The organism is Lentzea sp. NPDC036955 (assembly GCF_055608005.1).
The window spans coordinates 171,255-224,779 of record NZ_JBVJRC010000007.1; the positions used below are offsets into that span (position 1 = coordinate 171,255).

Consider the following 53,525-nt stretch of genomic DNA (forward strand, 5'->3'; position numbering starts at 1 on the left):
CTGCAGTACCTCGGCGGTGCGTCCGCTGTGGACGAACGCATGGCGCACGCGGTGGCCTCGCGCCGGCTCGCCGACGGCTCGCTGGACGCGCTGCTCGCGTTGACCGGCATCCCGACCGACGCGGTCTACAACATCAAGGACCAGGTGCGGCTGATCAACCTCCAGGACGAGGCGGTGCGACTCCACCGGGAGTTCCGCGGCCCGTACATCCCGGCCACGATCCCCCAGTCGGTGTACAACCCGATCCCGGCCTGCCACACGTTCGCGGTGCCGAACCTGCTGCTCGCGCACGAGTCGCTGAGCGCGGACGTGGTGGAGGTCGTGACGCGGACGGTGTTCACCGAGACCGCGCGGATCGTGGAGGGGCACCCCGAGGCGTCGCGGATCAACGTGCGCACCGGCATCGCGACCGGTGAGGTGCCGTTGCACGAGGGCGCCATGCGGTGGTTCCGCTCGGTCAAGCGCTGAGGCTGATCTTCACGTCGAGGCCGGGACCGGCGTCGTGCAGCGTGAGCGCACCGCCCGCGGACTCGATCAGCTCGGCGCAGATGGCGAGGCCCATGCCGGTGCCGGGCACGTTCTGGTGCTTGGTCGCGCGCCAGAACCGCTGGAGCGCGTGCTCGCGTTCGTCGGCGGTGAGCCCGTCGCCGTTGTCGACCACGTGCAGCTCGCCCTTCGCGCCGGTGACCACGACCTCGGTGGCGTTGGCGAGGCGGATGGCGTTGCTGACCAGCTCGTCGAGCACGCTGCCCAGGCCGCCGGGCGGTTCCTGCATGGTGAGCCCCGGTGGCACGGTGACCTTCAGCTCGACCCCGGCCCGGTGGGCGAGCGCCTGCCAGCCGGCCCGGTGCGTGGCGAGGAGCTGGTCGATCTCGACGGGTTCGGTGTCGCGGGCGCTGTCGAGGCGGGTCGCGGCGAGCAGCGTGTCGAGCACCCGGCCCATCTCCTCCGCCTCGTCCACGGCGATCTGGTGCGCCTCCCGCCCGTGTTCGCCGCCGACGTGCGGCTCCAGGTTGTCGACGGCGAGCCGCAGGCTGGCCAGCGGGTTGCGCAGCTGGTGCGACGCGTCGGCCACGAACGCCTTCTGCCTGGTCAGGGCCCTGCCGACGACGTCGACCATGGTGTTGAAGCTGCGGGCGAGCCTGCGCAGCTCCGGCGGTCCGCCGACCTCGTCCGCGCGCACCTCCAGGTTGCCCTGCGCGACCGCCGCCGTGGCCTCGTCAAGGCGGCGCACCGGCCGCAGCACCCACCGCGACATCGGCCACGCCGCCGCGACCACCGCGAGCATCGGCGCGAGCCCGGCCAGCCCCATCAGCCCCCACTGCCGCAGCACCTCGCCGCGCAGCGCGGCGGTCGGCGAGATCGTGACGACCGCCGCCACCACCTCGCTGTCCCGCCCGACCGGCTCGACCACGACCATCGGGTCGGTCCGCCACGGCCAGCCCGAGTACCCGGCCGGCGGCGAGTACCCGGACAGCGCCGCGCTGAGCCCGCCCTCGACCAGGTCGTCGTGCGGGTCGAAGCCGTTGCGGGAGGTGATGAGCACGCTGCGGTCGGCGCTGACCAGCGCCACCGTGATGCCGTAGACGTCGTCGTACCGGTCGAACTCGTCGCGCAGCAGCTCCGTGCGGTCCGACTGCAACGCGCTCTCCGCGAGCGAGGCGAACCGGCTGGCGTCCCCGAGGCGGTCGAGGTAGGTCGTCTGGGTCTCGCGCTGCACCACGGCGGAGGCGAGCGGGATGCCGAGCGCGGCGACGAGGGCGACGAGCAGCGGGACGGTGATGACGAGGAGTCTGCGCAGCATCAGCCGCCGTCACGGGTTCGCATCGGGCACCTCACGGCGTTCATCATCCGGTACCGCGACGACACCCCGCAGTGCCGTGTTCCCGAAGTCACCCCCGGTAACCCTGCTCGCCCCGCACCTGCCGGAGAAGCTAGGTGGCCAGGCGGTAGCCGACGCCCCTCACGGTTTCGATCTTCACGTCGGTGCCGAGCTTGCCGCGCAACGCCGCGATGTGCGTGTCCAGCGTGCGCGAGGGCGCCTCCCAGTGCGCCTGCCACACCTGGTCGACGATGAAGTCGCGGCTGACCACCTCACCGGCCCTGGTCGCGAGCAGCGCGAGCAGGTCGAACTCCTTGCGGGTGAGCGACAGCGGCGTGCCGTCGAGGGTGGCGACGCGGGTGGGCACGGAGATGCTCAGCGCGCCCACCCGCACCGGGCCCTCGGCCTCCGGCTCCGCCCGGTGGGTGCGGGTGCGGCGCAGCACCGCCTCGATGCGGGCGAGCAGCTCCGAGGTGCCGAACGGCTTCACCACGTAGTCGTCGGCACCCGCGCGCAGGCCCAGGACGCGTTCGCGTTCCTCACCGCGCGCGGTCACGGTGATCACCGCGGTGCCCGGCCGGTGCCGCAGCTCGCGCAGCACGTCCAGGCCGTCGCCGTCGGGCAGGCCGAGGTCGAGCAGCACCACGTCCGCGGGCGCGGCTTTGAGGGCGTCGGCGGCCGTGGCCACCCGGTGCACCTCGTAGCCCGCGTGCCGCAACGCGGTCAGCAGGCCCCTGGCCACCCGGTCGTCATCCTCGACGACGAGCACGCGCACTCGGTCACTCCGGTTTGACGGACTCCGCCTGGGAGCCGGTCTTGTCCTTGTCGGCCGCCACGGCCGCGGTCTCGGTCTCGGCGGGTTCCGCGGTCTCGGTGCCGCCGTCCTCGGTCTTCGGCTCGCCGGTGCCGCGCAGTGCCGCGACGTCCTCCCGCGGCCCACGCGACTTCGCGATCACGAAGTAGGCGACCGCGCCCAGGAACACCAGCGCCGACACCCACACGTTCACGCGCTGGCCGAACACCAGCGTCGCCTCGTCGGTGCGCATGAGCTCGATCCAGAACCGGCCCGCGGTGTAGCCCGCGACGTACAGCGCGAACACCCGGCCGTGGCCCAGGCGGAACCGGCGGTCGGCCCACACCAGCAGCAGGGCGACACCGAGGTTCCACAGCAGCTCGTAGAGGAACGTCGGGTGCACGACCTGGATGGGCGTGTGGTCGACGGCGACGCCCGCGAGCATGTCCTCACGGCCGTCCGGCGTGACCCGGCGGTAGATCTCCAGGCCCCACGGCAGCGTCGTGTCGGCGCCGAAGAGCTCCTGGTTGAAGTAGTTGCCGAGGCGTCCGACGGCCTGCGCCACGACGATGCCGGGCGCCAGCGCGTCGGCCATCGCGGGCAGCGGGATGCCCTTGCGCCGGCAACCGATCCAGGCACCCACCGCACCGAGGGCGATCGCGCCCCAGATGCCGAGGCCGCCGTTCCAGATCTCCAGCGCCGCGAGCGGGTTCCTGCCCGGCCCGAAGTACTTCTGGTTGTCGGTGATGACGTGGTAGAGCCGGCCACCCACGAGACCGAACGGCACCGCCCACACGGCGATGTCGGTGACCTCGCCCTTGACGCCCCCGCGCGCGACCCAGCGGCGCTCGCCCCACCAGATGGCGATGACGATGCCCGCGATGATGCACAGCGCGTAGGCCCTGAGGGGGAGCGGACCGAGGTACCAGACACCGCGGTCGGGGCTCGGGATCGTGGCCAGCACGACGGAGTTCAACCCGTTCAACACGCCGCCCACCGTACCGGTGGCCCCGTGAGCCTCCTGTGGGGACGCTCGATCGTTATCTTGACCGTCCCCGGTGAGGAAGGCCTGACATGACGGTCCTGGTGGTCGGCGGCGGCATCGGCGGCCTCGCGACAGCGCTCGGTCTCGCCCGCGCCGGGCACCGCGTGGCGGTGCTGGAGGCGGCGGCCGAGTTCACCGAGATCGGCGCGGGCGTCCAGATCGGTCCCAACGGCTTCCGCGCGCTCGACGCGCTGGGCGTCGGTCCCGCGGTGCGGTCACGGGCCGTGCACGTCGACGAGCTGCGGCTGCGCTGCGGCGTCTCCGGCCGGGTGGTGGCGTCGCTGCCGGTCGACGAGGGCTTCCGGGCCCGGTTCGGCACGTACGCGGTCGTACACCGCGACGACGTGCTGGCGCCGTTGCTCGCCGCCTGCCGCGACCTCGTGGACCTGCGCCCGGACAGCGCCGTCACGTCCTACGAGCAGGACGGCTCCGGGGTCACGGCGGTGCTGCGCTCCGGCGCGCGCGTCCGCGGCACGGCTCTGGTCGGCGCCGACGGCCTGCGTTCTGCGGTCCGCCGCCAGCTGGTCGGCGACGGCGACCCGGTGGTGTCCGGCCACACCACGTTCCGCGCGGTCATCCCGGCGGACGCCGTGCCCGCGGAGCTGAAGGAGAACGTGGTCACGCTGTGGGCGGGTCCCCGTTTCCACGTCGTCTGGTACGTCATCGCCGGTGGCCGGCTCGTGAACCTCGTCGCCACCACCGACAACGGCGCCCGCGACCCGTTGTCCGGCGTGCCCGTCGAGCACGCCGACGTCCTGGAGCACTTCACACCGCTGTGCCCGGACGCGGCGCGGGTCATGGCGCTGGCCGACGAGTGGCGGGCCTGGGTGCTGTGCGACCGCGAGCCGGTCGCGGACTGGCGGGACGGCCGGGTCGTGCTGCTCGGCGACGCCGCCCACCCGGTGCTGCAGTACGCCGCGCAGGGCGCCTGCCAGGCGCTGGAGGACGCCGTGTGCCTCTCCTCGGTGTTCGACCCGCGTGACGTGGACGGCTCCTTCGCGCGGTACGTCGCCCTGCGTTCCGAGCGGACGGCGCGCGTGCACCACGCCTCACGGTCGATGGGGCGGGAGGTCTACCACCCGGCCGGGGAGGCGGCCGCGGCCCGTGACGCGATGTTCGCGGCGTGGAGCGCGGCTGACCTGCACGGCCGGCTGGAGTGGCTGTACGGCTAGTCGTTCAGGTCGATCGTGACGGGGAACGGGTGGCGGTCGAGCGTGAGCACGCCGTTCACGCTGCGCGCGATCTCGAAGTACTCGGGCTTCTCACCCCGCATGTACAGCGTGGACACCGGAGCATCCGGCACCGGGTCGACGACCAGGTAGTAAGGCACGCCGCCCTCTGCGTACAGCTGCCGTTTGACGACCAGATCGGTCACCCGCGTGCTCTTGGACAGCACCTCGCCGACGAGCAGCACCTTCTCGACCGGGAACGTCACACCGGCATCGCACCGTTCGACCACGGTGAAGTCCGGGATCAGCAATCGGCCGTCGGACAGCGCGACGTTGATCTCGATCGTCGCCTTGAAGTCCTTCGGGCAGGCGGACCGCAGTGTGGCTGCGACGCCGAACACCAGGTCCTGGTGCCGGAAGGACCCGAGGGGGCTCATGAGGAGCGTCCCGTCGACGAGTTCGATGCGCTGCCGGTGGTCCTCCGGCAGGGCGAGGACGTCGTCGAGCGACCACGGGCCCACGTGGCTGAGCATGTAGTCAGACTTGGCTTCGGCTGGAGCCGCCACCGCGCATCACCTCCGAAAACCGCCCGGCGCACACCAGTGTGGCACGCCGGAACGGGAGCTGGCTTGTGCATACGACCACGATCGCAGCTCGACCAGCGGTTTTCGGCGTTTTCGACCTCGAACGGGCCGATTTCATTCGATCAGGCGTTCGAACCAGAGCCCCTTGGATTCACTCCAAGGGACCGTCAGACGGTGGCCGCGGCCGACCGCACGCCCTTCGCGAGGTCCGCCGCCAGTGCGCGCACCGCGCCATCGCCTTCGGCGACCGCGGACACGAACGCCGACCCGACGATCACGCCGTCCGCGAACCCGGCGATCTCGGCGGCCTGCGCGCCGTTGCGCACGCCCAGCCCGACCCCGATCGGGAGCGAGGTGTGCTCACGCACCCGCGCGACCAGTTCGGGAGCATCCGACGACACCACGTCGCGGGCGCCGGTGACGCCCATGACCGCCGTGGCGTACAGGAAGCCGGAGGACGCCTTCGCGGTCATCGCGATGCGCTCCTCGGTCGACGACGGCGCGACCAGGAACGTCCGGTCCAGCCCGTGCGCCTGGGAGGCGGCCATCCAGTCATCGGCCTCGTCCGGCACCAGGTCCGGGGTGATGATGCCGAGCCCGCCGGCCGCGGCGAGGTCGCGGGCGAACGCGTCCACGCCGTAGCGCAGCACCGGGTTCCAGTACGTCATCACGACCGCGCGGCCACCGGCCTGCGCCACCGCGTCGACCACGTCGAACAGGTCCTTCACCCGGAAGCCCGCACGCCGTGCCTGCTCGGCGGCGGCCTGGATGGTCGGGCCGTCCATGACCGGGTCGGAGAACGGCAGGCCGACCTCGACGAGGTCGCAGCCGGCCTCGACCATGGCCTTCAGCAGGTCCTTCGAACCGTCGACGGTCGGGAAGCCCGCGGGCAGGTACCCGATCAGCGCCGCCCGCGACTCGGCGCGTGCGGTGGCGAAAACCTCGGACAACGACATCAGGCCCGTCCCCCGTCAGCGAGGCCGAAGTACTCCACGGCCGTGTCCATGTCCTTGTCGCCGCGACCGGAGAGGTTCACGACGAGCAGCCCGTCCTGGCCGAGCTCCTGGCCGAGCTTCAGCGCGCCGGCGAGCGCGTGCGACGACTCGATCGCCGGGATGATGCCCTCGGTGCGCGAGAGCAGCGCGAAGGCCTCCATGGCCTCGGCGTCGGTCACCGGGAAGTACTCGGCGCGGCCGATGTCCTTCAGGTGCGAGTGCTCAGGGCCCACGCCGGGGTAGTCGAGACCGGCGGAGATCGAGTGGGCCTCGGTGATCTGGCCGTCGTCGTCCTGCATCACGTACGACATCGCGCCGTGCAGCGAACCGGGCGTGCCGGCCGTGAGCGTCGCGCCGTGGCTGCCGCTGTCCAGGCCGGAGCCGCCGGGCTCGACGCCGACCAGGCGCACGTCCGCGTCGTCGATGAAGCCGTGGAAGATGCCGATCGCGTTCGAGCCGCCACCGACGCAGGCGACGACGGCGTCGGGCAGCCGGCCCGCCTTCTCGAGGACCTGCTCGCGGGCCTCGATGCCGATGACCCGGTGGAAGTCGCGCACGAGCAGCGGGAACGGGTGCGGGCCCGCGGCGGTGCCGAGCAGGTAGTGCGTCTCGTCGACGTTGGTGACCCAGTCGCGCAACGCCTCGTTGATCGCGTCCTTCAGGGTGCGGGAGCCGGACTTCACCGGGATGACCTCGGCGCCGAGCAGCCGCATGCGCGCGACGTTGAGCGCTTGGCGCTCGGTGTCGACCTCGCCCATGTAGACGACGCAGTCGAGGCCGAGCAGCGCGCACGCCGTCGCCGTCGCCACGCCGTGCTGGCCCGCGCCGGTCTCGGCGATCACGCGCTTCTTGCCCATGCGCTTGGTGAGCAGCGCCTGACCGAGCACGTTGTTGATCTTGTGGGAGCCGGTGTGGTTGAGGTCCTCGCGCTTGAGGAACACCCGCGTGCCGGCGTGCTCGGCGAACTTCGGGGCCTCGGTCAGCAGCGACGGGCGGCCCGCGAAGTCGCGCAGCAGGCGCTGGAACTCGTTCACGAACTCCGGGTCGATGCGCGCCTTGTCGTACTCGGCGGCCAGCTCGTCCACCGCCGCGATCAGGGCCTCCGGGACGAACCGGCCGCCCCACGGGCCGAAGTGGCCGCGGTTGTCGGGGTCGTGCGGCGTGGGCGTGAACTGGCCCATCGGGTGGCTCCTCCAGCGCTGTTGTCGACCGCGCCTCTTACCGGCTCGGCCTCGGGCACGCCGGGTGCGAACCGGCGGTCACGAGCTTGTTCACGGCGGCCTTGGGGTCGCCGCTGGTCACCAGGCTCTCACCGACGAGCACCGCGTCGGCGCCCGCTCCGGCGTAGGACATCAGGTCACCGGGCCCGGTCACACCGGACTCGGCGATCTTGACCGTCTCGAAGGGTAGTCCGGGAGCGATCCGGCCGAAAACGTCTTTGTCGACCTCCAGCGTGTGGAGGTTGCGCGCGTTGACGCCGATGACCGACGAACCCGCCTCCAGCGCGCGGTCGGCCTCCTCGGCCGTGTGCACCTCGACGAGCGCCGTCATGCCGAGCGACTCGACCCGGTCCAGCAGCGACACCAGCGCGTTCTGCTCCAGGGCGGCCACGATCAGCAGCACCAGGTCCGCGCCGTGCATCCTGGCCTCGTGCACCTGGTACGGCGACACGATGAAGTCCTTGCGCAGCATGGGGATCTTCACCGTTCTGCGCACCGCGTCGAAGTCGGCGAGCGACCCGCCGAAGCGCCGCTGCTCGGTCAGCACGCTGATCACCGAGGCGCCCCCGGCCTCGTACGCGGCCGCGAGCTCCGCCGGCTCGGGGATCTCGGCCAGCGCGCCCTTCGACGGGCTCTTGCGCTTGACCTCGGCGATGACCCCCACGTTCGGACCGCGCAGCACCGACATCACATCGAGCGGAGGAGCGGCCTTGGCCGCGCGCTCCTTGACGACGTCGAAGGACAACTGAGCCTCACGAGCGGCGAGATCCTCACGCACACCTTCGAGGATCGACTCGAGAACCGTCACAGTCTTGAACCCCTTCCCGCTACGGGGATGCTAACCCCGCCGGAGTAACGCACCGACCACCGGGGGTTCCGCGTCCACGCAGCTAGCCGTGGTCGTTCGCCCGTCACATGCGCGAATGCCGATCGTTGATCTTCACTCGTCGGTGTCACCCCGGACCGGCCCCCTACCGTCAGTCGACCCGCCCGCCGGTCCGTCGGTGGGGTCGTCGCCGCGTTCCAGCGCGCGCCACATGTCCTTCTCCGGGTCCGCGGCGCGGGTCTTCTGCCCGCCCACCCCGATCTTCGGCATGCGCGCGCCGAAGACCACCTGGACCGCGCCGGAGGCCACCACGAGCACACCGCCGGCGATGGCGAGCCAGTGCCCGCCGAACGCCGCCGCGACGCCCACGGCGACCAGCAGCGCCCCGAGCACGCGCCGGGCCACCCCGCTGACCGCCACGGCCGCGGCCACGGCGGCGAGGCTCAGCAGCGCGACCGGCACCAGGTCAGCACCCCAGAAGGCACCCGCCGCGCCCACCAGCAGGAGCGCGGCGATCCACAGTGGACGGTTACCCCTCAACGGCGGGCTTCAGCGTCTGCGCGGTGGCGATCGCGGCCAGCACCGCACCCGCCTTGTTCAGCGTCTCGTTGTCCTCGGCCAGCGGGTCCGAGTCCGCCACGATGCCGCCGCCCGCCTGCACGTACGCCACGCCGTCGCGCAGCAGCGCAGTCCGGATGGCGATGGCGGTGTCCGCGTCGCCGGCGAAGTCGAAGTAGCCGACCACGCCGCCGTAGAGGCCGCGGCGGGTGGGTTCCAGCTCCTCGATGAGCTCCATCGCACGCGGCTTGGGCGCACCGGACAGCGTGCCGGCCGGGAAGCAGGCGGCGACCGCGTCGTAGGCCGTCTTGCCCTCGGCGAGCTCACCGGTCACGGTCGACACGATGTGCATGACGTGGCTGTAGCGCTCGACCTTGAAGAAGTCGACCACGTGCACCGAGCCCGGCTTGCAGACCCGGCCCAGGTCGTTGCGGCCGAGGTCGACGAGCATCAGGTGCTCGGCGCGCTCCTTGTGGTCGGCGAGGAGGTCCTTCTCCAGCAGGGCGTCCTCCTCCGGGTCCTCGCTGCGCCAGCGGGTGCCCGCGATCGGGTGAGTGGTCGCCTTGCCGTCGCGCACCGTGACCAGCGACTCGGGGCTGCAGCCCACGATGTCGAAGCCGTCCAGGCGCAGCAGGTACATGTACGGGCTGGGGTTCGTCGTGCGCAGGACGCGGTAGATGTCGAGCGCGTCGGCGTCCGTGTCGATCTCGAACCGCTGCGACACCACGACCTGGAACGCCTCGCCGGCCCGGATGGCCTCCTTGGCCTTCTCGACGGCCGCGAAGTGCTCCGCCTGCGAACGGCGGCGGCGGAACTCCGGCTTGGGGCGGGAGAACACCGCGGTGGTCGGCGGCGCGGGCATGTGCAGCGCCTCGGTCATGTCGTCCAGCCGCCGCACCGCGTCGTCGTAGGCGGCGTCGACGTTCTCCGGCGAGTTGTCCCAGTTGATCGCGTTCGCGATGAGCGTGACCGTGCCCTCGTGGTGGTCGAGCGCCGCGAGGTCCGTGGCGAGCAGCATGACCAGCTCGGGCAGCTTCAGATCGTCCTCCGCGATGGACGGCAGCCGCTCCAGCCTGCGCACCGCGTCGTAGCCGATGTAGCCGACCATGCCGCCGGTCAGCGGGGGCATGCCGGGCAACGGGTCGGTGCGCAGCACCTCGATGGTCTCGCGCAACGCGAGCAGCGGGTCGCCGCCGTCGGGCAGCCCGACCGGCCGCGTGCCGGTCCAGAACGCCTCACCACCGGTCGCCGTCAGCGCCGCCGTGGACCGCACGCCGATGAACGACCAGCGCGACCACGACCGCCCGTTCTCCGCGGACTCCAGGAGGAACGTGCCCGGCCGGTCCGCCCCGAGCTTGCGGTACAGCCCGACCGGCGTCTCCGCGTCGGCCAGCAGCCTGCGCACCACCGGGATGACCCGGCGGTTCACGGCCAGCTCGCGGAACTCCTCACGCGTGGGGCTCACGGCCCCCAGACCAGCGGCGGCCACAGCCCCGATGACGCTCACCATGACGGCAATTGTTGCATAAATTCAACAACTGTTGAACCATGACTCCCGTGGACCAAGTGAACCAGAAACGGCGGGGCCGCCGCGCCGCGGGCGAGGACACGCGGGCCGCCCTGCTGGCCGCGGCCCGCGAGACCTTCGTCGAGAAGGGCTACGACGGTGCCACGGTCCGCGCGATCGCCGCCCGCGCCGGCGTGGACGCGGCCATGGTCAACCACTGGTTCGGCGGCAAGGAGGGCCTCTTCGCCCAGTCCGTGCTGCAGCTGCCCTTCGACCCGGCCGAGATCCTCAAGCGCCTGCTCGACGGCCCGGTGGAGGAGGCGGGCGAACGCATCATCCGCACCTTCGCGACCGTCTGGGACGCGACCGGCGGCGGCACCTTCGCGGCGCTGATCCGCAGCGTCACCAGCCACCAGGAGGTCGCGAACGCCCTGCGGTCGTTCTTCATCAGCGCGATCTTCACGAAGCTGCTGACCGAGATCGGGGCGGAGGACCGCGAACTGCGCGCGACCCTGGCCGCCACGCAGATGGTGGGGCTGGGGATCGTGCGGTACGTGGTGCGGTTCGAGCCGCTGGCCTCGGCGGAGGTGGAGACCGTGGTGAAGGCGATCGCGCCGAACATGCAGCGGTACCTGACGGGCGACCTGGACTGACCGGCCGCCCTCGGCCTCACGCGTCCGCGAGCAGCACCGTGGCGTCGAAGCAGGTGCGGTCGCCGGTGTGGCAGGCCGCGCCGACCTGGTCGACCACGAGCAGCAGCGCGTCGCCGTCGCAGTCGAGCCGCACCTCGTGCACGTACTGGGTGTGCCCGGAGGTCTCGCCCTTGACCCACAGCTGCCGGCGGCTGCGCGAGTAGTAGGTCGCGCGGCGGGTGGTGAGGGTGCGGTGCAGCGCCTCGTCGTCCATCCACGCCACCATCAGCACCTCACCGGTGCCGCGCTGCTGGGCGACCGCGCAGACGAGGCCGTCGGCCGTGCGCTTCAGCTTGGCCGAGACGGCGGGGTCGAGCGGGCTGCTCACCGGGGTCCTCCCAGTTGTCGACGAGCGGGTCCGGTGTTGAGCAGGACCACTCCGTAGATGTGCACGGCGGACAGCACGCCGGACGCGACGCGGGCCCACACCGGGCCGTCGGCCAGGACGATCACCAGGTGCAGCAGGGCGACGAGCACGAACACGACCATCGCCGGGTAGTGCGCGAACCGCAGGCCCAGCAGCAGGCAGGCGGCGACGGGCAGCTCGACGAGGGCGAGGAACGACGGCAGCTTCAGCACGTCCGCGTCACCGCTGGTCCGCCACAGCACCAGGCCGACGGCGAAGAACACCAGCGCGCCGCCGAACGCGACCGCCGAGGACACCAGCACCTCCGGCGACCTGCGGCGGGTGGTCATCGCACGACCACGCCCGCGTGGCGCAGGCCGTCCTTCACCTCGCCGATGCGCAGCTGTCCGAAGTGGAACACGCTCGCCGCCAGCACCGCGTCCGCACCGGCCGCGACCGCGGGCGCGAAGTGGTCGACCGCGCCGGCGCCGCCGCTCGCGATGAGCGGCACGTCGACCTCGCGGCGCACCAGCTCGATCAGCTCCAGGTCGAACCCGGCCTTGGTGCCGTCGGCGTCCATCGAGTTCAGCAGGATCTCGCCGACGCCCAGCTCCTGGCCCTGCGCGGCCCACCGCACCGCGTCGATGCCGGTGCCGGTGCGGCCGCCGTGCGTGGTGACCTCGAAGCCGGTGCCGCCGGGCACGCGCCGCGCGTCGACCGACAGCACGACGCACTGCGCGCCGTACCGCTGGGAGCACTCCCTGAGCAGCTCGGGCCGCGCGATCGCCGCCGTGTTCAGGCTGACCTTGTCCGCGCCGGCCCGCAGCAGCCTGTCGACGTCGTCCGGGCTGCGCACGCCGCCGCCGACGGTCAGGGGGATGAACACCTGCTCGGCCGTGCGGCGCACCACGTCGTAGGTCGTCTCGCGGTCGCCGCTGCTGGCGGTCACGTCGAGGAACGTCAGCTCGTCCGCGCCCTCGGCGTCGTACGCCCTGGCGAGCTCGACGGGGTCGCCCGCGTCGACGAGGTTCGTGAAGTTGACGCCCTTCACCACCCGGCCCCGGTCGACGTCGAGACAGGGGATGACACGGACCGCGACCGACATGCCCGAAAGCCTACAAGCAGCCCTTTCGGGACTACGCTGGGACACCATGATCACCGAGCTCGGCGAGGGCAAGTACCTGCTGCTGACGACGTTCCGCAAGAACGGCACCGCGGTGCCGACACCGGTGTGGGTGGTGCCCGGCGAGGGCGCGGTCGTCTACGCCTGGACCGCCAGGGACACCGGCAAGGTCAAGCGGATCCGGCGCAGCGGTGCCGTGGAGATCGGCGCCTGCGACGTCCGGGGCAACCCGAAGGGCGCCTCGATCCCGGCGCGGGCGCGGATCCTCGACGACGCCGCGAGCGACCGGGTCAGGGCCGGGATCACGAAGAAGTACGGGATTCCCGGCTGGCTGACGGTGTTCGGCAGCAGGCTGCGCCGCGGCCGCACCGGCACGGTCGGCATCGAGATCACCCCCGCCTGACCACTTGCCTGCCCGGCAACCGTCAACCGGCGGTTGACGTGATCAAGATCGTCAACCTAGAGTTGACGGCGTGATCCAGCTGACCGACCTCATCGCCACGATCGGCGAGGAAGCCGACGACGTGCTCACCCGCCTCGCGAAGGCGGTTGAGCGCAGCGGGCAGCTCACCGAGCTCGGCGACCACCTGGTCGGCCACTTCGTCGACGAGGCCCGCCGCGGCGGGGCCAGCTGGGCGGAGATCGGCGAGAGCATGGGCGTGACGAAGCAGGCCGCGCAGAAGCGGTTCGTGCCGAAGGAGTCGCCCGAGCTGACCAAGCCGTCGATGGACCGCTACACGCAGCGGTCGCGGCGGGTGATCGCGCTGGCCCGGCACCACGCGCGGTTCAGCGAGCGGATCGGCACCGAGCACCTGCTGCTGGGCCTGCTCGACGAGTCCGGCGGGCTCGCGGCGAAGACGATCGCGAAGCTGGAGTCCGGTGACGGCAGCACCCGCATCGCCGTGCTGCACCGGCTGGAGAAGGAGCCGAAGCAGCGCCCGGAGAAGCAGCCCTACTCGACGCACTGCAAGAAGTCGCTGGAGCTCGCGGTGAGGGAAGCGCTGCGGCTGGGCCACATGTTCATCGGCACCGAGCACATCCTGCTCGGCGTGCTGCTCGAAGAAGGAGGGACCGCGGCCGACGTGCTCAACACCACCGGTGTCACGCACGAGGCCGCGGCCCGTCACGTCGAGAGCGTCGTCAACGCACCGCAGCAAGCGCTTCCGGGAGCGTGAAGGCGCCCGCGTAGAGCGCCTTGCCGACGATCGCGCCTTCCACGCCGTCGCGGGAGAGCTTCGCGAGCGCCACCAGGTCGTCCACACTGGACACCCCACCGGAGGCGACGACCGGCGCGTCGGTGCGGGCGCAGACCTCGGCCAGCAGGGCGACGTTGGGGCCGGTGAGCGTGCCGTCCTTCGACACGTCCGTGACCACGTACCGCGCGCAGCCGTCGCGGTCGAGGCGGTCCAGCACCTCCCACAGGTCACCGCCGTCGGAGGTCCAGCCGCGGCCCTTGACCCGGTGGCCCTCCTCGGTGATGCGCACGTCGAGGCCCACGGCGATCTTCTCGCCGTACCGGGCGATGGCCTTCGCGCACCACTGCGGGTCCTCCAGTGCGGCGGTGCCGAGGTTCACGCGGGCACAGCCGGTGGCCAGCGCGGCCTCCAGCGACGCGTCGTCGCGGATGCCGCCCGACAGCTCGACCCGCACGTCCAGCTCGCCGACGACCCGCGCCACCAGCTCGCGGTTCGAGCCGCGCCCGAAGGCGGCGTCCAGGTCGACCAGGTGGACCCACTCCGCGCCGTCGCGCTGCCACTGCAGGGCGGCGTCCAGCGGCTCGCCGTAGTTCGTCTCGGTACCGGCTTCGCCCTGCACGAGGCGAACGGCACGACCGTCGGCCACGTCGACAGCGGGGAGGAGTGTGAACGTCACGCGCTCAGCCTAGCCTCCCCCCGCACGCGCTCCGTGACGGCCGTGGCGAGCGGGAACCGGACCGGTGTCCTCACCGGACACACCGGCGGGCCGCGGTCACGACAGGGTCTTGAGCCAGTTCTGCAGCAGGTGCGCCCCGGCGTCACCGGACTTCTCCGGGTGGAACTGGGTCGCCCACAGCGGCCCGTTCTCGACCGCGGCCACGAAGTCGTCGCCCGCGTGGTCGGCCCACGTCACGAGCGGCGGCCGGAGGTGTTCGGCCGGCTCCAGCTCCCACTTGCGCACGCCGTAGGAGTGGACGAAGTAGAACCGCGTGTCGTCGTCAAGCCCGGCGAAGAGCCGTGAGCCCTCCGGTGCCCTGACCGTGTTCCAGCCCATGTGCGGCACGATCGGCGCGTCGAGCCGCTCGACGGTGCCGGGCCACTCGCCACAACCCTCCGTCAGCACGCCGTGCTCGATGCCGCGCTCGAACAGGATCTGCATGCCCACGCAGATGCCCAGCACCGGCCGGCCACCGGCGAGCCGTTCGCCGATGATCCGCGCGCCCCGCACCGAGTTGAGCCCCTGCATGCACGCCGCGTACGCGCCCACGCCGGGCACGACGAGCCCGTCGGCGTTGCGCGCCGCGGCGGCGTCCGAGGTCACCTCGACCTGGGCGCCGACCCGCTGGAGCGCGCGCTCGGCGGAGCGCAGGTTGCCGGAGCCATAGTCAAGAACGACGACGCGTGCCACGCCGTCCAGGTTAGTCGGTCTGCGTCAGTCGGTGGGTGCGGCGCCCTGCGTGACGGGGATTACCGGCAGCACGGCGTTGACCGGCTTGCGCTGGACCAGGTGCTTCCCGGCCGCGGCCACGGCGGCGTAGACCGCCACGACGCTGGCCACCCAGGCGAGCAGGAACACCCACACGGGCAGGCCGAACGCGAGCAGCGCGACCAGCAGCACCAGCCAGATCGGCGGGATGAGCGCCTTGGGCCAGCCCGCCGTGCGCGGCGGGGCGAGCGGGGACAGCCAGGCGTCCGCGCGGCCCTCCTCGGCGAGCTCGGCGACCTGCGCCACGTCCGGCAGCCCGCACGCCCGCAGGAACCGCGGCACCGCCTCGGCACCGTGGTCGTGCTCGCCCAGCGCCGCCCGCACCTCACCGGTCGTGACGCCGGTCTGCAGCGCCGTGAACCGCTCGGTGGCCGCGGCCAGCCCCTTCTCGCCGCGCTGCTGCTCCAGCAGGCCGCTGAACGACCGCTCGACGGCCCGCCCGACCCGGCCGGACCGCTTGGCCGCCGCGAGCAGCTCCACCACGTCGTCGCGCCCGCCCCAGAACCAGGCCCGCCCGGCGGGCGAGGCCTTGACGAGCGGGTAGCAGGCGGCGGCGTTCTCGTTCCACACGAACAGGGCGGCGCGTCCTGCGACCTTGCGCACCCGTGCCGCCATGAGCACGGCCTCGGCGAGCCTGATGTCGAGGGAGGGCAGCAGCACCGTCCCCGACTGCACGGGGACGAGCGCCGCGGGACCGACGTTGGCGCCGTGCATGTCCTTCTGCAGCTCGGCGGCGTTCAACGGGGTCCAGATCAGCATTCTCACGCGCACATCATTCCCCCTCCGCCGCGCGAGACCCTGCCGACATGCCAGGGACGTCCCACTCGCGGAGGTGCGCACGACCGGGCACCTCGCCCGGTCGTGCGCCCTTCTCCCCTAAACGGCGCGGGAAGGCGCGCCGGTCCAGTCATCCCCCATGACCGCGAACATGTTCCTTCACCCCCTGAAGAAACTCCGCACAGTGCTCCCCAGCCCCACCACGTCGAGGTCGTGCGCAGCGTCGTGGTCCTCGGCCGTGCCGTAGTTGCGGAGCTCTGCGTGTCGTTTGACACCCGTAGAACGAACGCGGTGCGGGATTTGTTGCAGGGTTTCGGAAACCAGGTGGGATGAAGTTCCTTCGAGATACGGCTCGACGACGAGCACGTCGGCGTGGTCGGTGTCCTCGACCGCTTTCCGCAGACCGTCCGAGTCGAACGGCCGGACCGTTGCCGCGTACAGCACCGTGACGTCGGCGTTCTCGGCTTCGACGGCCTTGAGCACACGGTCGAGCATCGGTCCCACGGCAAGCACCACTCCGCGTTTTCCGTGACGCAACGCGGTGAACCCCTCACCCACCGGATACGCCTGCGCGTTCTCGCGCAGCGAAAGCCTCAGGTAGACGCGGTTGTCTTTTTTGAGAGCTTCCTCAAGCAGAGGAGTGACCTCTTCCGGATGACCGGGCACGTGCACTTCCCATCCCGGAAGCGTGTCGAACAATGCGACATCTCCCGGCGATTGATGCGTACGCCCCCACACCGGGTCGTCGTACGAAGCACCGATACTCACGAACACCGCACCGACGTCCTGATGACCGATATCGAGTTTGATCTGCTCGTACGGCCGCTCGACCAGAAACGGCGCGTAGCTGTGCACGACAGGACGCAGTCCCGTGAGCGCAAGTCCGCCCGCAACACCGACCATCGCCTGTTCGCGAATGCCGACGTCCACTACTCGTTCGTGGTCTTGTGGAAAGTTGACCGCCGAGATGACAGCGGTCACGACAGCCACCCTCGGATCGGTGTGCAGCGCCTGGTTGACCGTCTTGATGAACGCCTCGCGCATGGTCATGAGCTCTTCCCCGTCCTGGCGACGACGACGTTCGGCCGGTCGTACCGCGCGGTCAACGCCGCGAAGATCGCCTCGTGGTCCCGCCCGTCGACAGTGGTCGCCGCCCACCCCTCGACCGCGAACCGCTCCTGGACCCCACCCGGCCAGCCGTACCACGCGCTCTCGTTGTCGATCACGATCGCGGTGAGGTTGCCGACCCCGCGCCGCGCCGCGACCGCGATGGCCTCGTGGTTGCTGCCCTCGTCCAGCTCCCCGTCCCCGACCAGCACGAACGTCCGCCCCGCACTCCCGGCGACCCGCTGCCCGATGGCCGTCCCGACCGCGATCGGCAACCCGTGCCCGAGCGACCCGCTGCTGATCTCCACCCCGTTGACGAGCACGCGGTCCGGGTGCTGCCCGAGCGGGCTGTCCCACGACGTCCAGCCGTCCAAAGCGGACTCGTCGATGAACCCCTTCTCCGCGAGCACGGCGTAGTAGGCCATCGGCCCGTGCCCCTTGGACAGCAGGAACCGATCCCGCCCCGGGTCGTCGACCGTCGCCGGCGACACGTTCAGCACCCGGTCGTAGAGGACCCACAGCACGTCGATCGTGGAGGCGGCGGCCCACTCGTGCTTCTCGTCCCCGGTCATCCTCGCGAAGAGCTCCGGTATCCGTTGCATGCCACCAACTCTTCAACCTCCACCATGCTGGAGGTCAAGCGGCTACGATGATCAGGTGAGCAAGCTGCCCGAAATGCTGACCATCGGCCAGGTCGCCGAACGCAGCGGCGTCCCCCACACCGCCCTGCGCTTCTACGAGGACCGCGGCCTCATCGGCTCCGTGCGCACCGCCGGCAACCAACGCCGCTACCCCCGCTCCGTCCTGCGCCGCCTCGCCTTCATCCGCACCGCGCAACGCGTCGGCCTCACCCTCGAAGCCGTCCGCGACGCCCTCGCCCAGCTCCCCGACAACCGCACCCCGACCAAGTCCGACTGGGAACGGCTGTCCCGCTCGTGGAAGGCCGAGCTCGACGCGCGCATCGACGCGTTGTTCCGGCTGCGGGACCGGCTGACGGGGTGCATCGGGTGTGGGTGTTTGTCGTTGCGCAGTTGTGCGTTGCAGAACATCGATGACGAGCAGGCGGAGCTCGGGCCCGGAGCGCCGCGGTTGAAGCCGGTGCTGGAGGGCGGGTCGGCGTAGTGGGCTCCGCGGTGGCGCGGGCGCGCGGCGCGGCGGTGGACGGCGCGGCGGTGGACGGCGGTGCGGGGGTGGGCTGCGGCGCGGCGGTGGGCGCCGCGGTGGTGCGGTGGTGCGGTGGCACGCCGCGGTGACGTAGGCGCGTTGGCGCGTTGGCGCGTTGGCGCGTTGCGGGGACGTGGCGGTGACGTGGACGCGCGGCGGTGCCGTGGACGCGGTGCGTTGGCGCGGGCGATGTGCAGCGGGCAGGTCGCGTGAGCACCCCGGTCGCGCGCCTTGCCCGACGTCCGCAGACCAGTTCCCGCCCTGACGACGTTCCTCCCCGACGCTCGTCCCTCCCGACTCCCCCTCCCGGCGCTCACCTCTCCAGACGCTGACTCCTCACCACGAACCTCTGCCGGCCCCCGCGCCTCCTCATCCCGGGGCGAACTCGATCATGAGTTCCGGACACGAATTCGAACTCACCACCCCATCAGACGACCCAGGACGCAGATCCGGACAACCTTCACCCGTCCGAGTGATGCGCACGCCTCGACACCCCAGGCTGAGCACCGAAAACCGCTCGACCGCCGTGCTTTCCTGAGGGCCATGGAAGACGAAAGGATGATCCGCCTCTCCAAGCGGATGTCGAAGGCCCTGAGACACCAGCCGGAACGCCTCGGCCTCACCCTCGACGCCCAGGGCTGGGTCGCGACCGCAGACCTCCTCGCCGCGCTCAAGGTCAGCCGCGAAGAGCTCGAAGAGGTCGTCCGCAGGAACGACAAGCAGCGCTTCACCATCGACGGCGACCGGATTCGGGCGAATCAGGGGCACAGCGTCGAGGTCGACCTCGCGCTCGCACCAGCCACGCCGCCGGACGAGTTGTTCCACGGCACCGTCGAGCAGTACCTGGACGACATCATGCGCGACGGGTTGCGGCCGATGGCGCGGCACGACGTGCACCTGTCGCCCGACCGGGAGACCGCTCGCCGGGTCGGGGCGCGCAGGGGGCGGCCGTTGGTCCTGGTCGTGGATGCCAAGGGGATGCACGCGGACGGGCACGAGTTCCGGGTCAGCGCGAACGGCGTGTGGCTCACCCAGCACGTCCCGGCGGCCTACCTCGAACGCACCGACAAACGCACCGACGAACGAACCGAAAGCCGAACCGACAAGCGAAACAACCCCAGAACCGGCCGCTGAACCCCCTCACCCGCAGGTCAGCTCCCCCGGCGGACTCCCGGCGAACCGCTGCCACTCCTCCTCCGTCACCGCCCGCCCCGCCGAGGCGCAGGCAGCGCGCACCCAGTTCTCGGCCGACAGGTCCCACGTGCGCAGGTCGGTTTCGGAGATCGCCGTCAGCAGGCGCGTGTCGCCGTCGAACGCCGTGCCGATGCGGCCGTACCTGCCCGCCTGTTCGGCCAGGCGCACCTCGCCGACCAGGTCGCCGGTCGCGAGCCAGGAGAGGACGAGCACGCGGTCGCGGCGGAGTTGGGTGACGAAGGTGGAGTTCGCCGAGAGGCCCGGCAGGTAGCCCGGGTCGGTGCGGAACGTGTGCCGCAGCGAGGTGCCGGCGGGGTTCCAGGCCTCGATGCGGTCGGCGCGCTGGACGAGCAGGGTGTCGCGGGTGAAGGTCACCGCTCGGGCCTTGCCGCCGGGCAACGGGTGCTGGGTGCCGGTGGACACGTCGACCACCGTGACGGAGTCCGGGGTCGCGACGGCGGCGAAAGCGGTGTCGGGGCTCACCGCCGCCAGGTGGCCCGCGGGCGGCCAGCCGTCTTGGGAGAGTTCGCGGTTCAGGGTGGTCGTTCGCGCAACGGCCAGGTCGGGGCCTTCGAGGACCTGCACGTCGCCGAGCTCGTTCACGGTCACGACGCGGCGTTCGTCGGCGGAGACGGCCATGGCCAGCACGTGGTCCGCTCTGACCGTGCCCTTCCACTGCGCGAGGCGGCGCATGCCGTCGCGCACCTCCCACGTCTCGCCGATGCCGTCGGGGGTGGTCACCAGGAACAGGTGGTCGCCGTTCCAGACGGGCGGGCCGAACAGGTTCGGCTGTTCCGCGCCGAGTGCGCGGGAGTCGACCGCCAGCTCCTCGCCGGAGGCCACGGCGGTCCGGCCGTTCGCCGACGCCACGAACGGGGGCGGGCACGCCGTGCACACCAGGGGCACCGCTGTCGGCTCCGGCCGGCTGATGCGGGTGTTGCGGGTCAGGTCCCACAGCACCAGCTGGTCGCGGGTGGCGGACACCAGGTGGTCGCCGTCGCCCAGGAACTCCACGAACGGCGTGGCGGTGTTGCCCTCCAGCCGCACGCGTTCGCCGGGGTCGGGGCCGGTCATCTCGTAGACGTGGATCGTGCCGGTGTCGGCGACGGCGGTGCGTGCGCCGTCCGGGCTGACCGCGACGAACGACGGGCTGGCGCGGCCGGTGGAGACGCGGGACAGCGGGGCCGGGGTGAACGCGGCCGTGGTGGTCCACAGCGCGGTCTCGCCCTCCCACGAGTAGCCGTAGTGGTCGCCGTTCGGCGAGAGGCCGGCCCGGACACCGAAGGCGGGTGCGGGACCCGCCGGTGTGGCCGAGGTGACGTCCAGGGTCGCGGGCGAGCGGCGGACCCAGCTGTCGTAGGAGACCTCCAGCAGCGTGCCGTCGTCCGGCAGGCGCAGGAACGTCACCGGCGACGCGGTCTCCGCGCGGGTGACCACCTGGCCGGTCTGTCCGTCGTGGACGGTCCGGGTGCCGGTGGTGGCACCGTCCGCGGCCGGTGCGGTGTAGACGGCGGAGAACCGGCCGGACGGTGACACCGCGGTCAGCACGGCCGGGTGGCCGGGCAGGTCGGTCCGGTGGGCGCCGGAACGGTCCCAGCGCAGCGCGGAACCCGACGAGGCCGCCACGACCACGCCGCCGTCGGCGCTCACGGCGACCGCGCTCACCGGGTTCGACGACACGCGTTCCTCGGTGCGCCCGCCGGTCAGCGGCAGCCGCACCACGCGGCCGTCCTCGGTTCCCGCGACCACGACCTTCCCGTCCGCCGAGGCCGCGAGCGACGACACCACCCCGCCGACGGGCACGTACCGGTCCAGCTGCGGGCTCGCGGTCAGCGCCTGGAACAACGCGGCGCGCGTCTGCTCGTTCGGCTCGACCCGGTACGCCTCGGCCGCCAGTGCCTGCGCGAGCGACAGGTCCGTGCGCACCGAGGCGACGGCCGCCGACGCCAGGCCGCGGGCGGTCGCCGTCCTGGCCTGGTCGCGTGCGGAGTCCCGTTGTCCCACCGCGAGGAACGCCGCCACCAGCACGGCGGCGGTCAGCAGCACCAGTGCCGTCACGGCACCGCGCGCCAGCCGAACGGTCCGGCGGCGCTCGCGGACGTGCTCGCCGACGAGGTCGTCCTCTGGCACGCCCCGCACGGTGCTCGCGATGCCGGCGACGGCCGCCCGCAGCCGCGGGTTCGACGGGTCGACCTGATCGGCCGAGCGCAGCCACCGCAGGTCGGCCCAGCGCGGTTCCTGGCCCAGCGCGGTCCGCAGCGCCGCCGGCACCGACGCCGAGTACTCCCCCGCCGTCAGCACCACCAGGACCCGCTGTGCCGACCGGTGTTCCAGCCACCACCCGACCTCGCGGGCGACCCGCGGCGAGGCCGCCGCCTCCGGTGACGCGAGGAGCACCAGCCAGCGGGACCGGCCCAGCGCCGACTCGATCGACGCCCAGCGGCCGGGGGTGTCCGGCGGCGGGGCGTCGTCGAGGAACGCCCGCACCGCCCGCCGCCGGTACCAGGGCTTCGCGAACCGCTCCACACCGCGGCGCAGCTCAGGGGCGAGCGTGCCGTCCAACGCCCGGCTGCACGAGAAGAACGCGTCGTATTCGGGCGGCTCGCTCACTCGCCTGATTCTGGTGGTCCGGACCTAGATCAGCCAGAGCACCGCGCCGCCGACGGCGATCACCGCCAGCACCAGCAGGACGACCGCCGCGCCCCTCGCGGTCTTCCACGTCGAGTACACCCCGCCACCCAGGAAGCCCGCCAACGCCAGCAGGCCGATGACGACGACCTCCTTGGGCATCAGAGCACGCCCTTGGTCGACGGAACGCCGCCGACGCGCGGGTCGGGCTCCACGGCCGCGCGCAGGGCACGCGCGATCGCCTTGTACTCGGCCTCGGCGATGTGGTGCGGGTCGCGGCCGTACTCCACGCGCACGTGCAGGGCGATCTGCGCGTGGAACGCCAGCGACTCGAACACGTGCCGGTTCAGCACGAACGGGTAGTTGCCGCCGATCACGAAGCTGTTGAACTGCTCCGGCTCGCCGCGGTGCACGGTGTACGGGCGGCCGGAGACGTCGACCGCCGCGTGCGCGAGGGTCTCGTCCATGGGGATCCAGCAGTCGCCGAAGCGGCGGATGCCCTTCTTGTCCCCCAACGCCTCCCGCAGCGCCTGGCCGAGCACGATCGCGATGTCCTCGACCGAGTGGTGCGCGTCGATGTGCGTGTCGCCCGTGGCGCGCACGACCAGGTCGAAGCAGCCGTGCACACCGAACGCGGTGAGCATGTGGTCGTAGAACGGCACGCCGGTGCTGATCTCCACCTGGCCGGTGCCGTCCAGGTCGATCTCCACGAGGACCGACGACTCCCTGGTCGTGCGCTCCACCTTGCCCACGCGACTCACCGGCTGACCTCCTTGCTGGCCGCGAGGAAAGCGTCGTTCTCCTCGGGCGTTCCGATGGTCACCCGCAGGTGACCCGCGATTCCGACGTCCCTGATCAGCACGCCGTGGTCCAGGTAGGACCTCCACGTCGACCGCGCGTCCTCGAACCAGCCGAACAGCACGAAGTTCGCGTCCGAGGGCACGACCCGGAAACCCAGGGCGCTCAGCTCGGCCATCACGCGGTCGCGTTCGGCGGCCAGCAGCGCCACCGAACCCAGCGTCTCCGCGGCGTGCCGCAGGGAGGCCCGCGCGGCCGCCTGCGTGAGCTGCGAGAGGTGGTAGGGCAGGCGCACCAGCTGCAACGCGTCGACCACGGCCGGGGCCGCGGCCAGGTAGCCGAGCCGGCCGCCGGCGAACGCGAAGGCCTTCGACATGGTCCGCGAGACGATCAGCCGCGCGCCGTACTCGTCGAGCAGCTCGATCGCGCTGCGCTGCGGCGAGAACTCCGCGTACGCCTCGTCGACGACGATCACGCCGGTGGTGGACGCGATCAGCAGCCGCAGGTCCTCCAGCGGGATCGACTGGCCGGTCGGGTTGTTCGGCGACGTCACGAAGACGACGTCCGGGCGGGTCTCGGCGATGATCGCCGCCGCTTTCTCCACGTCCAGCGAGAAGTCGGGGCGGCGCGGCGTCGGTGACCACTCGGTGCGGGTGCCGGCGGCGATGATCGGGTGCATCGAGTACGACGGCTCGAACCCGAGCGCCACCCGGCCGGGCCCGCCGAACGCCTGCAGCACCTGCTGGAGGATCTCGTTGGACCCGTTGGCGGCCCAGACGTTCTCCGACGTGAGGGTGACCGAGGTCGCCTCCGTCAGGTAGGCGGCCAGGTCCTCGCGCAACGCCACCGCGTCGCGGTCCGGGTAGCGGTGCAGCTCCCCGGCGATCTCCGCGACCGCCGCGACGACGTCGGCGGCCAGCGCGTCCGTCGGCGCGTACGGGTTCTCGTTGGTGTTGAGGCGGTACGGCACGTCGAGCTGCGGTGCGCCGTACGGCGTGCGGCCGCGCAGGTCCTCGCGCAGCGGCAGGTCGGAGAGCTCGACCCGCGCGCCGACCACCGGCTTCATCGGGGGAACCTCGCCGTCACGGCCTGACCGTGCGCGGGCAGGTCCTCCGCGTTGGCCAGCGCGACGACCTTGTCCGCCACCTCGCGCAGGGCTTCCTCGGAGTAGTCGACCACGTGGATGCCGCGCAGGAACGTCTGCACGGAGAGCCCCGACGAGTGCCGCGCGCAGCCACCGGTGGGCAGCACGTGGTTCGAGCCGGCGCAGTAGTCGCCCAGCGACACCGGCGCGTACGGACCGACGAAGATCGCGCCCGCCGAGCGGACCCGGTCCGCCACGGCGCGGGCGTCACGCGTCTGGACCTCCAGGTGCTCCGCGGCGTAGGCGTCGACCACCCGCACGCCCTCGTCCACCGAGGACACGAGCACGATGCCGGACTGCGGGCCGGACAGCGCCGTGCGGATCCGGTCGACGTGCTTGGTGGCGCCGACCTGGCGCTCCAGCTCGGCGTCCACCGCGTCGGCGAGCTCGTCGGAGTCGGTGACCAGCACCGAGGCGGCGAGCGGGTCGTGCTCGGCCTGGCTGATCAGGTCGGCGGCCACGTGCACCGGGTCGGCGGAGGAGTCGGCGAGGATCGCGATCTCCGTGGGCCCGGCCTCGGAGTCGATGCCGATCAGGCCGCGCAGCAACCGCTTCGCCGCCGTCGTGTAGATGTTGCCGGGTCCGGTGATGACGTCGACCGGCGCCAGCTCGGCGCCGTCGGTGTCCACGCCGCCGTGCGCCAGCAGGGCCATGGCCTGGGCGCCGCCCACGGCCCACACCTCGTCGACGCCGAGCAACGCGGCGGCGGCCAGGATCGTCGGGTGCGGCAGGCCACCGAACTCCGCCTGCGGCGGTGAGGCCACGACCAGCGACTCGACGCCGGCGATCTGGGCGGGCACGACGTTCATGACGACCGTCGACGGGTAGACGGCGAGGCCGCCGGGCGCGTAGAGGCCGACGCGCGCGACCGGCACCCACTTCTCCGTGACGGTGCCGCCGGGGACCACCTGGGTCGTCGTGCCGACGCGCTGCTGGTCGGCGTGCACGCGCCGGGTGCGTGCGATGACCTCTTCCAGTGCCGCGCGCACGGCGGGGTCCAGTGAGGACAGAGCGGCCGGGAGCTCGGAGGCGGGAACGCGGACGGACGCCGGGCGGACGCCGTCGAACTTCTCCGTGTACTCCAGCGCCGCCTCGACGCCGCGGGCGGCGACCGCGTCCACCATCGGCCGCACGTGATGCAGCACCGCGTCCACGTCCACCTCGGCGCGCGGCACGATGGCGCGCAACTGAGCGGGGGTCGTGGTGCGACCTCGCAGGTCGATGCGGTTCAGCATGCCCCACAGCCTAGTTCGTGCCGAAATCTGTCAACGGTCACCCCGCTATCGGCGCTACCTCAGCCCGTGACGGGGCCGCCACGCTCGGTCGAGCACCACTCCGTCGCAAACCCCTGCTGATGATGGAGGAAAGATGTCCACCAAGCGCCGCGGCAAGATCGCCGCAGTGCTCGCCCTGTGCCTGCCCGTGCTGGTAGCGGGCATGGCGGTGCCCAGCACCGCCGACTCCGGCCGCTACCTGCTGGAGGTCGAGGCGAACACGTCCGCCGAACGCACGCAGGTCGCCCAGACCGGTGTCGACGTGCTCGGCGCGACGAAGCTCACCACCGTCCAGGTCGTCGCCGACAAGGCCCAGTACCGCGCCCTGCAGGCGACCGGGCTGCCCCTGAAGTACGTCGGTGACTTCGAGCAGGAGCTGAAGAAGCTCGGCAAGGCCGACTTCACGGACCCGGTCCCCGGCCAGGTCGGTACACAGGACTTCCCGTCGGGTTACGCCGGTTACCACAACTACGCGGAGATGACCGCGGAGCTGCAGCAGACGGTGCGCGACCACCCGACGCTGGCGAGCCTGCGCAGCATCGGCAAGAGCTACCAGAACCGCGACATCTACGCGCTGAAGGTCAGCGACAACGTCGCGACCGACGAGAACGAGCCGGAGGTGCTGTTCGTCTGCGGTCAGCACGCCCGCGAGCACCTGACCGTCGAGCAGTGCCTGCAGATCATCAAGCGCTTCACCGACAACTACGCCACCCCCGCGGTGAAGAACCTGGTCGACAACCGCGAGGTCTGGCTCGTCCCGATGATGAACCCGGACGGCGCCGAGTACGACATCGAGACCGGCTCGTTCCGCGGCTGGCGCAAGAACCGCCAGGGCAACGGCACCGACCTCAACCGCAACTGGGGTTACAAGTGGGGCTGCTGCGGTGGTTCCAGCGGCAGCAGCACGTCGGACACCTACCGCGGCACCGCGGCGTTCTCGGCGCCGGAGACCTCGGTCATCCGCAACTTCGTGAACTCGCGCGTGGTCGGTGGCGCCCAGCAGATCAAGACGTTCATCGACTTCCACTCGTACTCGGAGCTCGTGCTGTGGCCGTACGGCTACACCCGCTCGGACACCGACACGGGCCTGAACGCGGACGAGGCGCGCGCGTTCCAGACGCTGGGCAGGCAGATGGCCGCCACCAACGGCTACACGCCGGAGCAGGCGAGCGACCTGTACATCACCGACGGCAGCAGCGACGACTGGATGTGGGGCCAGCACAAGATCTGGGCCTACACCTTCGAGATGTACCCGGCGAGCGGCAGCGGCCTCAACGGCTTCTACCCGCGCGACACGGCCATCGCGACGCAGACCGCGCGCAACGACCGCGCCGTCGACCTGCTGCTGAGCTACTCGGACTGCGTGAAGCGGGTCATCGGGCAGACGTGCTGACCCGTTCCAGCGCCTGATCGACCTCCTGGTCGGTGACGAAGTAGTGCGGGGAGGCCCGCACTACTTCGTCCAGGCCGCGGCGGGTCATGTCGATCCGGGTGGCCGCGGCCTGCGACACCGTGACGGCGACCTCCCGGTCCCACAGCCGGTCCTTGAGCTCCGTCGGCGGGACCCGCTCGGACGTGAACGTGACGATGCCCGAGTGCCGTTCGCCCAGGTCGTGGACGGTGATGCCGGGGATGCGCGCCAGCCCCTCGCGCAAGCGCTTGGCACGGGCGGTGACCTCGGCCTCGATGACGTCGAGGCCCTTGGCCAGCGCGTACTTCGCGGCGGCGATGAGCCCGAGCCGGTCAGCGACGTTGTACTCCCACAGCTCGAACCACCGGGCGTCGTCACGCGGCTCGTAGCGGTCGGCGGCCGCCCACTCGGCGCCGCTGTGGTCGAACAGCCGGGGGCGCAGCCTGGGCCGCACGTCGTCCTTCACCACCAGCGCGCCCGTGCCCCGCGGCCCGCGCAGCCACTTGCGGCCGGTGCAGACGAGCAGGTCGTAGTCGAGACCGCGCAGGTCGAGCTGGCCGGTCGACTGGCAGGCGTCGAGCAGGACCAGCGCGCCGACCTCGCGGGCCTTCGCCGTGACCTCGTTCACCGGGTTGACCAGGCCGCCGTTGGTGGGCACGTGCACCAGCGAGATCAGCTTGACCCGGTCGTCGAGGTCGAGCGCGTCGACGTCGACCTGCCCGTGCCGGTCCGACGGCACGACCTCGATCGTCGCGCCCGTCTCCTCCGCGCGGCGCAGCATCGGCACCGCGTTGCCGCCGTACTCGACCTCGGTGACCAGCACGCGGTCGCCGGCGGCCAGCGGGACGGCGTCGAACGCGGTGAGCCACGAGCGGGTGGCGCTGTCGGTGAACGCGACCTCCGACGGCCGTACGCCGAAGAGCTCTGCCAGCACCCCGTAGCCCGCCTCGAGGTCGTCGGCGCGTTCCGCGGCGGCCCGGTAGCCGCCGATCTCGGTCTCGCGGCGCAGGTGGCCGACCACCTCGTCGACCACCTCGGCGGGCGGGATCGAGGAACCGGCGCTGTCCAGGAAGATCAGGTCGCTCACGGCCCTACTCTGCCACGGGCGGGCAACCCCGGGGCCGCGGTGCGTGCGCTGCGGAAATAGGCTCCGGTCCATGGTGGAGATCCCCTACGGCAAGCGCATGCGGCCGCGGTACTGGCGGTTCCTGATCATCACGGCGGTCGGCATGGCGCTCGTCGCGTTCGCACTCGACGTGTGGTGGCTGCAGGTCGTGCTGCTGCTGGTCGGCGGGCTGAACGTGGTGGTGTGCGTGGGCGCGCTCTACGTGCTGCACAAGCAGCCGCACGCGGTGACGGACGACGAGCTGCGGCTGCGGCAGCTGGGGTTCTTCGACTGGCGCATCCCGACGGAGGACCTGGCGACCGCGGAGGTCGCCGAGCGCGGCCACAAGGGTCAGCGCACCGTCGAGGTGGTCGGTGACGCCGTCGTCATCCATTCGCTGACCAGGACGAACGTGTCGGTGCCGTTCCGCGGGCCGCAGCTGGTCGACCTCGGCAAGACCGGGGCGAAGCAGGTGGAGCGGGTCGAGTTCTGGGCGGACGACCCGGAGCGGGCCGTCCGCGAGATCAACGCCCGGCTCACCTAGGTTCCCAGCGCTCCAGGTTCCACCAGGGACCCCAGGACAGGGCTCCGTAGGAGTTCGGGTCGACGACGGGCTGGTAGCCGGTCCACGAGTCGCGCAGCACGTAGGCGTGCTCGGGGAACACCAGCACCGCCATCGTCGGCACGGCCGCGTAGGCCTGCTGGAACAGCTTGTAGGCCACGGCGCGCTGGGCCGGGTCGACCAGTTTGCGGCCGTTCTCCAGCGCCACGTCCGCGGCCGGGCTGCCCTGGCCTCGCAGTCCGTGCAGCATCAGGTCGGGGTCGAACGGCGAGCCCTCGCCGGACAGCAGCGCGTCCTGGCCGACGCGCGGGCGGATCGCCTCCCACGACAGGCCGGCGAGCTGCACGTCCACGCCCACGGCCTTCGCGTCGGCGGCGAACGCGGTGGCGAGGTCGGCGCGCAGGTCGTCGCCCAGCGGGTACATCAGGGTGAAGCGGGCGGCGACGCCTTCGCGGACCCGGATGCCGTCCGGTCCCGGCAGCCAGCCGCCGGCGTCGAGCTGGCGCGCGGCCTCCGCCTTGTCGTAGCGGAACTTCACCGTCGGGTCGAAGTCCTCGGCCAGCGCGTCCGGCACCGGCGTGAAGCCCACGGTGCCCTTGCCGTCGAGGAGGCTGTCGATCATGCCCTGGCGGTTGACCGCGTAGTTCAGCGCGAGGCGGATGGCGGCGTTGCCGGTGACGGGGTGCGCGGCGGGCAGCGCGACGGCCCGGTAGTCGGCGCTGCGGTGGTAGCGGACCTGGAGGCCGGACCGGTTGGGGAAGGTGGCGGCGAGCTTGGGCGGCAGCACGGTGCCGTCGAACTCGCCGTCCTGCATGCGGCGGGCGCGCTGGTTGTCGTCGGTGACGAACACGACGGTCAGCTTCTTCACCTTGGGCGCGCCGCCGAAGTAGTCCTCGTTGGCCGTCAGCAGCAGCCGGTCGCCCTTCTTCCAGTCGACGACCTTGTACGGGCCGGTGCCGACCGGCTGCCCGCTCGGGTTCGCCTGCTCGCTCGGCAGGACGCCGAGCACGAGCAGGTGCGGGAACGCGGCGTGCTGCTGGTTCAGCTGGAACCGCACCGTGGACGGGTCGAGCTGGTCGACGCCCTTCAGCGTGGCGAACCGGTCCTTGACCTGGCTCTGCAACGCGGCGGTGTAGGTGGCGACGACGTCCTCGGCGCCGAACGTGCTGCCGTCGGTGAACTTCACGTCCCCGCGCAGCTTCACCGTCCAGCTCAGGCCGTCCGGCGCCGGCTGCGGCAGGTCGGCGGCCAGCTGCGGGGAGAGCGACCCGTCCTGGCGGTGCTCGACCAGCCCGTCGTAGATCTTCGACACGCCCTGCGCGCCGTAGCCGAGCAGCGGGTTCAGCGTCGTCGGTTCGTCGCGGTCGGCGAGCACGATCGACGTGCCGACGCCACCACCGTCCGGGTTGGGCGCGGCGGTCTCGGTGCAGCCCGCGACGGCCAGCAGCACGACGAGGAGCAGTGGGTAACGCGACACAGTCCGCGACCCTACAGTGGTCCTCATGCGCATCGCCGTGAGTCAGCTCAGCTCCACCACCGACCCCCGGTCCAACCTGGAACTCGTCCGCGACGCGGTGCGCAGGGCCGACGGCGCGCGGGTGGTCCTGCTGCCCGAGGCGACGATGTGCCGCTTCGGCGTGCCGCTGGGCCCGGTCGCGGAACCGCTGGACGGCCCGTGGGCCTCGGCGGTGCGGGAGATCGCCGTGGAGCACGGCGTCGTGGTGGTGGCGGGCATGTTCACGCCCTCCGGTGACCGCGTGGCCAACACCACGCTGGTGACCGGCGCGGACGTGCACCTGGGCTACGACAAGATCCACCTGTTCGACGCCTTCGGCTTCCAGGAGTCGCGCACGGTCGCGCCCGGCTCGGACGTGGTGACGTTCGAGCTCGACGGGGTGACCCTGGGCGTGGCGACCTGCTACGACGTCCGCTTCCCCGCGTTGTTCACCGCACTGGCGGACAAGGGCGCGTCAGCGGTGCTGCTGGGCGCGTCGTGGGGCGCAGGCCCCGGCAAGAAGGAGCAGTGGGAGCTCCTGGTGCGAGCGCGCGCGTTGGACTGCACGTCGTTCGTCGTGGCGTGCGGCCAGGCCTACCCCGGCGACCTGGGCTCGTCCGCGCCGACCGGCATCGGGTACTCGACGGTGGCGGACCCGTTCGGCAACGTCGTGGCGCAGCTGTCCGACCGGCCGGAGGTGGCGGTGGTCGACCTGGACGTGGCGGCGGTCGCGCAGGCGCGGGAGGTCCTGCCCGTGCTGGCCAACCGGCGGCTGGGGTGAGCCGAACCCCGGCGGTTCGTGGGCTGAAGCCTTGAGGGCCACTTGCGTTAAGTTCCTCACGTGGCCCTCCCACACGACCAGGCACGGCAGCGGTTCACCGATGCGCGAGTCGCACGCTTGGCGACAGCCGACGCGCAGGCGGCTCCTCACCTCGTGCCCGTGACCTTCGCGGTCCACGAAGACGTGGTCGTGTTCGCCGTCGACCACAAGCCGAAGAGCACGCTGAGCTTGAAACGGCTGAGCAACATCCGGGAGAACCCGCGGGTGTCGCTGCTCGCGGACGAGTACGACGAGGACTGGACGCAGCTGTGGTGGGTCCGGGCTGACGGCGTTGCGCGCGTGGTGATCGACGCCGAGGAGCGGCGTCACCCGCTGGAGTGGTTGTGCGACAAGTACCCGCAGTACCGCGAAAGGGTTCCGGCCGGCCCGGTGGTGGTGGTCGAGGTGCAGACGTGGCGTGGCTGGTCGTTCAAGCCGTGAGCCGTCACTACCCCGCCCGGAAGCGAACGAGGGAGTTCACCGCATGAACCCGACGCCGCCGTTCCGGCGCATCGCGGAGACGCTTCGGCGCGACATCCTCGGCGGTGCGTTGGAGTCCGGTGCACAACTGCCCTCGGAGAACGAGCTGGCCGAGCGGCACCAGACCACCCGCACCACGGTTCGCAAGGCGATCGCCCTTCTCCGGTCGGAGGGGCTGGTGACGTCGGAGCAGGGCAGAGGGATCTTCGTCCGTCCGCGTCCACACCTGAAGATGGTGCTGACCGGTTCGAACTGGCGCGCTCACCGCGGCAGCGGGACGAGCAACTTCAACGCGGAGGCCGAGAACCAGGGCAGGACGGCGACTCAGCAGCTCCTCGCTGTCGAGGAAACGGCGGCGCCACCGGAGATCGCCGGGCGTCTCGGCATTCCGGCGCACACACCGGTCATCGTCCAGCTCGCCTACGATGATCCGCTCATTCGCTGGGTCGTCGCCACCGCGTTGATCCGGGAACTGCGCGGTTGCCGCTTCCAGCCGATCGCTTGACCTCGGGCTAGGTCGAGCCCCCAGGATCAGGGACATGACCCTCCCCGAACTGCCCGCGTTCGTCCGCGGCCGCACCCACCTCGACGGTTACGCGCTCTACCGCTCCGGCGGATCGAACGACCCCACCAGGGAGGTCGGCTGCGTCGTGCTCGTCACCGTCGACACCGAGGACGAGGCCACCGCACGGGCGTGGGTCGACTCGGTGTTCACCGCCCTCGCCAGCGACCCGGACCCGCACCCCGGCGGGATCTCCGCCGCCTTCCACATCCGCGCGGACGGCAAGCGGGTCGTCAACTACGCGGAGTGGGTCAGCGCCGAGGACCACCTCGACGCCCTCTCCGCCAGGGGGAACGGGGTCGGCTCGCCGACCGCGGACTGGCGCCGGGTGCAGAACTTTCCCGGCGTCCAGCACGTGGGCGTGCGGCGGTACCGGCCGTCAGCGCAGGTCCAGGCCGAGGTCGAGTGACGGGGACGAGTGCGTGAGGCCGCCGACGGCGAGGTAGTCGACGCCGGTCTCGGCGTAGCGGCGGGCCACGTCGAGGGTGAGGCCGCCGGACGCCTCCAGCTTCACCCCGGCGGGCCTGCGGGCCACGGCCTGCGCGCACTGCTCGGGGGTGAAGTTGTCGAGCAGCACCAGTTCCGCGCCCTCGGCGATGGCCTCGTCGAGCTGCGCGAGGCTGTCGACCTCCACCTCCATCAGCAGGTCGGGGGCGTGTTCGCGGGCCGCGCGGATGGCGGCGCCGACCGAACCGGCCGCGGCGACGTGGTTGTCCTTGATGAGGACCGCGTCGCCGAGGCCCATGCGGTGGTTCACGCCGCCGCCGCAGCGGACCGCGTACTTCTGCAGCAACCGCAGGCCCGGCAACGTCTTGCGGCTGTCGCGGATGGCGGCACCGGTGCCCTCGACCGCCGCCACCCAGCGCGCGGTCTGCGTCGCGATGCCGGAGAGGTGGCAGACCAGGTTCAGCGCGGTGCGTTCCACGGTGAGCAGGCCGCGGGCCGGGCCGGTCAGCACCAGCGCGGGCTCGCCGGGCACCGCCTTGTCGCCGTCGGTGGCCTCGGAGAGCACCTCGACCTCGGGCAGGTAGCGCTGGAACGCCGCCCGCGCAACGGGAACGCCGCACAGCACGCCGGCCGCGCGCGGGGTGATCTCCGCGGTCGCGACGGCCTTCTCCGGCACGGTCGCGAGCGTCGTGGCGTCCAGGCCGTAGCGGAGGTCCTCCTCCAGCGCGAGCTGGATGACCCGGTTCGCGTCGTCCCAGTCGAACTCGGTGGTCATGCGACAACCTCCGCCAGCACGGGGTGGGTCAGGACGGGGTCGGCCAGCACGGGCTGGCCGCTCGGGGTGAGCCGGACGAGCTGGCTGCGCCGCCACGCGTCGGACCGCTCGGTGAAGTCCGTGCGCACGTGGCAGCCGCGCGACTCGGTGCGTTCCTGGGCCGCCGCGATCAACGCGCGGGCGGCCGTGGTCAGCGCCGCGTCCTCGACGAGCTCGCGCGACTCCAGCTGCTTGTCCACGGTGGACACGTCGAGCGCCGAGCCGACGACGGCCAGGCCTTCCGCGTCACGGCCGATCGCGGCGTAGCGCGACATGACGCGCTGCAGCAGGTCGCGGTCCGCCACGGGAGCGGTCGGCAGCGAAGGCTCGGCCGCGCGTGCCGGGGCGATCAGCTTCAGGGCCAGGTCCGACGCCACGGCCTCGGCGGCACGGGTGCCGCACACCAGGCCTTCGAGCAGGCTGTTGGACGCCAGCCGGTTCGCGCCGTGCAGACCGGTGCGGGCGACCTCGCCGACCGCGTACAGACCGGTCACGCCGGTGCGGCCGTCGACCGTGGAGACCACGCCGCCGCAGGCGAAGTGGGCCGCAGGGGCGACGGGGATCGGGTCCACGGCCGGGTCGATCCCGACCGAGGTGCAGGCCGCGTGCACGGTCGGGAAGCGCGAAGCCATGTCGTGCAACGAGGTCGCGTCCAGGAACACGTGGTCGTCGACGCCACCGGGCCCACCGGCCATGTGCCGGGTGATCGCCGCCGCCACGACGTCGCGCGGGGCGAGGTCTTCGAGCGGGTGCACGCCCTTCATCACGCGCGCGCCCGTCGCGTCGACCAGCACGGCACCCTCGCCGCGCACGGCCTCGGTGACGAGCGGGCACCGGCCACGCGCGCCCCGGCCCGTGTACAGCACGGTCGGGTGGAACTGGATGAACTCCACGTCCGCCGCCAGCGCACCGGCCCGCAGCGCCAGCGCGAGGCCGTCGCCCGTGGCCACGGACGGGTTCGAGGTCGCCTGGTACATCTGCCCGAGGCCACCGGTCGCGAGCAGCACGGCGGGCGCGGTCAGCACACCGGGCACGCCGTTGCCGTCGAGCACCAGCAGACCGCCGACCGCGCCGAGCGGCGTCTTCACCGCGTCGACGGCGACGTGGTTCTCCAGCAACGGAACCCGTCCGTCCACAGTGGCCTTCAGCAACGCGCGTTCGACCTCGGCACCGGTCGCGTCGCCACCGGCGTGCACGACCCGGAACGCACTGTGGCCGCCTTCGCGGGTGCGTTCGAGCAGACCGTCGGGCCGCGCGTCGAACAGCGCGCCGCGCTCCCGCAACCGGGCCACGGCCGCGGGTCCGTCCGTGATGATCGCGGCCACGGCGGCGTCGTCGCACAGACCGGCACCGGCCGTCAGCGTGTCGCCGATGTGCCGGGTGACCGAGTCACCGGGGTCGTGCTGGTCCTCCAGCACGACCGCGACACCGCCCTGCGCCCACCGGGTGTTGCCGTCGTCGCCGGCCGCCTTGGTGACGACCAGGACGCGCAGTCCCAGCTCACGCGCCCGCAGCGCGGCGGTCAGGCCCGCCACGCCCGTGCCGACCACGATCAGGTCGGCCCGCGCCTCCCAGCGCGCGGTCATCACTCACCGCCGCCGGGCTGGCCGATCTCGATCATGCGCTGCACGGCGCCCTGGGCCCGCTTCGCGGTCTCCAGGTCCACGTGCACCTCGTCCAGGCCGTCGCGCACGCACCGCAGCAGCGCGGCCGGGGTAATCATCTTCATGTAGGTGCAGGACGCACGGTCGTTGACCGCGCGGAAGTCGATCTCCGGGGCGGCCTTGCGCAGCTGGTGCAGCATGCCGACCTCGGTGGCGACCAGCACCTTGCGGGCGTTGGTCGAGCGCGCGGCGGTGATCATGTCGCCGGTCGAGAGGATCTTGACCTTCTCCGCCGGGACGATGCCCTCACCGCTCAGGTACAGCGCACTGGTCGCGCAGCCGCACTCCGGGTGGATGAACAGGTCCGCGTCCGGGTTGGCGGCGGCGCGCTCGGCCAGCTCCGGGCCGTTGATGCCGGCGTGCACGTGGCACTCGCCCGCCCAGACGTGCAGGTTGTCGCGACCGGTCTCGCGCTTGACGTGCGCGCCCAGGAACTGGTCCGGGCAGAACAGCACCTCGCGGTCGGCGGGGATCGAGCGCACCACGTCGACGGCGTTCGACGACGTGCAGCAGATGTCCGTCTCCGCCTTCACCTCGGCGGTGGTGTTCACATAGGACACCACGACGGCACCGGGGTGCTGCGCCTTCCACTCGCGCAGCTGCGCACCGGTGATCGAGTCGGCGAGCGAGCAGCCCGCGCGCTCGTCCGGGATCAGCACGGTCTTCTCCGGCGACAGGATCTTCGCGGTCTCGGCCATGAAGTGCACGCCGCAGAAGATGATGGTCTGCGCGTCGGACTGCGCGGCGATGCGGGACAACGCGAGCGAGTCGCCGGTGTGGTGGGCGATGTCCTGGATCTCGGGCAGCTGGTAGTTGTGCGCCAGGATGACGGCGTCCCGCTCCTCGGCGAGCCGCAGCACCTCGTCCCGCCACGCGGCGTTCGGCTCGACTCCGCCGTACACACCCGAAGCGGTTCGCTCCACGGTTGCGGTAGCGACCATCACTGCCTCCTCGATCCGGGGTTTTCGCCTATTGGTCGAAAACGTGGCCGATAGTATCAGCCGGGTGGCAGGTGTGGGGCACGAAGTTCTGGCAGCCGTGCTGCGGGTGAGAGGTGCGTCACTCCAGGTCATGCTGTGGGAACGCGCGCGGGAGCCGCACGCTCACCGCTGGTCGCTGCCCGGTGGCGGTCTGCGGGTGGACGAGGACGTGGAGTCGTCGATCCGCCGCCAGCTCGCGGAGAAGGTCGACGCGCGACAGTTGTCTCACGTGGAGCAGCTGGCCGTCTTCAGCGCCCCCGGCCGCGTTCCCGGTCCCCGCGTGGTGGCGACGGCGTTCCTCGGCCTGGTCCCCTCCGACGTCGACCCGGAGGTGCCGGCGGACACGGCGTGGCACTGCGTGGAATCGCTGCCGCTCATGGCGTTCGACCACTCCGCGATCGTGCACCGGGCCCGCCACCGGCTCGCCTCGAAGCTGTCGTACACGAACCTCGGCTTCGCGCTGGCGCCACCGGAGTTCACCATCTCCCTGCTGCGCGACCACTACTCCGCGGCACTCGGTTACCGGGTCTCCGCAACGAACCTGCAGCGCGTGCTGTCGCGCCGCCTGCTGCTCGAACCGACCGGCGGCACCGCACCGCCCGGACCGTCCGGCGGCCGCCCCGCCGCGCTGTTCCGGTTCAGCGCAAGGGGAATCAAAGTCACCGATCCGTTCGCCGTGCTGAGACCGCCGGGATCCGGCCGTCCAGCAGGCGGGGGTGGCACCCCGTAACGTTGCACGCGTGGCCGAGACGCTCCCCCTGTTCCCCCTGGGCACCGTGCTGTTGCCCGGTGCGTCTTTGCCGTTGCACATCTTCGAGCCGCGCTACCGCCAGCTCGTCGTGGACCTGATGACCGGCACCCTGTTCGGCCGCACCTTCGGCGTGGTCTGCATCAAGGAGGGCTGGGAGGTCGGCGCCGACAACGTCCGCTCCCTGCAGGACATCGGCTGCTCGGCGGACCTGCTCGACGCCCGCCCGCTGCCGGAGGGCCGCTTCGACATCGTCACGCGCGGGGTGCGCCGCTTCCGCCTGCTCGACGTCGACACCACCACCGCCCCGTACCTGCTCGGCAGCGTCGAGTACCTCGACGACGTCCCGGTGCCCGAGGCGGCGCTGGAGGTCGTGCCGATCCTGGAACGCGGGGCCCGCGCCGCCCACGAGCGCTACTGCGGCGCCGCCTGGCACCGCGAGGACTGGTCGGCCCCGGCCGCGGACGTGGAGCTGGGCGCGTTGTCGTACCTGCTCGCCGCCGACTGCCTGCTGCCGGTCGACGACCGCCAGCGGCTGCTGGAGGAGACGTCGCCGGCGCGGCGGCTGCGGCTGGTGCGCCGGATGCTGCACCGGGAGACCGGGATCTTCAGCGCGCTGAAGGCGGTTCCGGTGCCGTTGACCGAGTTCGGCCACGTGCCGAACCCGAACTGACCGCCCGGCATCTGCAAGTACCACCAACCCGACATCAACAGGCTCGTAACTACCTCCAACTGGTTCGGCGCGCGCCGAACCAGTTGGAGGTGCTCAGCGACGGTTTGATCAAGAGTTGGTGGTACTTGCAGATGCCGGAGAAGCAGGGTGGGAGCGCCGGAGGGATCGTTGGATTGTGGTCTTGTGGGATTGTTGAACAATCCTTACAGTGAGGGCCACATCACACCCCACCACTCCTCCACCACGCTGCGAGGTGTCCCATGAGCACGACCACGACCGAGGAGACAGGGCGCGCTGCCTGGTTCCGCAGTCTCGGCGCGAAGGGCAAGCGCGCCTTCATCGGTGCGTTCGGCGGGTACGGGCTGGACTCCTACGACTACTGGGTCCTGCCGCTGAGCCTGGTCGCGATCACCGGCTACTTCGGCCTCACCAAGGCCGAGGCCGGGTTGCTGGGCACCAGCACGTTGCTGATGAGCGCCGTCGGCGGCGCGGTGGCCGGGGTGATGGCCGACCGGTTCGGGCGGGCGAAGACGCTGGTCATCACGGTGGTGGCGTACGCGTTCTTCACCGTGCTGTGCGGCTTCGCGACGAACTACGAGACGTTGCTGGTGTTCCGGGCGTTGCAGGGCCTCGGGTTCGGCGGTGAGTGGGCGGCCGGGGCGATCCTCGTGGCCGAGTACTGCAAGCCGAAGTACCGCGGCCGCACGGTGGCGTTCGTCCAGAGCGCGTGGGCGGTCGGCTGGGGGCTCGCGGTCGTCGTGAACGCGCTGGTCAGCTCGCTCGCGGACCCGAGCTGGTCGTGGCGGGTCATGTTCTGGACCGGCGCGCTGCCCGCGGTCCTCGTCTTCTACGTGCGGCGCAACGTCGACGACGCCCCCGAGGTCGCGGCGCAGCCCCGGCCGCGCGGTACGTTCCCGCAGATCTTCCGGGGGCCGATCCTCAAGACCACGCTGTTCGCCGCGCTGCTCGCGACCGGTGTGCAGGGCGGTTACTACACGCTCGCCACGTGGCTGCCGGCGTTCCTGCAGACCGGGCGCGGGCTCACGGTCATCGGCACCGGCGGGTACCTCGCGTTCCTCATCACCGGCGCGTGGATCGGGTACGTGTGCGGCGGCTACCTCACGGACCGCCTGGGGCGCAAGAAGACCTTCGTGCTCTTCGCGGTCGCCAGCGCGTTGCTGATCGTGGCCTACACGCAGATCCCCAACGGTGCCAACACGTTGGTCATGTTCCTGGGCTTCCCGCTCGGGTTCTGCATGAGCGCGATCTTCAGCGGGTTCGGCAGCTACCTGTCCGAGCTCTACCCCACGCGGCTGCGCGGCACCGGCCAGGGCTTCACCTACAACTTCGGGCGCGCGTTCGGCGCGGTGTTCCCCGGTCTCGTCGGGTTCATGGCCGACCGGCTGGGCATCGGCGGTGCGATGCTGTTCGGAGCGGCCGCCTACGGGATCGCGGTCGTGGCGCTCATCTGGTTGCCCGAGACGGTGAACGAGGAGCTGGGATGACGACGGCGGGCAAGGCACCGGGACTCGCGCAGGCCAACCTGATCGCCGTTCCCAGGGACTGGGCCTACGACTTCCTCCTCTTCACCCACCGCAACCCCAAGCCGTGCCCCGTGCTCGACGTCCTCGACGCGGGCGAGACGGTCAGCTCGCTCAAGCCGGACGCGGACGTGCGGACCCACGTGCCGCGCTACCGGGTCTGGGAGCACGGCGAGCTGGTGGCGGAACCGGAGAACGCGACCGGGCACTGGCGCGCCGACCTGGTGACGTTCCTGATCGGCTGCAGCTTCACGTTCGAGACGGCGCTGAAGAGCGCGGGCGTGCCGCTGCGGCACGTCGAGCAGGGCCGCAACGTCGCCATGTTCGTCACGGACCTCCAGTGCCGGCCGGCCGGACGGCTGCACGGGCCGATGGTCGTGTCGATGCGGTGGGTGCCGGAGTCCCTTGTGGACATCGCGCACAAGGTCACCGCGCTGATGCCGTCGGTGCACGGGGCCCCGGTGGGCACCGGCGACCCGCGCATGCTCGGCATCGAGGACGTGCACGCGCCCGACTTCGGCGACGCGGTGGAGCCGGAACCCGGTGACGTGCCGGTGTTCTGGGCGTGCGGCGTGACCCCGCAGGCGGTGCTGATGCGGTCGCGGCCGCCGTTCGCGATCACGCACGCGCCGGGGCAGATGTTCGTGACCGACATGCCGGACTTCGCCTACCGCGTCGGGTAGGCAGCCGGGGAGGGTGGCGCCTCAGCCGAGGCGCCGCCCCAGGTCGTCCAGGCCGTTCCAGGCCGCGCAGCAGCCGTAGGTCAGCGCCGCCGCCAACGGCCACGCGAGAACTCCCCACCACGTCTCCAACTGCGGCGCGAACTGCACGACGTCGTAGGGCTGGGCGGTGGCCGGCTGCGGGTACATGCCCTCCACGGTCTTGGTGCCCTGCCACTGCATCAGCGCCGCCGCGCCCAGCGAACCCAGCGTCATCGCGAACATCACGACCGGTCCGCGGCGCTGGCGCAGCATCCAGACCGCGATGCCGGTGACGGTGCCCGCGCCGAGACCGATGACGACGAACACCATCAGCGCGTCCAGCCGGTGGTAGCTCTCCACCCCGAACGGCTGGAAGCCGACACCCTCCTGCGGGGAGGCGACCTTCGTCTGCGGCGGGGCGAGCCACGCCCACAGGAACGCGGCCACCATGCCGAAGACGGACGTCGTCAGCAGCACCGACAGCCCCGGCAGCAGGTCGCGCTTCACGACGACCTTCGGCCGCGGCCGGACGTAGTGGTAGACGTACGGCGGCTCCGGCACGGGTTCGATGCGCACCGGCGCTGCGATGTCGTCCATGTCGCGGAAGGTTACTACCGAGCCGACGTCGTCTCGCCGTGACGGCTGCAGCGCGCCGTCCAGCCGTCCGGGGTCACCTGGACGACCATCCGGCGGGCGCACTCGGCGCAGTAGCGCGGCGGGTCGATCAGGGACAGCCGCTGACGGCAGAACGCGTGGTCGCCGTCAGCTTCCTCTTTGCCGCAGAACGAGCAGTACACGGTCGTGACCATCACAGGGTCTGGCTCAGCGCCTTGATGGGCATCGACAGCTCTTCGAGCATGTCGAGGTCCTGTTGCGCCGGGCGGCCGAGGTTCGTCAGGTAGTTGCCGACGATGATCGCGTTGATGCCGCCGAGCATGCCCTGCTTCGCACCCAGGTCGCCGAACGTCAGCTCACGACCGCCGGCGAACCGCAGGATCGTGCGCGGCAGCGCCAGCCGGAACGCGCCGACCGTGCGCAGCGCCTCGGCGCCCTCGACGACCGGGTAGTTCTCGTACGGCGTGCCGGGGTTGGGGATGAGGAAGTTGAGCGGCACCTCGTCCGGTTCCAGCTCCGCGAGCTGCACCGCGAACTCGGCGCGCTGCGCGAGCGTCTCCCCCATGCCGATGATGCCGCCGCAGCAGACCTCCATGCCGGCGGCGCGGATCATCTTCAGCGTGTCCCAGCGCTCCTCCCAGGAGTGCGTGGTCACGACCTCCGGGAAGTGCGAGCGGGCCGTCTCCAGGTTGTGGTTGTAGCGGTGCACGCCCATCGCCACGAGCTCGTCGACCTGCTCCTGCGTGAGCATGCCGAGCGAGCAGGCGATCTGGATGTCGTTGCCGTCGGCGCGGATGGCCTTGATGCCGTCGCGGACCTGCGAGAGCAGCCGCTTGTCCGGGCCGCGCACGGCCGCGACGATGCAGAACTCGGTCGCGCCGGTGTCGCGGGTCTGCCGCGCCGCGCGGACCAGGCCGGGGATGTCGAGCCACGCCGAGCGCACCGGCGAGGGGAACTGGCCGGACTGCGAGCAGAAGTGGCAGTCCTCCGGGCAGCCGCCGGTCTTGAGCGAGACGATGCCCTCGACCTCGACCTCGGGACCGCACCAGCGCTCGCGGACCTCGTGGGCCAGCGCGAGCAGCTCGGGGACGCGGTCGTCGGGGAGCTCGAGCACCCGCAGGACCTGTGCCTCGGACAGGCCGACTCCTCGTTCGAGCACCTGCTCACGAGCCTCGTCGAGCACGTCGATCCGTTCCGGGGCTGCGGTCACTGTCTCTCCTCCTCCTGTGGCCTGGCGTGCACTATGCCGCACTGAATCCTTCATCGTGCAGCGACGTAGGTCACTGGACCGCGAACTGAGCGGCGAACGTGTCCGGGTCGAACGCACCGCCGAACCAGGGCGAGAACGACCTCCTGGCCACCGCCAGGAAGTCCGGGGCGCCGAGCTTCGTCACCCCCTGCGGGAGCGCGCCGAGCAACGGGGCACCGGCCGCTTCCGGCAGGTCCGCGAGGTTCGTGAGGGACGCGAGGTCGGGGTGCGGCGGCCAGCTGCCCACGACGACGCCGATGGCCTCCAGGCCGCGCCGCTGCAACGCCTCGGCGGTCAGCGCGGTCGTGTTGAGCGTGCCGAGCCCAGCTTGGGCGACGACGAGCACCGGTGCGTTCACCGCCCACGCGATGTCGGCCAGGGTCGAACCGCCCTCGTCGAACCGCACGAGCAGCCCGCCGGCTCCTTCGACGAGCACCAGGTCGTGGTCGGCGTCGAGCTCCGTCACGGCCGCGGCGACGTCCTTGGGGTGCACGGTGGCCATGCCGGCGCGTCTGGCGGCGGTGGCCGGCGCCAGCGGGTCGGGGTATCTCGCCAGCTCACGCGTCGTGACGTCGCCCGCCAGCCGCGCCACCTCGGCCACGTCGCCCGGCTCGCCGGGCAGCAGACCGGTCTGCGCGGGCTTGAGCACCGCGACCCGTCTGCCCTCTGCCCTGGCCAGCGCCGCGATGCCCGCGGTGACGGCGGTCTTGCCGACCTCTGTCCCGGTTCCGGTGATCACCAGCACGCTCACAGGCACTCACCTTAGAACTTCACCTACGGTGACGGCATGGCTGATGAACCGATCGTGATGTACGGCGCCGAGTGGTGTGGCGACTGCCGCAGGGCCAAGTCGTGGCTGACCCGCAACAACGTGGCTTTCACCTACGTCGACGTGGAGCACGACGACGAGGCGCGGGACAGGGCCGTCGAGATCTCCGGCCGCAAGAACATCCCCGTCGTGGTGCTGCCGAACGGCGAGTTCCTGGTCGAGCCGTCCGACACTCAGCTGGCCGCCGCGATCACCCCGTGAGCGATCTGCGCGATGTCGTCGTCCGTGCTGATGAACGGCGGCATCGTGTAGACGAGGTCGCGGAACGGCCGCAGCCACACCCCGGCGTCCACCGCGGCCTTCGTGGCCCGTGCCATGTCCACGGGCTCGTGCAGCTGCACGACACCGATGGCTCCCAGCACGCGCACGTCCTTCACACCCGGCAACGCGCGCGCAGGCTCCAGTCCGGCTGACAACCCGGCCGAGATGCGTGCGACCTCACGCTTCCAGTTCTGCGACAGCAGCAGGTCGATCGAGGCCAGTGACACCGCCGAGGCGAGCGGGTTGCCCATGAACGTCGGCCCGTGCGCGAGCACCGGCACCTCGCCCCGGCTGATCCCGTCCGCGACCCGCGGCGTGCACAGCGCGGCGGCCATCGACAGGTACCCGCCGGTCAGCGACTTGCCTACGCACATCACGTCCGGGCTGACGTTCGCGTGGTCGGCGGCGAACAGCTCGCCGGTGCGCCCGAACCCGGTGGCGATCTCGTCGAACACCAGCAGCACGTCGTGCGTGTACGCGAGCTCGCGCAGGACGTGCAGGTAGCGCGGGTCGTGGAAGCGCATCCCACCGGCGCCCTGCACGACCGGCTCGACGATGATCGCGGCCAGCTCGTCCGCGTGCTGCTCGACCACGTCCGCGAGGTGCTGCACGTACGCGGTGTCCAGCTCCGCCGGTGGCGCGTCGGCGAACACCTGCGCCGGCAGGACGCCGCGCCACAGCGAGTGCATCCCGCCCTCGGGGTCGCACACGGACATGGGGGTGAACGTGTCGCCGTGGTACCCGCCGCGCCACGTGAGCAGCCGCCGCTTCTCCGGCCGGTTGCGCGAACGCCAGTACTGCAGGCACATCTTCACGGCGACCTCGACCGCCACCGAACCGGAGTCGCACAGGAACACGTGCTCCAGGTCCGCGGGCGTGATCTCGACGAGCTTCGCGCAGAGCCGGACGGCGGGCTCGTGCGTGAGCCCGCCGAACATCACGTGGCTCATCCGCCCCAGCTGGTCGGTGACGGCCGCGTCCAGGACCGGGTGCCGGTAGCCGTGGATCGCGGCCCACCACGACGACATGCCGTCGACCAGCTCGCGACCGTCGGCGAGCGTGAGCCGGACACCCTCCGCGGACTCGACGAGCAGCGGCTCCTGGGTGCCCGGCATCGGGCCGTACGGGTGCCAGACGTGCGCCTGGTCGAGCTTCAGCAGGTCGTCCACCCGCGTGACATTAGGCGAGCTTGACCGGCAGGGTGAGCAGGCCGCGGATCAGCGTGCTGTCCCGCCACGCCAGGGTCTCCGGCTCCGCCGCCAGCGACAGGTCAGGGAACCGGGCCAGCAGCTGGGTGAGCGCCACGTCGAACTCCAGCCGGGCCAGCGGCGCGCCCAGGCAGAAGTGCAGACCGTGGCCGAACGCCACGTGCCCCTGCGCGGAGCGGGTCACGTCGAGCCGGTCGGGGTTCTCGTACTTGGCCGGGTCCCGGTTGGCGGCGATCAGCGACACCATGACGAGCTCGTCGGCCGGGATCTGCACGCCGCCCAGCTCGATCGGCTCGGTGGTGTAGCGGAAGGTCGCGATGTTGACCGGGCCCTCCAGCCGCAGGAACTCCTCGGCGCTGGCGGGGATCAGCTCCGGCCGGTCCTTCAGGACCTGCAGCTGGTCGGGGTTCTTCAGCAGTGCCAGCACGGCGTTGCCGATGAGGTTGACCGTCGTCTCGTGGCCGGCCACGAGCAGCAGGAACGCCATCGACACGAGCTCTTCGGTGTTGAGCCGGTCACCGGAGTCGTCGGCGTGCACCAGCGCCGAGAAGAACGTGTCGTCCGGTTCGGCGGCACGGGCCTTCTCGACGTGCTGGAACAGGAACTGCGCCATCGCGCCGGCGGCGTGCTGGATCTGCTCGGGCGTGCCGAACGACAGCAGCGTGTTCGACCACCCGCGGAACTCCTCGCGGTTGTCGATCGGGATGCCGAGCAGCTCGCAGATCACCGTGATCGGCAGCGGGAACGCGAACTCCTCCAGCAGGTCCACCTCGTCGCCGTCGTTCATCCGCGCGATGAGCTCTGCCGCGATCTCGTTGACGCGGGGCCGCAGCAGCTCGATGCGGCGTGCGGTGAACGCCTTGGTGACGAGCTTGCGCAACCGGGTGTGGTCCGGCGGGTCCATGTTGAGCATGTGGACCGAGAGCGAGGACTCGAACTCGCCGCGCCGCGCGTCCGGCGGGGTGTGCTTGTCGAAGACGGACCGCCCGACCGTGATGTCCTTGCTGATCCGCGGGTCGGTGAGGGCGATCTTCGCTTCTTCGTGACGGGTCACGAGCCAGACCTTCAGCCCACGGGGCAGGTGGACCTCGTGCACGGGTGCCTCTGCGCGCAGCAGGTCGTGCGCCTCGTGCGGGTTCTGGACGTAGTCGTCGGGCAGCTTGGTGAGTGTTGTCACCCCACCCAGTTAACCCCGTTAACTCCTGGCTCGCCACTCTTTCCCACTCGATCCGGTACGCGCTGTGACGCCACCCCCGGAGGACCGGCGTGACCGTGATCGCGCTGGGGCCGGGCGGTGACGCGAAGATCAGGAGCGGGGGGTAGCGTTCTTTTCGTGGTGGCCCCTGATCCCGTTGACGCCCGTTTGCTGGCCATGCTCGCCGACTCGGGCCGTGCCGCCGTGCACGAGATCGCCCAGCGCCTGGGCATGGACCCGCGCGAGGCCGCCATGCGCCTGATCACCCTGTCCGGCAGCGGTCTGCCGCTGCTCGTCGGTGTGGAGTGCGACCCGAACGGCATCCGGCGCGCGCTGGCGAACGCCGCCGCCTACGGCAACTACCAGGGCCCGCCCCCGTCCGGCGCCTACGCCGTGCACCAGAGCGGACCCCACCACGTGAGCGGCCCGCACCCGGTCGCGCCGCCGCAGCCCCAGCTCGGCCCGCAGTCCCAGCCCTTCCCCGTGCAGCAGCAGCCGCCGAACCCGTGGGGTCCGCCGCAGTCCGCGGGCTGGGTCCGCGCCGACCAGCCGCAGCCCCGGCCGATGTCGCGCACCGGCAAGGTCGGCACGACGCTGGAGGCGGACAGCCTGGAGGGCGCCCGTCTGTCCATCCAGCTCGTCGAGGTCGTCGACCCGGCCGACTTCCTGTTCACCGCCGCCGGCTACAAGCTGGCCGAGGGTGAGCGGGCCGTGGTCGTGCACACCGAGGTCACCAACGCCTCGCAGGTCCCGTTCACCTCGTTGCCGGACATGTACCTGGTCCTCGTGACCAGGACCGGCGAGACCGTCACGAAGGCGCCGGTGTCGCTGTCCTCGCGGCCCGCGCACAAGCTCGGCGTGCAGCCGGGTGAGACCGCAGGCGGTCACACGGTGTTCGTGCTGCCGGACACCACGGACGTCACCCAGGTGCGGTGGAGCGTGCGCCCCGAGGTCGACGTCAACACCCTCGTGTGGACCGTCGAGGACTGACCCCTCGCAGGCGCCTCGCGCGTTGTTGGCAGTAGAAAAGTGCCTGTTGATGTTGAGGTGGCGGTACTTGCAGACGCCGTTGGAGCCAGGGGCTGAGGCGGCTTGGACGGAGCGAGCGGGGATTGGTGACCTGCTCAGGACAGCACCGTCAACGCCGCCGCGTGCACGCCCGGTGCGGCAGCCAGGTATTCGCGGGTCGTCAGCTTCCACGGCGTGCCGTCGAGGTCGGTGACGACACCGCCCGCCTCTTGCACGAGCAGCACACCGGCGGCGTGCGCGCGCACGTTGTCGTACTGCCAGTGCAGGTCCATCCGCCCGGCGGCGACCTGGGCGAGCTGGTGGGTCACCGGCACGGAGATCCGCACGTACAGGGCCTCCTTCGCCATCGCGCTGCAGGAGGCGCCGACCCGGTCCGCCATCTCCGGTCCCTGCCCCGGCTGGGCCTGCCCGGTCCCGGCCAGCGCACCGTCCAGTGAGGTCTTCGCGGACACCCGCAGCCGCACCCCGTTGAGGAACGCGCCCTCGCCCTCGGCCGCGGTGAACATCTCGTCGAACAACGGGAAGTGCACGGCGGCCAGCACCGGTCGGCCGTCGCGGACGAGGCTCACGCCGATGTTCCAGTCGGTCATGCCGTGGACGGCGTTCATGTTGCCGCCCACCGGGTCGACGAGCCACCACTCGCCCGGCTCCAGCGGACCGGAGCCGTGCTCGTCGTCGAGCCAGCGCGCCCGCGGCCGGATCGCGGCGAGCTCGGGGCGCAGCAGGTCGACGACGGCCGCGTCGTTGGCGCGCACGCCGGCGACGACCGCGTCGAGGTCCGCGGCGCGCGACTCCGGCGAGTAGCGCTTGAGCATCCGGGCTCCTGCGCGGCGAACGGCCGCGACGAGTTCCGCGTTCACGGTTCCTCCATACGATGTCTGTTCATGCAAGCGGATCTGAACCTGCTGACCGTGCTCGACGCCCTGCTCGAGGAGGGCAGCGTGATGGGCGCGGCCGAACGGCTGCACCTGTCGTCGCCCGCGGTCAGCCGCACGCTGGGGCGGATCAGGAAGGCCACCGGAGACGACATCCTGGTGCGCACCGGTCATTCGATGACGCCGACGCCGTACGCGCTCGGGATCGCCGACGAGGTGCACCGGCTGGTGCGCCAGGCCAACGCCGTGCTGGCACCGAGCCGTGTGCTCGACCTGGCCGAGCTGGACCGCACGTTCACCGTGCGGTGCCACGACGCGCTGGCCTCGTCACTGGTGCCGGCGCTGGTCGCCCGGGTCGCGGAACGGGCACCCGGTGTGCGGTTGCGGGTGCTCGCCGAGCACTCCGGTGACACCGACGACCTGCGGCACGGCCGGGTCGACCTGGAGCTCGGCGGCGGCGCACCGGCGTTGCCGGAGTTCCGGTCGGAGACGCTCGGCCACGACCCGCTGGCCGTCGCGCTGCGCCCGGACCACCCGTGCGCGGGCGGGCTCGACCTCCCGGCGTACGCGGCACACCCGCACGTCGTGGTGTCCCGCCGCGGCCGGCTCACCGCACCGATCGACGACCTGTTGGCAGCGGAAGGCTTGCAGCGCAGGGTGATCGCGACGGTGGCGACCGTCCACTCCGCACTGCAGATCGCGGTCGCGAGCCACGCGCTGGTCACCACCACGGCGATCCTGTGCCGCCCGCTGATCGAGGCGTTCGGGCTCGTCACCCTGCCGTTGCCGGTCGAGTCGCCGCCGGCACCGGTGAACTGCAACTGGCACCAGCGCTACGACTCCGACCTCGCCCACGCGTGGTTGCGCGAGCAGGTGCGGGCGTCATTCGCCGAGGTGGTCCAGCGGTAGCGCGACGGCACCGGGGAACCGCGGCGACTCGGCCTCGTCGAGCATCGCCGCGGCCACGGTCTCGCGGCTGACCTGAGCGGTGAGGTCGAACGGCGGCGCGGCGTCCAGCCCGACCGTGCGCCGCTCGGGGCTGAGCGGCCCGTCGGAGAGCACACCGGCGTGGAAGACCGTGCCACCGGCGGCGAGGACGGTCTCGTCGGCGGCCACCTTGTCGGCGATCCGGTCGCCGAGGAACTCCTCCAGCACACGGCCACCATCACCGGCGGCCGCGCGCGACGGGCCGGTGCCGTACGCGCCGAGCCAGATGACCCGTTCCGGTCCGGCGGCGACGACGGCCTTCGCACCGTCGAGCAGGACACCGGGCCGGTCCGTGCCGAGGCCGGAGAGGACGACGGTGCCCCCGGCGACGGCGAGGCTCGCCGGGTCGGCCACGTCACCCGCGACCTTGCGCAGGTCCGGGTGGTCGAGCGCGATCTTGCCGGGATCGCGGGCGATCGCCGTGACCGCGTGGCCGCGGGCCAGGGCCTGCCGGGTGAGGGCGAGGCCGGTGCGGCCGGAGGCGGCGAGGACGGTGAGGTTCATGCCGAGAACGCTATGGGCGGCACCGATCAACATCAAATGAAACGTCGTCAACCGGTGATTTACCCAGACGCAATCGACCTGCGCTCAGCCTTCCTCGCGCAGCTGCTCCAGGGACGCGGCGAGGTCCGCCGGGTACTCGGAGGTGTAGGTGACCCACTCGCCCGTGCCGGGGTGGTGGAACCCGAGCTGGCGCGCGTGCAGCCACTGCCGCGCCACGCCGAGCCGCTTGGCCAGCGTGGGGTCCGCGCCGTAGGTCAGGTCGCCCACGCACGGGTGGTGCAGCGCCGAGAAGTGCACGCGGATCTGGTGCGTGCGGCCGGTCTCCAGGTGCACCTCGACGAACGACGCCGCGCGGAACGCCTCGATCACCTCGTAGTGGGTGATCGACGGCTTGCCGGAGTTCATCACGGCGAACTTGTAGTCGTGCTTGGGGTGCCGGTCGATCGGCGCGTCGATGGTGCCCTTGATCGGGTCCGGGTGGCCCTGGACGATCGCGTGGTAGACCTTGTCGACGGTCCGCTCCTTGAACGCGTGCTTGAGCGCCGAGTACGCCGACTCGGACTTCGCGACGACCATCACGCCGGTGGTGCCGACGTCGAGGCGGTGCACGACGCCCTGGCGCTCCGCGGCACCCGAGGTCGCGACCCGGTGACCGGCGGCGGCGAGACCGCCCACGACGGTCGGGCCGGTCCAGCCCGGCGAGGGGTGCACGGCCACGCCGACGGGCTTGTCCACGACGATGATGTCGTCGTCCTCGTGGATCACGACCAGGCCCTCGACCGGGATGGCCTGCACGGTCACCGGCTGCGGCGGGGCCGGCAGGGTGATCTCCAGCATCGCGCCGGCCGTGAGCCGGTCGGACTTGCCCACGACCCGGCCGTCGATCAGCACGTCGTCGGCGTCGGCGATGGCGGCCACCGCGGTGCGGGACAGGCCCAGCAGCTTCGCGAGGCCCGCGTCGACGCGCATGCCGTCCAGACCGTCGGGAATGGGCAGCGTTCGGTATCCGCTCACGCGTCGATCTTCTCCTTGTGAACCGTCCCGTCGTAGTCGTGCTGCAGCAGCGCCAAGACGATGATCGTCGCGCCACCGCAGACGATCGCCATGTCGGCGACGTTGAACACCGGCCACACCTGGCCGAACGGGTCGAACAACGACAGGAAGTCCACCACGTGGCCGCGCATCGGGCCGGGCGCGCGGAACAGCCGGTCGGCGAGGTTGCCGACGGCGCCGCCGAGCACCAGCCCGAGACCGACCGCCCAGGGCGTCGAGCGCAGGTCGCGCGCGATCCAGGTGATGAACCCGACGACCCCGAACGCGATCAGCGCGAGGATCCACGTCCACCCCTCGGCCAGCCCGAAGGCGGCACCGGGATTGCGGACGAACGTCAGGTGCAGCAGCCCGCCGAACAGCTGGATCGGCTCTGACCGCTCCAGGAACGCCACGGAGAGGACTTTCGTGAGGACGTCCAGCGCCAGCACACCGGCGGCCAGCACCGCGAGGTAGGTGGTCCGCGGCTCCGGCAGCGAGCCGGTGATCGAGAACTCGGGTTCGGCGTCCGGCTCGGAGACCGTCAGCGCCCGCTCGGGCTGCTCGGTCTCGCGCCGGTCCTCGGCCTCGGCGGTCACCACAGGCGCGACCTGCGGTTCCGCGACCGGTTCCGGCGCGCTGGGCTGCTCCTCGGCAGTCTCGTCAGCGGCCTTCGCCGGGGCCTTGGACTCGTCACTCACCAGGTCATTGTCCACTACCTGGACTACGCGAGGAACGGCGGCAGGGTTCGGCTGTCGTCCTCGGCCACCCAGCGGCCGTCGCGCTGCGCGTAGGTCCACTTCGGACCTTCGGTGACGAGAGTGCGCAGCGCGGCCACCAAACGGTCCACGTGCTCGGCCGTCGTCCCGAGACCGATCGACGCGCGCACGGCGCGGTCTTCGTGCGAACCGGCCTTCTTCACCAGACGTCCCACGACCACATGGGCGCAGAACGCGCCGTCACGCACGCCGACGCCGTACTCGGCCGACAGCGCCGCCGCGAGGAAGCCCGCGTCGAAGCCGGGGACCGTGAAGCTCACGACGCCCACGCGGTCGACGTCGGTGAGGATCGAGAGCTCGCGCAGGCCGGGGATGGCGCGCAGGCCGTCCCGCAGCCGCTGCAGCAGCTCCTGCTCGTGCGCGATCGTCTGCTCCCAGTGCCGCGACAGGATCTCGCAGGCCGCGGCCAGCGCGTGCACGCCGATGACGTTCGGGCTGCCCGCCTCGTGCCGCTCCGGCACCGCGGACCACGCGACGCCGAGCCGGTCGCCGTGGTCGGTCACCTTCGCCGTGGCGCCGCCGCCCACCAGGTAAGGCTGGGCCTGCTGCAACCAGTCGGACCGGCCGACGAGCACACCGGCGCCGAACGGCGCGTAGATCTTGTGGCCGGAGAACGCCAGGTAGTCCACGCCCAGCTCACGGGCGTCGATCGGGCGGTGCGGGGCGAGCTGCGCGGCGTCGAGCGCGATGCGGGCGCCGTGCCTGCGGGCGACCTTCGCGAGCTCGGCGACCGGCCACAGCTCCCCCGTGACGTTGGACGCCCCGGTGACGATCACGAGCCGAGGACCGACCGGGGCGGCGGCCAACGCCCGGTCCAGCGCGACGAGTGCCGCGCCGGACGAGGAAGGAGTGGAGATGCGCTGCACATTCGGCCCGCGCCAGGGCAGCAGCGCGGCGTGGTGCTCGCTGTCGAACAGCACGACTGCGGTGCCCTTGGGCACGCTGCGGGCCAGCAGGTTCAGCGCGTCAGTGGTGTTGCGGGTGAAGACGACGGCGTCAGTGGAGCGGGCGCCCACGAACCGCCGGACGCGGTCACGCGCCTGCTCGTAGACGCGGGTCGACACCTGGGAGGCGAAGCCGGCGCCGCGGTGCACGCTCGCGTACCAGGGCAGCAGCTCGTCGACGGCGTCGCGCACCTCCCGCAGGCAGGGGGCGGAGGCGGCGTGGTCGAGGTTGGCGTAGGTGACGCGCTCTCCGGTCACCAGCGGGACGCGCAGGTCGGAACCGACGACGGCGGGAACCTTGGTGGTGGTGTCCGGGGTGATCGCGAGCGTCATCGAGCTGCCTCCTGGGCCGGGGGGCCTTCTCGGAGGCCCGCGCTTGACCGGCGCCCTGCGCGCCGGACCAGGTCCTCACCAAGGGCACCCCACCGCGGTTGGAGGGTTGCCGGCCAGCAAGCTTGGGCTTGACGCTGGCTCTCATGACCTGCAGACGACGTTAGCGGGCGCGTCACGATCCGTCGACACCTGATCACATCGTGAGAAGCGTCGGGGACCGACTATTCGCCGGTCTCGCCCTTCCACCGCGCGTAACGACCGGCCCGGTCCACGGCGCGAACCCGCCGTTCGGTGGCGTCGCGCGCCTCTTCTGTGGTCACGATGAGCAACTGGTCGCCGGTCTGCAGCCGGGTCGTCGGAAGTGGCGTGAAGCTCTTGCCCGAGCGCACCACGAGGCTCACCGTGGCGCCGGTGGGCATGCGCAGCTCGGTCATGTAGACGCCGTGCAGCTTCGACCCGCGCTGGATGTGCACCTGCAGCAGCTCGGCGCCGAGCTCGTCCAGCGGCGAGGAGTCGACCTGGACCTCCTGCGGCTCGCTCGCGTTGACCAGCCCGAGCCGCCGCGCGAGGAACGGCAGCGTCGTGCCCTGCACCACCGTGAGGACGATGACCAGCAGGAACACCGCGTCGACCAGCTCGCGCGCACCCTCGACGCCCTGGATGAGCGGGATCAGCGCGAACACGATCGGCACCGCGCCGCGCAGCCCCGACCAGGAGAGGAACGCCTGTTCCCGCCACGGCACCTTGAACGGCAGCAACGACAGCACCACCGACAGCGGGCGCGCCACGAACGTGAGCACCACGCCCGCGATCAGCGCGGGCACCAGCACGTCGAGCAGCCGGGACGGCGAGGCGTAGAGGCCGAGCAGGACGAACAGGCCGATCTGGGCCAGCCAGCCGAGCCCCTCGGCGAACGACAGGGTGTCGGCGCGGTGCGGCAGCCGGGCGTTGCCCAGGACCAGCGCGGCGACGTAGGTGGCGAGGAAACCGGACGCGTGCGCCAGGTCGCCCGCGGTGTAGGCGATCACGCAGACGGCGACGGTGGCGAGCGGGTAGAGGCCGGTGGCGGGCAGGGCCGCGTGCCGCAGTCCCGTGCCGCCCAGCCAGCCGAGCGCGACGCCGATCAGCGCGCCCGCTCCCAGCTCGTAGAGCACCAGCAGCGGTGCCGTCCACGAGATCTGGTCGGACGAGGCGAGCAGCACGACCGCGATGTAGACGGGCGCGTCGTTGAGGCCGGACTCCAGTTCGAGCGCGCCGGTGAGCCGTGCCCCCACCCCCAGCGACCGCAGGACGCTGAACACGGCCGCCGCGTCCGTGGACGACAGCACCGCACCCCAGAGCAGCGCCATCCGCCAGTCGAGGCCCAGCAGGTGGTGCAGCGCGGTTCCGGTGATGGCGACGCTCACCGCAACGGCCACTGTGGACAGTGCGACGCCCAGCCAGAGCGAGGTCTTGACCGCGTGCCACCGGGTCGTCAGGCCGCCCTCGGTCAGGATCAGCACCAGCGCGGCGATCCCGAGGGACTGGGTGAGGCCGGCGTCGTCGAAGTCGATGCCGAGCACCGACTCGCCCAGGAGCACGCCGATGCCCAGGTACAGCAGGAGTGAGGGCAGCCCGAGGCGGATCGACACCCGGACCGCGATCACGGAGATCAGCAGGACCGCGGCACCGACGCCCAGGACAACCGTGACATCACCCACCCGGACCATTCTGGTTGATCACCACCGAGTTGAACTAATCCGACGCGAAACCGACCTTCGCCCCTAGCGCGGCTCATGCACGGCAGAGCATGTTGATCAGTGGCTCAATCCCTACCCTGCACGGAGTTGAACCATGAGGATCCTGATCGCGCTGGCGGCCGCCCTGACGGTGGCCGGAACCGCGCCGGCGCAAGCGGCCGCTCCGGCGGTCCTGGCAGCACCCGACATCAGCGTCGCGAACGTCCAGGCGCACCTGAACCAGCTCCAGTCGATCGCCACCGCCAACGGCGGCAACCGCGCCCACGGCAGGCCCGGTTACCTGGCCTCGGTGAACTGGGTGAAGGGCAAGCTGGACGCGGCCGGCTTCACCACCCGCGTCCAGTCGTTCACCAGCAACGGCGCCACCGGCTACAACCTGATCGCGGACTACCCCGGCGGCGACGCGAACAACGTCGTGATGCTCGGCGGTCACCTCGACAGCGTCAGCGCCGGTCCCGGCATCAACGACAACGGCACCGGTTCCGCCTCGATCCTGGA

61 protein-coding genes and 1 riboswitch (2 of these 62 cut by a window edge) are annotated in these 53,525 nt (G+C 71.7%); of the genes, 22 read left to right on the forward strand and 39 right to left on the reverse strand.

Annotated elements, in window-relative coordinates; translation table 11 throughout:
• Positions 1-468 carry the 3' portion of a TAXI family TRAP transporter solute-binding subunit gene (locus ACZ7CF_RS24490; protein WP_470370671.1) on the forward strand. Its footprint begins 435 nt before the window's first position, so only the last 468 of its 903 coding nucleotides appear in the window; its start codon lies off the left edge, out of view; the stop codon is at positions 466-468.
• Here the strand turns inward: ACZ7CF_RS24490 and ACZ7CF_RS24495 are convergent.
• The 3 genes from ACZ7CF_RS24495 to lgt all read right to left on the reverse strand — a co-directional run bounded on the left by ACZ7CF_RS24495 (position 458) and on the right by lgt (position 3,603).
• Positions 458-1,804 (reverse strand): sensor histidine kinase, encoded by a 1,347-nt coding sequence (locus ACZ7CF_RS24495; protein ID WP_360390336.1) that lies wholly within the window; start codon positions 1,802-1,804, stop codon positions 458-460. The two genes, ACZ7CF_RS24490 and ACZ7CF_RS24495, sit on opposite strands and share 11 nt — an antisense overlap.
• A gap of 130 nt (positions 1,805-1,934) precedes the next feature.
• On the reverse strand, positions 1,935-2,597 hold the full coding sequence (locus ACZ7CF_RS24500) for a response regulator transcription factor (RefSeq protein WP_360390339.1): 663 nt from the start codon (positions 2,595-2,597) through the stop codon (positions 1,935-1,937).
• 4 nt (positions 2,598-2,601) lie between these two features.
• Positions 2,602-3,603 (reverse strand): prolipoprotein diacylglyceryl transferase, encoded by a 1,002-nt coding sequence (gene lgt / locus ACZ7CF_RS24505; protein ID WP_458430767.1) that lies wholly within the window; start codon positions 3,601-3,603, stop codon positions 2,602-2,604.
• Positions 3,604-3,689: 86 nt separating this feature from the next.
• On the opposite strand from lgt, the gene ACZ7CF_RS24510 reads away from it, so the two are divergent.
• Positions 3,690-4,832: an FAD-dependent monooxygenase gene (locus tag ACZ7CF_RS24510; RefSeq protein ID WP_470370672.1), complete on the forward strand. Its 1,143-nt coding sequence runs from the start codon at positions 3,690-3,692 to the stop codon at positions 4,830-4,832.
• Here ACZ7CF_RS24510 and ACZ7CF_RS24515 read toward each other — a convergent pair.
• The 6 genes from ACZ7CF_RS24515 to ACZ7CF_RS24540 form a co-directional block, all read right to left on the reverse strand.
• Entirely contained in the window at positions 4,829-5,362 is a 534-nt protein-coding gene (locus ACZ7CF_RS24515; protein WP_470370673.1) for a Uma2 family endonuclease, read from the reverse strand. The genes ACZ7CF_RS24510 and ACZ7CF_RS24515 overlap by 4 nt on opposite strands.
• 218 nt (positions 5,363-5,580) lie before the next feature.
• Entirely contained in the window at positions 5,581-6,369 is a 789-nt protein-coding gene (trpA, locus tag ACZ7CF_RS24520) for a tryptophan synthase subunit alpha (protein WP_458430764.1), read from the reverse strand.
• A complete protein-coding gene (gene trpB / locus ACZ7CF_RS24525) occupies positions 6,369-7,589 on the reverse strand; it encodes a tryptophan synthase subunit beta (protein ID WP_458430763.1) in 1,221 nt (406 codons plus the stop codon). Before trpB ends, trpA begins: the two co-directional genes overlap by 1 nt.
• 37 nt (positions 7,590-7,626) lie before the next feature.
• Entirely contained in the window at positions 7,627-8,436 is an 810-nt protein-coding gene (gene trpC / locus ACZ7CF_RS24530; RefSeq protein ID WP_360390350.1) for an indole-3-glycerol phosphate synthase TrpC, read from the reverse strand.
• 132 nt (positions 8,437-8,568) lie between these two features.
• Positions 8,569-8,994 carry a Trp biosynthesis-associated membrane protein gene (locus tag ACZ7CF_RS24535; protein ID WP_458430762.1) on the reverse strand — a complete coding sequence of 142 codons (426 nt, stop codon included), beginning with the start codon at positions 8,992-8,994 and terminating at the stop codon, positions 8,569-8,571.
• Complete coding sequence (locus tag ACZ7CF_RS24540; RefSeq protein WP_360390356.1) at positions 8,984-10,522, reverse strand: anthranilate synthase component I; 1,539 nt, start codon at positions 10,520-10,522, stop codon at positions 8,984-8,986. The genes ACZ7CF_RS24535 and ACZ7CF_RS24540 overlap by 11 nt, the downstream gene beginning before the upstream one ends.
• A gap of 38 nt (positions 10,523-10,560) precedes the next feature.
• Between ACZ7CF_RS24540 and ACZ7CF_RS24545 the strand changes: the two genes are divergently transcribed.
• On the forward strand, positions 10,561-11,172 hold the full coding sequence (locus ACZ7CF_RS24545) for a TetR/AcrR family transcriptional regulator (protein ID WP_458430761.1): 612 nt from the start codon (positions 10,561-10,563) through the stop codon (positions 11,170-11,172).
• Positions 11,173-11,188: 16 nt separating this feature from the next.
• Here ACZ7CF_RS24545 and hisI read toward each other — a convergent pair whose 3' ends face one another.
• Genes hisI through hisF form a run of 3 tightly spaced genes read right to left on the reverse strand, consistent with a single transcriptional unit; the run spans position 11,189 to position 12,662 of the window.
• Entirely contained in the window at positions 11,189-11,539 is a 351-nt protein-coding gene (gene hisI, locus ACZ7CF_RS24550; RefSeq protein ID WP_360390361.1) for a phosphoribosyl-AMP cyclohydrolase, read from the reverse strand.
• Positions 11,536-11,907, reverse strand: a complete 372-nt coding sequence (locus tag ACZ7CF_RS24555; RefSeq protein ID WP_470370674.1) for a hypothetical protein — start codon at positions 11,905-11,907, stop codon at positions 11,536-11,538. Before ACZ7CF_RS24555 ends, hisI begins: the two co-directional genes overlap by 4 nt.
• Positions 11,904-12,662 carry an imidazole glycerol phosphate synthase subunit HisF gene (hisF, locus tag ACZ7CF_RS24560; protein ID WP_360390367.1) on the reverse strand — a complete coding sequence of 253 codons (759 nt, stop codon included), beginning with the start codon at positions 12,660-12,662 and terminating at the stop codon, positions 11,904-11,906. The genes ACZ7CF_RS24555 and hisF overlap by 4 nt, the downstream gene beginning before the upstream one ends.
• A 46-nt stretch (positions 12,663-12,708) precedes the next feature.
• Here hisF and ACZ7CF_RS24565 point away from each other — a divergent pair, with 46 nt between their 5' ends.
• Both ACZ7CF_RS24565 and ACZ7CF_RS24570 read left to right on the forward strand, forming a co-directional pair.
• Complete coding sequence (locus ACZ7CF_RS24565) at positions 12,709-13,083, forward strand: PPOX class F420-dependent oxidoreductase (protein WP_360390369.1); 375 nt, start codon at positions 12,709-12,711, stop codon at positions 13,081-13,083.
• 70 nt (positions 13,084-13,153) lie between these two features.
• Positions 13,154-13,855 (forward strand): Clp protease N-terminal domain-containing protein, encoded by a 702-nt coding sequence (locus ACZ7CF_RS24570; RefSeq protein ID WP_360390372.1) that lies wholly within the window; start codon positions 13,154-13,156, stop codon positions 13,853-13,855.
• On the opposite strand, the gene priA is transcribed toward ACZ7CF_RS24570, so the two are convergent.
• From priA to ACZ7CF_RS24595, 5 genes are all read right to left on the reverse strand, one after another.
• Positions 13,821-14,552, reverse strand: coding sequence for a bifunctional 1-(5-phosphoribosyl)-5-((5-phosphoribosylamino)methylideneamino)imidazole-4-carboxamide isomerase/phosphoribosylanthranilate isomerase PriA (priA, locus tag ACZ7CF_RS24575; RefSeq protein ID WP_360390374.1), 732 nt, complete (start codon positions 14,550-14,552; stop codon positions 13,821-13,823). The genes ACZ7CF_RS24570 and priA overlap by 35 nt on opposite strands.
• 96 nt (positions 14,553-14,648) lie before the next feature.
• Entirely contained in the window at positions 14,649-15,284 is a 636-nt protein-coding gene (gene hisH / locus ACZ7CF_RS24580) for an imidazole glycerol phosphate synthase subunit HisH (RefSeq protein ID WP_360390377.1), read from the reverse strand.
• Between the two features lie 24 nt (positions 15,285-15,308).
• Complete coding sequence (locus tag ACZ7CF_RS24585) at positions 15,309-16,127, reverse strand: hypothetical protein (protein WP_470370675.1); 819 nt, start codon at positions 16,125-16,127, stop codon at positions 15,309-15,311.
• Positions 16,128-16,298: 171 nt separating this feature from the next.
• The gene (locus tag ACZ7CF_RS24590) at positions 16,299-17,189 is read right to left on the reverse strand and encodes a transketolase family protein (RefSeq protein ID WP_360390382.1); all 891 of its coding nucleotides are present in this window, start codon (positions 17,187-17,189) and stop codon (positions 16,299-16,301) included.
• Positions 17,186-17,848, reverse strand: coding sequence for a thiamine pyrophosphate-dependent enzyme (locus tag ACZ7CF_RS24595; RefSeq protein ID WP_360390385.1), 663 nt, complete (start codon positions 17,846-17,848; stop codon positions 17,186-17,188). Before ACZ7CF_RS24595 ends, ACZ7CF_RS24590 begins: the two co-directional genes overlap by 4 nt.
• A 73-nt stretch (positions 17,849-17,921) precedes the next feature.
• Here ACZ7CF_RS24595 and soxR point away from each other — a divergent pair, with 73 nt between their 5' ends.
• From soxR to ACZ7CF_RS24610, 3 genes are all read left to right on the forward strand, one after another.
• A complete protein-coding gene (gene soxR, locus ACZ7CF_RS24600; RefSeq protein WP_458434336.1) occupies positions 17,922-18,368 on the forward strand; it encodes a redox-sensitive transcriptional activator SoxR in 447 nt (148 codons plus the stop codon).
• A complete protein-coding gene (locus tag ACZ7CF_RS24605; RefSeq protein ID WP_470370676.1) occupies positions 18,368-18,499 on the forward strand; it encodes a hypothetical protein in 132 nt (43 codons plus the stop codon). The genes soxR and ACZ7CF_RS24605 overlap by 1 nt, the downstream gene beginning before the upstream one ends.
• A gap of 454 nt (positions 18,500-18,953) precedes the next feature.
• Positions 18,954-19,544: an RNA 2'-phosphotransferase gene (locus ACZ7CF_RS24610; protein ID WP_470370677.1), complete on the forward strand. Its 591-nt coding sequence runs from the start codon at positions 18,954-18,956 to the stop codon at positions 19,542-19,544.
• A 6-nt stretch (positions 19,545-19,550) separates the two neighbouring features.
• On the opposite strand, the gene ACZ7CF_RS24615 is transcribed toward ACZ7CF_RS24610, so the two are convergent.
• The 5 genes from ACZ7CF_RS24615 to hisD are packed head-to-tail and all read right to left on the reverse strand — an operon-like array spanning position 19,551 to position 25,409.
• Positions 19,551-22,214 carry a hypothetical protein gene (locus tag ACZ7CF_RS24615; protein ID WP_470370678.1) on the reverse strand — a complete coding sequence of 888 codons (2,664 nt, stop codon included), beginning with the start codon at positions 22,212-22,214 and terminating at the stop codon, positions 19,551-19,553.
• Between the two features lie 24 nt (positions 22,215-22,238).
• Positions 22,239-22,394 (reverse strand): hypothetical protein, encoded by a 156-nt coding sequence (locus ACZ7CF_RS24620; protein ID WP_360390397.1) that lies wholly within the window; start codon positions 22,392-22,394, stop codon positions 22,239-22,241.
• Positions 22,394-22,993 carry an imidazoleglycerol-phosphate dehydratase HisB gene (gene hisB, locus ACZ7CF_RS24625; protein ID WP_360390400.1) on the reverse strand — a complete coding sequence of 200 codons (600 nt, stop codon included), beginning with the start codon at positions 22,991-22,993 and terminating at the stop codon, positions 22,394-22,396. Before hisB ends, ACZ7CF_RS24620 begins: the two co-directional genes overlap by 1 nt.
• On the reverse strand, positions 22,990-24,096 hold the full coding sequence (locus tag ACZ7CF_RS24630) for a histidinol-phosphate transaminase (protein ID WP_470370679.1): 1,107 nt from the start codon (positions 24,094-24,096) through the stop codon (positions 22,990-22,992). Before ACZ7CF_RS24630 ends, hisB begins: the two co-directional genes overlap by 4 nt.
• On the reverse strand, positions 24,093-25,409 hold the full coding sequence (hisD, locus tag ACZ7CF_RS24635) for a histidinol dehydrogenase (protein WP_360390405.1): 1,317 nt from the start codon (positions 25,407-25,409) through the stop codon (positions 24,093-24,095). Before hisD ends, ACZ7CF_RS24630 begins: the two co-directional genes overlap by 4 nt.
• A 133-nt stretch (positions 25,410-25,542) precedes the next feature.
• On the opposite strand from hisD, the gene ACZ7CF_RS24640 reads away from it, so the two are divergent.
• On the forward strand, positions 25,543-26,841 hold the full coding sequence (locus ACZ7CF_RS24640) for a M14 family metallopeptidase (protein ID WP_470370680.1): 1,299 nt from the start codon (positions 25,543-25,545) through the stop codon (positions 26,839-26,841).
• Here ACZ7CF_RS24640 and ACZ7CF_RS24645 read toward each other — a convergent pair.
• Complete coding sequence (locus ACZ7CF_RS24645) at positions 26,822-27,946, reverse strand: aminotransferase class V-fold PLP-dependent enzyme (protein ID WP_360390410.1); 1,125 nt, start codon at positions 27,944-27,946, stop codon at positions 26,822-26,824. The two genes, ACZ7CF_RS24640 and ACZ7CF_RS24645, sit on opposite strands and share 20 nt — an antisense overlap.
• Before the next feature lie 70 nt (positions 27,947-28,016).
• Between ACZ7CF_RS24645 and ACZ7CF_RS24650 the strand changes: the two genes are divergently transcribed.
• A complete protein-coding gene (locus tag ACZ7CF_RS24650; protein ID WP_360390413.1) occupies positions 28,017-28,508 on the forward strand; it encodes a hypothetical protein in 492 nt (163 codons plus the stop codon).
• Here the strand turns inward: ACZ7CF_RS24650 and ACZ7CF_RS24655 are convergent.
• Positions 28,501-30,003, reverse strand: a complete 1,503-nt coding sequence (locus tag ACZ7CF_RS24655) for an ABC transporter substrate-binding protein (protein ID WP_470370681.1) — start codon at positions 30,001-30,003, stop codon at positions 28,501-28,503. The two genes, ACZ7CF_RS24650 and ACZ7CF_RS24655, sit on opposite strands and share 8 nt — an antisense overlap.
• A 25-nt stretch (positions 30,004-30,028) precedes the next feature.
• On the opposite strand from ACZ7CF_RS24655, the gene ACZ7CF_RS24660 reads away from it, so the two are divergent.
• From ACZ7CF_RS24660 to ACZ7CF_RS24675, 4 genes are read left to right on the forward strand one after another with little or no spacing between them, the layout of a single operon-like run.
• On the forward strand, positions 30,029-30,802 hold the full coding sequence (locus ACZ7CF_RS24660) for a carbon-nitrogen hydrolase family protein (protein WP_360390418.1): 774 nt from the start codon (positions 30,029-30,031) through the stop codon (positions 30,800-30,802).
• A gap of 60 nt (positions 30,803-30,862) precedes the next feature.
• Positions 30,863-31,282, forward strand: a complete 420-nt coding sequence (locus tag ACZ7CF_RS24665) for a TIGR03668 family PPOX class F420-dependent oxidoreductase (RefSeq protein ID WP_470370682.1) — start codon at positions 30,863-30,865, stop codon at positions 31,280-31,282.
• 43 nt (positions 31,283-31,325) lie between these two features.
• Positions 31,326-31,826 carry a GntR family transcriptional regulator gene (locus tag ACZ7CF_RS24670; RefSeq protein WP_470370683.1) on the forward strand — a complete coding sequence of 167 codons (501 nt, stop codon included), beginning with the start codon at positions 31,326-31,328 and terminating at the stop codon, positions 31,824-31,826.
• Positions 31,827-31,860: 34 nt separating this feature from the next.
• A complete protein-coding gene (locus ACZ7CF_RS24675) occupies positions 31,861-32,292 on the forward strand; it encodes a hypothetical protein (protein ID WP_470370684.1) in 432 nt (143 codons plus the stop codon).
• Here the strand turns inward: ACZ7CF_RS24675 and nadC are convergent.
• From nadC to nadA, 3 genes are read right to left on the reverse strand one after another with little or no spacing between them, the layout of a single operon-like run.
• Positions 32,263-33,105 carry a carboxylating nicotinate-nucleotide diphosphorylase gene (nadC, locus tag ACZ7CF_RS24680; protein ID WP_360390424.1) on the reverse strand — a complete coding sequence of 281 codons (843 nt, stop codon included), beginning with the start codon at positions 33,103-33,105 and terminating at the stop codon, positions 32,263-32,265. The genes ACZ7CF_RS24675 and nadC overlap by 30 nt on opposite strands.
• Positions 33,102-34,730: an L-aspartate oxidase gene (locus tag ACZ7CF_RS24685; RefSeq protein WP_458430748.1), complete on the reverse strand. Its 1,629-nt coding sequence runs from the start codon at positions 34,728-34,730 to the stop codon at positions 33,102-33,104. Before ACZ7CF_RS24685 ends, nadC begins: the two co-directional genes overlap by 4 nt.
• Positions 34,730-35,749, reverse strand: a complete 1,020-nt coding sequence (gene nadA, locus ACZ7CF_RS24690) for a quinolinate synthase NadA (RefSeq protein WP_458430747.1) — start codon at positions 35,747-35,749, stop codon at positions 34,730-34,732. The genes ACZ7CF_RS24685 and nadA overlap by 1 nt, the downstream gene beginning before the upstream one ends.
• Positions 35,750-35,822: 73 nt before the next feature.
• Between nadA and ACZ7CF_RS24695 the strand changes: the two genes are divergently transcribed.
• The 4 genes from ACZ7CF_RS24695 to ACZ7CF_RS24710 all read left to right on the forward strand — a co-directional run bounded on the left by ACZ7CF_RS24695 (position 35,823) and on the right by ACZ7CF_RS24710 (position 39,433).
• Positions 35,823-36,518 (forward strand): NUDIX hydrolase, encoded by a 696-nt coding sequence (locus ACZ7CF_RS24695; protein ID WP_458430746.1) that lies wholly within the window; start codon positions 35,823-35,825, stop codon positions 36,516-36,518.
• A gap of 10 nt (positions 36,519-36,528) precedes the next feature.
• A complete protein-coding gene (locus tag ACZ7CF_RS24700; RefSeq protein WP_360390433.1) occupies positions 36,529-37,209 on the forward strand; it encodes an LON peptidase substrate-binding domain-containing protein in 681 nt (226 codons plus the stop codon).
• 260 nt (positions 37,210-37,469) lie between these two features.
• A complete protein-coding gene (locus ACZ7CF_RS24705) occupies positions 37,470-38,714 on the forward strand; it encodes an MFS transporter (RefSeq protein WP_470370685.1) in 1,245 nt (414 codons plus the stop codon).
• Positions 38,711-39,433 carry a putative hydro-lyase gene (locus ACZ7CF_RS24710; protein ID WP_360390439.1) on the forward strand — a complete coding sequence of 241 codons (723 nt, stop codon included), beginning with the start codon at positions 38,711-38,713 and terminating at the stop codon, positions 39,431-39,433. Before ACZ7CF_RS24705 ends, ACZ7CF_RS24710 begins: the two co-directional genes overlap by 4 nt.
• Positions 39,434-39,454: 21 nt before the next feature.
• Here ACZ7CF_RS24710 and ACZ7CF_RS24715 read toward each other — a convergent pair whose 3' ends face one another.
• The 4 genes from ACZ7CF_RS24715 to bioD form a co-directional block, all read right to left on the reverse strand.
• Positions 39,455-40,048 (reverse strand): DUF2567 domain-containing protein, encoded by a 594-nt coding sequence (locus tag ACZ7CF_RS24715; protein ID WP_360390441.1) that lies wholly within the window; start codon positions 40,046-40,048, stop codon positions 39,455-39,457.
• A 14-nt stretch (positions 40,049-40,062) separates the two neighbouring features.
• Positions 40,063-40,260, reverse strand: a complete 198-nt coding sequence (gene bsaP / locus ACZ7CF_RS24720; protein ID WP_360390444.1) for a biotin synthase auxiliary protein BsaP — start codon at positions 40,258-40,260, stop codon at positions 40,063-40,065.
• Positions 40,260-41,276 carry a biotin synthase BioB gene (gene bioB / locus ACZ7CF_RS24725; protein WP_360390446.1) on the reverse strand — a complete coding sequence of 339 codons (1,017 nt, stop codon included), beginning with the start codon at positions 41,274-41,276 and terminating at the stop codon, positions 40,260-40,262. The genes bsaP and bioB overlap by 1 nt, the downstream gene beginning before the upstream one ends.
• Before the next feature lie 70 nt (positions 41,277-41,346).
• Positions 41,347-42,066, reverse strand: coding sequence for a dethiobiotin synthase (gene bioD / locus ACZ7CF_RS24730; protein WP_360390448.1), 720 nt, complete (start codon positions 42,064-42,066; stop codon positions 41,347-41,349).
• A 36-nt stretch (positions 42,067-42,102) separates the two neighbouring features.
• On the opposite strand from bioD, the gene ACZ7CF_RS24735 reads away from it, so the two are divergent.
• Entirely contained in the window at positions 42,103-42,345 is a 243-nt protein-coding gene (locus ACZ7CF_RS24735; RefSeq protein ID WP_360390450.1) for a glutaredoxin family protein, read from the forward strand.
• Here ACZ7CF_RS24735 and ACZ7CF_RS24740 read toward each other — a convergent pair.
• Together ACZ7CF_RS24740 and ACZ7CF_RS24745 are read right to left on the reverse strand one after the other, a co-directional pair.
• Entirely contained in the window at positions 42,318-43,520 is a 1,203-nt protein-coding gene (locus ACZ7CF_RS24740) for an adenosylmethionine--8-amino-7-oxononanoate transaminase (RefSeq protein ID WP_458434335.1), read from the reverse strand. The genes ACZ7CF_RS24735 and ACZ7CF_RS24740 overlap by 28 nt on opposite strands.
• A gap of 64 nt (positions 43,521-43,584) precedes the next feature.
• The gene (locus ACZ7CF_RS24745; RefSeq protein ID WP_470370686.1) at positions 43,585-44,790 is read right to left on the reverse strand and encodes a cytochrome P450 family protein; all 1,206 of its coding nucleotides are present in this window, start codon (positions 44,788-44,790) and stop codon (positions 43,585-43,587) included.
• Between the two features lie 156 nt (positions 44,791-44,946).
• Here ACZ7CF_RS24745 and ACZ7CF_RS24750 point away from each other — a divergent pair, with 156 nt between their 5' ends.
• Complete coding sequence (locus ACZ7CF_RS24750) at positions 44,947-45,798, forward strand: AsnC family protein (protein ID WP_470370687.1); 852 nt, start codon at positions 44,947-44,949, stop codon at positions 45,796-45,798.
• A 134-nt stretch (positions 45,799-45,932) separates the two neighbouring features.
• On the opposite strand, the gene ACZ7CF_RS24755 is transcribed toward ACZ7CF_RS24750, so the two are convergent.
• The gene (locus ACZ7CF_RS24755; protein WP_360390458.1) at positions 45,933-46,697 is read right to left on the reverse strand and encodes an inositol monophosphatase family protein; all 765 of its coding nucleotides are present in this window, start codon (positions 46,695-46,697) and stop codon (positions 45,933-45,935) included.
• A 24-nt stretch (positions 46,698-46,721) separates the two neighbouring features.
• On the opposite strand from ACZ7CF_RS24755, the gene ACZ7CF_RS24760 reads away from it, so the two are divergent.
• Positions 46,722-47,621 carry a LysR family transcriptional regulator gene (locus tag ACZ7CF_RS24760; protein WP_470370688.1) on the forward strand — a complete coding sequence of 300 codons (900 nt, stop codon included), beginning with the start codon at positions 46,722-46,724 and terminating at the stop codon, positions 47,619-47,621.
• Here the strand turns inward: ACZ7CF_RS24760 and ACZ7CF_RS24765 are convergent.
• From ACZ7CF_RS24765 to ACZ7CF_RS24785, 5 genes are all read right to left on the reverse strand, one after another.
• Positions 47,595-48,203, reverse strand: coding sequence for an NAD(P)-dependent oxidoreductase (locus ACZ7CF_RS24765; protein WP_470370689.1), 609 nt, complete (start codon positions 48,201-48,203; stop codon positions 47,595-47,597). The genes ACZ7CF_RS24760 and ACZ7CF_RS24765 overlap by 27 nt on opposite strands.
• 84 nt (positions 48,204-48,287) lie before the next feature.
• Positions 48,288-49,172, reverse strand: coding sequence for an RluA family pseudouridine synthase (locus tag ACZ7CF_RS24770; protein ID WP_360391465.1), 885 nt, complete (start codon positions 49,170-49,172; stop codon positions 48,288-48,290).
• Positions 49,173-49,213: 41 nt separating this feature from the next.
• Complete coding sequence (gene lspA / locus ACZ7CF_RS24775; protein WP_360390466.1) at positions 49,214-49,933, reverse strand: signal peptidase II; 720 nt, start codon at positions 49,931-49,933, stop codon at positions 49,214-49,216.
• Positions 49,934-49,956: 23 nt separating this feature from the next.
• Positions 49,957-51,288, reverse strand: a complete 1,332-nt coding sequence (locus ACZ7CF_RS24780) for an aminotransferase class V-fold PLP-dependent enzyme (RefSeq protein ID WP_458430739.1) — start codon at positions 51,286-51,288, stop codon at positions 49,957-49,959.
• Between the two features lie 34 nt (positions 51,289-51,322).
• Positions 51,323-51,437: riboswitch (SAM riboswitch) on the reverse strand.
• Between the two features lie 72 nt (positions 51,438-51,509).
• Complete coding sequence (locus tag ACZ7CF_RS24785) at positions 51,510-52,988, reverse strand: potassium/proton antiporter (protein WP_470370690.1); 1,479 nt, start codon at positions 52,986-52,988, stop codon at positions 51,510-51,512.
• 133 nt (positions 52,989-53,121) lie between these two features.
• Between ACZ7CF_RS24785 and ACZ7CF_RS24790 the strand changes: the two genes are divergently transcribed.
• Positions 53,122-53,525, forward strand: the 5' portion of a protein-coding gene (locus ACZ7CF_RS24790) for a M28 family metallopeptidase (RefSeq protein WP_458430738.1). 529 nt of this gene lie beyond the right edge of the window; the window shows 404 of its 933 coding nt (coding positions 1-404); its start codon is at positions 53,122-53,124; its stop codon lies beyond the right edge, outside the window.

What these genes read in the sequence shown, in the direction of transcription:
- ACZ7CF_RS24495 (WP_360390336.1), bottom strand. Translation starts at nt 1,804, where the DNA reads ATGCTGCGCAGACTCCTCGTCATCACCGTCCCGCTGCTCGTCGCCCTC.
- ACZ7CF_RS24510 (WP_470370672.1), top strand. Translation starts at nt 3,690, where the DNA reads ATGACGGTCCTGGTGGTCGGCGGCGGCATCGGCGGCCTCGCGACAGCG.
- ACZ7CF_RS24515 (WP_470370673.1), bottom strand. Translation starts at nt 5,362, where the DNA reads ATGCTCAGCCACGTGGGCCCGTGGTCGCTCGACGACGTCCTCGCCCTG.
- trpA (WP_458430764.1), bottom strand. Translation starts at nt 6,369, where the DNA reads ATGTCGTTGTCCGAGGTTTTCGCCACCGCACGCGCCGAGTCGCGGGCG.
- trpB (WP_458430763.1), bottom strand. Translation starts at nt 7,589, where the DNA reads ATGGGCCAGTTCACGCCCACGCCGCACGACCCCGACAACCGCGGCCAC.
- ACZ7CF_RS24540 (WP_360390356.1), bottom strand. Translation starts at nt 10,522, where the DNA reads ATGGTGAGCGTCATCGGGGCTGTGGCCGCCGCTGGTCTGGGGGCCGTG.
- ACZ7CF_RS24545 (WP_458430761.1), top strand. Translation starts at nt 10,561, where the DNA reads ATGACTCCCGTGGACCAAGTGAACCAGAAACGGCGGGGCCGCCGCGCC.
- ACZ7CF_RS24555 (WP_470370674.1), bottom strand. Translation starts at nt 11,907, where the DNA reads ATGACCACCCGCCGCAGGTCGCCGGAGGTGCTGGTGTCCTCGGCGGTC.
- hisF (WP_360390367.1), bottom strand. Translation starts at nt 12,662, where the DNA reads ATGTCGGTCGCGGTCCGTGTCATCCCCTGTCTCGACGTCGACCGGGGC.
- ACZ7CF_RS24565 (WP_360390369.1), top strand. Translation starts at nt 12,709, where the DNA reads ATGATCACCGAGCTCGGCGAGGGCAAGTACCTGCTGCTGACGACGTTC.
- ACZ7CF_RS24590 (WP_360390382.1), bottom strand. Translation starts at nt 17,189, where the DNA reads ATGACCATGCGCGAGGCGTTCATCAAGACGGTCAACCAGGCGCTGCAC.
- ACZ7CF_RS24595 (WP_360390385.1), bottom strand. Translation starts at nt 17,848, where the DNA reads ATGCAACGGATACCGGAGCTCTTCGCGAGGATGACCGGGGACGAGAAG.
- soxR (WP_458434336.1), top strand. Translation starts at nt 17,922, where the DNA reads ATGCTGACCATCGGCCAGGTCGCCGAACGCAGCGGCGTCCCCCACACC.
- ACZ7CF_RS24610 (WP_470370677.1), top strand. Translation starts at nt 18,954, where the DNA reads ATGGAAGACGAAAGGATGATCCGCCTCTCCAAGCGGATGTCGAAGGCC.
- ACZ7CF_RS24620 (WP_360390397.1), bottom strand. Translation starts at nt 22,394, where the DNA reads ATGCCCAAGGAGGTCGTCGTCATCGGCCTGCTGGCGTTGGCGGGCTTC.
- ACZ7CF_RS24630 (WP_470370679.1), bottom strand. Translation starts at nt 24,096, where the DNA reads ATGAAGCCGGTGGTCGGCGCGCGGGTCGAGCTCTCCGACCTGCCGCTG.
- hisD (WP_360390405.1), bottom strand. Translation starts at nt 25,409, where the DNA reads ATGCTGAACCGCATCGACCTGCGAGGTCGCACCACGACCCCCGCTCAG.
- ACZ7CF_RS24640 (WP_470370680.1), top strand. Translation starts at nt 25,543, where the DNA reads ATGTCCACCAAGCGCCGCGGCAAGATCGCCGCAGTGCTCGCCCTGTGC.
- ACZ7CF_RS24650 (WP_360390413.1), top strand. Translation starts at nt 28,017, where the DNA reads ATGGTGGAGATCCCCTACGGCAAGCGCATGCGGCCGCGGTACTGGCGG.
- ACZ7CF_RS24660 (WP_360390418.1), top strand. Translation starts at nt 30,029, where the DNA reads ATGCGCATCGCCGTGAGTCAGCTCAGCTCCACCACCGACCCCCGGTCC.
- ACZ7CF_RS24670 (WP_470370683.1), top strand. Translation starts at nt 31,326, where the DNA reads ATGAACCCGACGCCGCCGTTCCGGCGCATCGCGGAGACGCTTCGGCGC.
- ACZ7CF_RS24675 (WP_470370684.1), top strand. Translation starts at nt 31,861, where the DNA reads ATGACCCTCCCCGAACTGCCCGCGTTCGTCCGCGGCCGCACCCACCTC.
- nadC (WP_360390424.1), bottom strand. Translation starts at nt 33,105, where the DNA reads ATGACCACCGAGTTCGACTGGGACGACGCGAACCGGGTCATCCAGCTC.
- ACZ7CF_RS24685 (WP_458430748.1), bottom strand. Translation starts at nt 34,730, where the DNA reads ATGACCGCGCGCTGGGAGGCGCGGGCCGACCTGATCGTGGTCGGCACG.
- nadA (WP_458430747.1), bottom strand. Translation starts at nt 35,749, where the DNA reads ATGGTCGCTACCGCAACCGTGGAGCGAACCGCTTCGGGTGTGTACGGC.
- ACZ7CF_RS24705 (WP_470370685.1), top strand. Translation starts at nt 37,470, where the DNA reads ATGAGCACGACCACGACCGAGGAGACAGGGCGCGCTGCCTGGTTCCGC.
- ACZ7CF_RS24710 (WP_360390439.1), top strand. Translation starts at nt 38,711, where the DNA reads ATGACGACGGCGGGCAAGGCACCGGGACTCGCGCAGGCCAACCTGATC.
- ACZ7CF_RS24715 (WP_360390441.1), bottom strand. Translation starts at nt 40,048, where the DNA reads ATGGACGACATCGCAGCGCCGGTGCGCATCGAACCCGTGCCGGAGCCG.
- bsaP (WP_360390444.1), bottom strand. Translation starts at nt 40,260, where the DNA reads ATGGTCACGACCGTGTACTGCTCGTTCTGCGGCAAAGAGGAAGCTGAC.
- ACZ7CF_RS24735 (WP_360390450.1), top strand. Translation starts at nt 42,103, where the DNA reads ATGGCTGATGAACCGATCGTGATGTACGGCGCCGAGTGGTGTGGCGAC.
- ACZ7CF_RS24740 (WP_458434335.1), bottom strand. Translation starts at nt 43,520, where the DNA reads ATGCCGGGCACCCAGGAGCCGCTGCTCGTCGAGTCCGCGGAGGGTGTC.
- ACZ7CF_RS24760 (WP_470370688.1), top strand. Translation starts at nt 46,722, where the DNA reads ATGCAAGCGGATCTGAACCTGCTGACCGTGCTCGACGCCCTGCTCGAG.
- ACZ7CF_RS24765 (WP_470370689.1), bottom strand. Translation starts at nt 48,203, where the DNA reads ATGAACCTCACCGTCCTCGCCGCCTCCGGCCGCACCGGCCTCGCCCTC.
- ACZ7CF_RS24770 (WP_360391465.1), bottom strand. Translation starts at nt 49,172, where the DNA reads ATGCGCGTCGACGCGGGCCTCGCGAAGCTGCTGGGCCTGTCCCGCACC.
- ACZ7CF_RS24780 (WP_458430739.1), bottom strand. Translation starts at nt 51,288, where the DNA reads ATGACGCTCGCGATCACCCCGGACACCACCACCAAGGTTCCCGCCGTC.